Origin of the sequence: Bradyrhizobium sp. DOA9 (genome assembly GCF_000617845.2) — a bacterium.
Taxonomy (GTDB): domain Bacteria; phylum Pseudomonadota; class Alphaproteobacteria; order Rhizobiales; family Xanthobacteraceae; genus Bradyrhizobium.
Genome location: NZ_DF820425.1, coordinates 2,139,494 through 2,194,432, shown reverse-complemented (window position 1 = coordinate 2,194,432; position 54,939 = coordinate 2,139,494). Strand labels below are relative to the sequence as shown.

Below are 54,939 nucleotides of genomic sequence, written 5' to 3'. Positions count from 1 at the left end.
CATCATCCACGGCTGGTCGCTGTGGGCCGCCATCGTGATCCTGTGCCGCGAGATTCTGGTCTCGGGCCTGCGCGAATATCTCGCCGCGCTCCGCGTCAGCGTGCCCGTGACCAAGCTCGCGAAGTGGAAGACCACGGTCCAGCTGGTCGCGATCGGCTTTTTGCTCGCGGGACCTGCCGGCGACGAAGTGGTGCCCGTCGTCTCGATGATTGGCCTCGCGCTGCTGTGGGCCTCGGCGATCGTGACCATCTACACCGGCTACGACTATTTCCGCGCCGGCATCCATCACCTCATCAAGGAGGACGAGGGATGAAGGTGAAGTATTTCGCCTGGGTGCGCGAGCGCGTCGGCAAGGCCGAAGAGACGATCGAGCCCCCCGCGAGCGTGCGAACCGTCGAGGAGCTGATCGCCTGGCTCTCCGGCCAAAACGAGGCTTATGCGCATGCGTTCGAGAAGCCGAAGGTGATCCGCGCCGCGATCGACCGCGCTCACGTCAAGCAGGACGCGGCCATCGCAGGCGCCCAGGAGATCGCGTTCTTCCCGCCCATGACCGGCGGCTAGGCTCATGACCTGCCCCGTCACCGTCCGTATCCAGGAAGACGATTTCGACATCGCGCGCGAGATCTCGGTGCTGACGAACAGCCGGACCGATATCGGCGCTGTGGTGACATTTTCCGGCATCTGCCGCGCCGACGATGACAGCGCGAAGGTTGCCGCGCTGACGCTCGAACATTATCCCGGCATGGCGGAGGAAGAGATCAGGCGTCACGCCGACGAGGCCGTCTCGCGCTGGCCGCTCAACGGCATCACGGTAATCCACCGCGTCGGCCGCTTCATGCCGGGCCAGAACATCGTGCTGGTGGTGACCGCCTCGCAACACCGACAGGCGGCGTTCCAGGCCGCCGAGTTCCTGATGGACTATCTCAAGACCAGCGCGCCGTTCTGGAAGAAGGAAGAGAGCGCCACCGGCACCGGCTGGGTCGAAGCCCATGCCCGCGACGACGCAGCCGCCGCACGCTGGACCAAATCCTGATGGCGAAACCTGCGAAAACGACCGGGCGCGGCCGCGCCGCGCCTGACCTCGCGAAGGTCGGGCCTGGCGAGCTTGTCACGCTGCTCGACTTCGTCCGCTATGCTGTGAGCCGCTTCGTCGAGGCGAAGCTCGCCTTTGCCCATGGTACGACCGATCCCGTCGCGGAAGCCGCGTTCCTGGTCTGCGAGGCGCTGCATCTCAACCCCGACCAGTTCGAGATCTTTGCCAACGCGCGCGTCACGACCGCGGAAGGCAAGACCCTCCTCGATCTCATCCATCAGCGCGTCACGACGCGCAAACCGGCCGCCTATCTCGTCAACAAGATCTACATGCGCGGCCTGCCCTTCTATGTCGACGAGCGCGTCATCGTTCCGCGCTCCTTCATCGGCGAGCTCCTGGAGTCGCATTTCGGCGCCGGCGGCGAGGCCGGATCGCTGATCGACGACCCGACGGCGGTCGAGCGCGTGCTCGATCTCTGCACGGGCTCGGGATGCCTTGCGATCCTCGCCGCGCATCACTTCCCGAACGCCACCGTCGACGCCGTCGACATCTCCAAGGGCGCGCTCGAGGTCGCTGCGCGCAATGTCGACGAATACGGGCTCGAGGAGCGCATCAGCCTCTATCACGGCGACCTGTTCGCCCCGCTCGGCGGCAAAAGGTACGACCTGATCATCACCAATCCGCCTTACGTCGACGCCGAGGGCATGGCGGCATTGCCGCCGGAGTGCCGGGCCGAGCCGAAGCTCGCCTTCGATGGCGGCGCCGACGGTCTCGACGTGGTGCGCCGGATCCTGCGCGATGCACCCGATCACCTGACGGCGGATGGCGGGCTGATCTGCGAGATCGGCCGCGGCCGCGAGCTGGTCGACGAGGCCTTTCCGGAACTGCCGCTGCTCTGGCTCGACACCGAAGATTCCGAGGGCGAGGTGTTCTGGATCGCAGCCGCCGATCTCGGCTGATTCATCGCGGCCGATCACGCTCCGTCGGAACAAGTCAAATAACGCCACGTTCATCCCCCGACGAATTTTCTAGTCCTTGGAGGATGTCCGCATGCTCGCGCCATCGGGCGAATTGCTGCGCGCCGGGATGGCGCTCAAGCTCAATCACGTCAAACGCGCTGCTCAATCCTATCTGCGTGACCAGACCAGCCAGGCAACGGGCAAGGTGACGTCCTACGCCGTGGCCGGCGGGCTGTTCGCGGTCGCCGGCCTGTTCGTCGTCGCGACATTTTTCGTCGGACTGATCGCCTTGTACCGCTGGGTCGGGATCACCTACGGGCAATTCTGGGGATTTGGCGCGGTCGCCGCCGTGCTGCTGGTGCTGGCCGCGGTCTGTGCCGGCGTGGCCATGGCGCAGATGAAGCGCAAGGCCAAGCCGGTCGTGCCGCTCGCGAGCCGTCTGCGCGTGGCGATCGCCACGCCCCGGATCCCGCGTGGAACGGTCAAGGAGGCGGTGAAGGAGGTCGCGACCACGATCCCCCTTGCGCCGCTCGCACCGGGCGTGCGCGGCGGCATCAAGATCTGGCCGGCCCGCGCCAACCGTCCCGTGCAGCTCGGCCTGATGCTCGCGGCGGTCGGCCTGGTCGGGCTGACGGCCGCGCGGCGGCGACGCAACAGGCGCAGTCTGGAGGCGTGATGCTGGCGCGGCGCTCCGAGCAGATCGATTCCTGGCTGCTGGTCGCGGCGACGGCCGTGTTCGTGCTGACCGCGGAGCGCTACTTTCAGGATTCCGGCCTGGCGAGGCCGGGGCCTCCGCAACATCACCGCAAGGGCGAAGCGAATTCCCCGGAAACGCACCCGGCCGGTGCGGCGATGCAGCCGGGCCGCGGCCGCCGCGCGAAAAGCCCTTTCGAGATCCCCTGGGCGGGCTGGAAGGACATTTTCTGGCGGACCTATCAGCGCATCGACGAGGATCGTCTGCTCGCGACGGCGGGCGGCGTCGTCTTCTTCGGGCTGCTCGCGCTCTTCCCGGCAGTCACCGCGCTCGTCTCCTCTTACGCCCTGTTCGCCGACCCCGCGACGATCAGCGCCAACCTCCAGACGCTTGCGACCATGCTGCCCGAGGGCTCGTTCCAGATCGTGGAAGACCAGGTCGCGCGCGTGGTGTCGAACGGCAATGCGACGCTCGGTGTCACCTTCCTGGTCGGCCTGCTGCTTGCGATCTGGAGCGCCAATGCCGGCGTCAAGGCGATCTTCGACGCCCTCAACGTCGCCTATGAGGAACGCGAGAAGCGCAGCTTCATCCGGCTGAACATGGTCTCGCTGGCCTTCACCGTCGGCGGCATCGTGGCGCTGCTGTTGATGGTGGGAGCCGTCGTCGCCTTCCCGCTTGCGCTCAATCATCTCGGCCTGGCGCCCGAGAACAAGCTGATCGTGGCGCTGGCACGATGGCCGCTGCTGTTCGTCGTCCTGCTGGTCGCACTCGCCATCCTCTATCGCTTCGCCCCCAGCCGTGACGCGCCGCGCTGGCAATGGCTGAGCCTCGGCGCCGTGACGGCCGCGATCCTCTGGATCGCAGGCTCGGCCCTGCTGTCCTGGTATCTCTCGGAATTCGCCAATTACAACGCGACCTACGGCTCGCTGGGCGCGGCGATCGGCCTGATGATGTGGATGTGGATGTCGGCAATCGTCATCATGTTCGGCGCCGAGCTGAATTCGGAGATCGAACGGCAGACGCTGAAGGACACCACCGAGGGGGCCCCGAAGCCGCTCGGCACCCGGGACGCCGTCTCCGCCGACACCGTGGGCGCCACCGCGCCATTCTGACCCGATGCAGCCAGGCCGGAGGCCGGCCTGACCGCATCTCAGGCGCTATCAGCGCTTGGTGATCACGGTTTCCAGATATTCGCTGTGCACCACGATCGTGCCGTCATCGGCGTGGTTGAACTCCTGGAGCAGCGCCAGGAGATCGCGCGTCAGCGAGGCCTGGCCGCTCGCGTCGAGCGCGGCGAACGCCTTCAGCGTGGGCCCGTAGAAGGTCTTGAAGATGTCGAGCCAGTGGTCCGGCGAGCGATAGCGGAACACGAACATGCGCGGCTCGGCGGCAATCTCCGCGGCCACGCCGCCGAACATCTCCTCGAGCCGTGCCGTCGTGCCCCACATCGCGGGCGATTTCACGCCCGCCGGCGGCGGCAAATGCTTGCCGATGGTCTTGAACAGCTGGCCGATGAAGCCTTGCGGCGTCCAGTTGGCAAGGCCGATCTTGCCGCCGGACCTGCAGACCCGCGCGAGCTCGGAAGCCGCCTTGTCCTGGTCCGGTGTGAACATCACGCCGAAAGTGGAGAGCACGACGTCGAAGCTGGCGTCCGCAAACGGCAGCGCTTCGGCATCGGCCTCGCGGAACTCGACGGTGAGGTGCTCGGCCATGGCGCGCTCGCGCCCGCGCTTGAGCAGCGCCGGCACGTAGTCGGTGGATGTGACGTCACACCAGCGCCGCGCCGCCGCCAGCGTCGCATTGCCGTTGCCGGCCGCGACGTCCAGCACCTTGCTGCCGGCGCGCAAGTCGATGGCCTCGCAGAGCTGTTCGCCCACGATCTGCAAGGTGGTGCCGACCACGGCATAGTCGCCCGACGACCATGCGCCTTGCTGGCGCTGCTTGACGGCGGCGAGATCGGGTTGGGGGGCGACTGGCTTGAGCGCGGCGGATGTCGACATGGCAATCTCCTGCGGTTGAAAACGCCGGGACGATAGGACGCATGCGGCCCTCTGGCCTTGAGGGCGGCATGATTTTCCGCTGAGAGCGTCTTGATTTCCGCATCGGAGCCGCGGAGGCGGTGCGAGGTTTCGCAGCCGGTGCCTGGAAAGCCTTCGGCGGCGGACCGGCCGGGCTGCGAAACAGCCACTATCCCCTCGAATCAACAATGATGTTAGGCTCATCCATGCTTGGGGAGCATGAGGCGTGACGGGGGCGAGCGCGACCCGTGTTTTCCCGGGTGAGGCAGTCGGCTCTAAAAGGCATAACGCGCGGCATGATTCGCATTTCGACGATCTTCATCGCCATCTGCATGGTCCTGGTCGCGGCCTCGCTCGGGCTCGTGCTTTATTCGGTCGCCGGCATCAGCGGAACGGAATCGGCGATCGTGGCGCTGACCGCGCTGACCTTCCTGATCCTCTACAACGCGGTGTCGATGCGGCTGCGCGACCGCAGCGACGTCGGCGGCCAGATCGCCGACCTCTCGCGCGGCACCGCCGACCTCGCCCGCCAAGTGGCCGAGTTCGGCCGCCGGCTGGCTGCGGTCGAGGGCCGCATCGCCTCCTCCAATTCGACCAATTCCGACCGCATCCAGTCGGTCATCGGCGAGATCAACGAACTCGGCGGATTGGTCAGGCAGCTCGCCACCACCGTGGCGGCCCATGAGGATCTGCTCGCCGGCCACGCGCCCGCGCCCGCCCCGATCACAAGGCCCGAGCCGGAAGCCTCGATCGATCTGGCCGCCCCCTTCGAGGAGAAGCCGGTCGCTCGCGCTTCGCTTCCGGAGCCCCCGCCACGGCCGGCACCGCCGCCAGTCCAGGTCCAGGCCGCCACCCCGGTTCAGACCGCCACCCCAGTTCAGACCGCCAATGGGCGCAACCAGACCCAATTGCTGGCGACGCTGCGCAATGCGGTCGAGGAGAACCGCATCGATATCTTCCTGCAGCCGATGGTGACGCTGCCGCAGCGCAAGGTGCGGTTCTACGAGGCGGTGACGCGCCTGCGCGACGAGCGCGACCAGCTGATCGCCGCCGAGGAGTTCATCAGCATCGCGGAAGCCTCGGGCCTGATCGGGCGCATCGACAACATGGTGATGCTGCGCTGCGTGCAGGTGCTGCGGCGCCTGATGGTGCGCAACAAGGACGTCGGCGTGTTCTGCAATGTCGCGGCCTCCACGCTCGGCAACTCCACCACCTTCGCGCAATGCCTCGACTTCCTCGAAGCCAACCGGGCGCTGGCGCCCTCGCTGGTGCTGGAGTTCAAGCAGTCGACCTTCCGCAATCTCGGCGCCGCCGAGACCGAGAACCTTGCGGCGCTGGCCCAGCGCGGCTTCCGTTTCTCGATCGACCATGTCACGGATTTGCGCATCGAGCCGCGCGAGCTGGCCGATCGCGGGGTCCGCTTCATCAAGGTGCCGGCTGCTCTGCTGCTCGATCCCAAGCAGGCCTCCGCCTCCGACATCCACCCCTCCGACCTCTCCGACCTGCTCGGCCGCTTCGGCATCGACCTGATCGCCGAACGGATCGAAGGCGAGCGCGCGGTGGTCGATCTGCTCGATTATGACGTGCGGTTCGGCCAGGGGTTCCTGTTCGCACCGCCCCGGCCATTGCGGCCCGAAGGGGCATCTGCTACCGGCGGGGCCTCGCCGAACCAGGCGCAGGACATTCAGGGATCCAATGGCTCCGCCACACCCAGCTCAGGCGCGACCTCTTCGGCGCCTCCGCCCCAACGCATCACCGGCAGCGCGGCGCTGGCGCGCCGCATCTGATCGGCCGCGCACGTCATGACCGCCCTGCATTATGCCGAGGGCCTGCGCGAGCTCGTGGGCGGCGTGGAGGTCGTGCTCAGCGATATCTGGGGCGTGGTCCATAACGGGCTGGAGTCCTTCCCCGAGGCCTGCGAGGCGCTGCACACCTATCGCAGCCGCGGCGGTACGGTGATCCTGATCACCAACGCGCCGCGCCCGGCCGACTCCGTGCAGCGGCAATTGCGCAAGCTCGGCGTTCCCGATGAGACCTATGACGCGATCGTCTCTTCAGGCGACCTGACCCGGCTCTATGTCGCCGAGCATCCCGGCCGCAAGATGTTCTGGCTCGGCCCCGAGCGCGACAACTCGATCTACCGCGGCCTCGAAGCGGTGACCGCGCCGCTGGAGCAAGCCGATTACATCGTCTGCACCGGCCTCTACGACGACGAGACCGAGACGGCGGAAGACTATCGCGGCATGATGCTGAAGGCGCGCGAGCGCAAGCTGACACTAGTCTGCGCCAATCCCGACATCGTGGTGGAGCGCGGCGACCGGCTGATCTATTGCGCCGGCGCCATCGCCGAGCTCTACCGCGAGCTCGGCGGCGAGGTGATCTTCTACGGCAAGCCGCACCGGCCGATCTACGAGCGCGCCATGCGGCTGGCCGGAGAACGACAAGGCCATCCGATCGACCGGAAGAAGGTGCTGGCGATCGGCGATTCCGTCCGCACCGACCTGACCGGCGCGCGCGAATTCGGCATCGACTGCCTGTTCGTCACCCGCGGCATCCATGCCGAGGAGTTCGAGGGCCTCGACCAGCTCGACCCGAATTCAGTGATGGAATTGTTCGGCCACCCGCCGAAGGCGCTGATGCGCGAATTGAAGTGGTGATTTCGGGGCTCGCGCAGACGCTGCAAGCTTAGACGAATTGCCCAGCTCTCAACGCCGTCATGGCCGGGCTTGTCCCGGCCATCCACGTCTTGCTTCCAGCACCAAGAACGTGGATGCCCGGGACAAGCCCGGGCATGACGATCTATATGGTGAACTGTTGTGCCGTCAGGCCGCGCTTACGCGCTCGCCATGTCCGGGAAGACCGCCTCGATCTTGGTCTTCAGCGTCGCCGCGTTGAACGGCTTGACGATGTAATTGTTCACGCCCGCCTTCTTGGCCGCGATCACGTTCTCGGTCTTGGATTCGGCCGTGATCATGATGAAGGGCGTGGTGGCGAGGTTCGGATCGGCGCGGACTTCGCGCAGGAGGTCGTAGCCCGTCATCGGCTCCATGTTCCAGTCGGAGATCACGAGCCCGTATTTCTTGCCGCGCATCTTGTTCAGCGCTGCCGAACCGTCGCTGGCATCATCGATGTTCTCGAAGCCAAGCTGCTTCAGCAGATTCCGGATGATACGGATCATGGTGCTGTAGTCATCCACCACCAGAACCGGCATCGACAAATCAACCGCCATCTCGACTCCCCCAAACGCAAACCAGGAATACTAGGATCGGACCTGCCAGGCCGGCGGCCGGCAGTTCCACGCCTCAAGGACTAGCATCAAGGCCTTAAACAGCGCGTTAATCGCGGGCCGCCCCGAAGGATTGAAATCGTGTTCAATGTCTGCCCGGCCCGCCGCTTGACTTCGCAGGGCCGGTCGCGCCACGGTCCGGGCCGGTCCTGCCCGGTTCGAGAATTCCCCTGATGGCTCCGCCTTTTACCGTCATCCGCGATACAACGCCGGATTCCGCCATTCCAAGGGGCGCCGTGGTCGCCATGGGCAATTTCGACGGCGTCCACCTCGGCCATCGCGCCGTCATCGCGGCTGCCCTGGAGATGGGCAGGACGCATGGCCGCCCTGCGCTGGCACTGACCTTCGAGCCGCACCCACGGCGATTTTTCAGCCCCAACACCCCGCAATTCCGCCTGACGGACGAGCGGGCCAAGCTGCGGCTTCTGGCCGGCACCGGGCTTGCCGGCGCCGTGGTCATGACCTTCGACAAGGCCCGCGCCGGAACCAGCGCGCAAGATTTCATTCACCATGACCTGATCGGTCGTCTCGGCGTCAGCGGCATCGCGGTCGGCTACGACTTCCATTTCGGCAAGGGCCGGGTCGGCTCGCCGAGCCTGCTGGTCAACGAGGCGCCCCGGCTCGGCATCGAGGTCGACGTGCAGCCGCATGTCGATATCGACGAGCGGCCGGTCTCCTCCAGCGCGATCCGGATCGCCCTCGCCGAGGGCCAGCTCGACGAGGCCACGACCATGCTGGGCGCGCCCTGGTTCATCACCGGCGAGGTCATCCATGGTGAAAAGCGCGGCCGCGACCTCGGCTATCCCACCGCCAACATTCGCCTCGACGCCAATTGCGGCCTCAAGCACGGCATCTACGCGGTGCGGGTCGGCCGCGGGACCGAGCGTCTGGACGGCGTGGCCAGCTTCGGCCGCCGCCCGACCTTCGACAATGGCGCCCCGCTGCTCGAAATCTTCCTGTTCGATTTCAGGGGCGACCTCTACGGCCAGGCGCTCGACTGCGCCTTCATCGGCTTCATCCGCGAGGAGCTGAAATTCGAGGGTATCGAGGACCTGATCCGCCAGATGGACGACGATTCCGCCCGCGCCCGCGCCATGCTCGCCGCCGCGCCGGACGCGTTTCCGAAGCTGGGCGTGATCGGTTGAGCCGAAACCCGGCCTCGCCGGCCCTTTGCGCTTCCCTTGGCCCCCTGCTATGGAGAGCCCATGTTTGCGCGGCGCATCATAGGGATTAGCGGCCCGGCTTCCGCCTGAGCCTGAAGGCTCGGCGCAAGACCGGGATTTCGTCGTTTCACCCGCGATTTTGCATCGCCATCCGTTCCCGCGCCATTTCCGAGCCAGTCAGCCTCATGTCCGAAAAGCCGCAAAAGTCCCCAAAGTCCGAAGCCAAAGACTATTCGAAAACCCTGTTTCTGCCGCAGACCGAATTCCCGATGCGCGCCGGCCTGCCGCAGCGCGAGCCGGAGATCCTCAAGCGCTGGTACGAAATCGGCCTCTACGAGAAGCTGCGCCAGAGCGCGAAGGGCCGCGCCAAGTTCGTGCTGCATGACGGTCCGCCCTACGCCAACGGCAACATCCATATCGGCACGGCGCTGAACAAGATCCTGAAGGATCTCGTCACCAAGAGCCAGCAGATGCTCGGCTTCGATTCCAACTACGTGCCGGGCTGGGACTGCCACGGCCTGCCGATCGAGTGGAAGGTCGAGGAGGAGCATTATCGCAAGAAGGGCAAGCAGAAGCCCGACTTCCGCGACTCTGCCGCGATGATCGATTTCCGCCGGGAGTGCCGCGCCTATGCCACGCACTGGCTCGGCGTGCAGCGCGAGGAGTTCAAGCGCTTAGGGGTGATCGGCGATTGGGACCATCCCTACGCCACGATGAGCTATCCGGCCGAAGCCCAGATCGCGCGCGAGCTGATGAAGTTCGCCGCCAACGGCACGCTCTATCGCGGCTCCAAGCCGGTGATGTGGAGCGTGGTCGAGAAGACCGCGCTGGCCGAGGCCGAGGTCGAGTACGAGGACCATACGTCCGATACGGTGTGGGTGAAGTTCCCGGTGACCTCGCCCGCGCACGGTGCGCTCGCCTCGGCAAGCGTCGTGATCTGGACCACGACGCCCTGGACGCTGCCGGGCAACCGCGCCATCTCGTTCTCGCCGAAGATCGCCTATGGGCTCTACAAGGTGACGGACGCCCCCGCCGACAATTGGGCCAAGAACGGCGACCTCCTCATCCTCGCCGACGCGCTCGCGGAGGATGTCTTCAAGCAGGCGCGCGTGACCGCTTACGAGAAGGTTCGCGACGTCCCCGGCGACACCATGGACGCGATCGAGTGTGCCCATCCGCTGAGGGGCGTTGGCGGCGGCTACGACTTCATCGTGCCGCTTTTGCCCGGCGATCACGTCACCGACGACACCGGCACCGGCTTCGTGCACACGGCGCCCGGCCATGGCCGCGAGGACTTCGATGTCTGGATGGCACAGGCGCGCGATCTCGATGCGCGCGGCATCAATACCGCGATCCCCTATACCGTCGACGAGAACGGCGCCTACACCGATCATGCGCCGGGCTTTGCCGGCAAGCGCGTCATCACCGACAAGGGCGAGAAGGGCGACGCCAACGAGGCCGTCATCAAGGCGCTCGTCGACAGAGGCATGCTGCTCGCGCGCGGCCGGCTCAAGCATCAATATCCGCACTCCTGGCGCTCCAAGAAGCCGGTGATCTTCCGCAACACGCCGCAATGGTTCATCGCCATGGACAAGGATGTAGCGCAGGGCGGCAAGGCCACGAGCGGCGACACCCTGCGTGCCCGCGCGCTGCATGCGATCTCGGTGACGCAATGGGTGCCGCCGTCCGGCGAGAACCGCATCAACGGCATGATCGAGGCGCGCCCCGACTGGGTGATCTCGCGCCAGCGCGCCTGGGGCGTGCCGATCGCCGTGTTCGTGCGCGAGAAGGGCGACGGCTCGGCCGAGATCCTGCAGGACGAGGCTGTCAATGCGCGCATCGGCGACGCCTTCGAGAAGGAAGGCGCCGACGCCTGGTACGCGACGGGCGCGCGCGAACGCTTCCTCGGCTCGCGCGCGAGCGAGGACTGGCAGAAGGTCGACGACATCCTCGACGTCTGGTTCGATTCAGGCTCGACCCACGCCTTCGTGCTGGAAGACCCCGTGCATTTCCCGGGCCTCGCTGGCATCAAGCGCAAGGTCGACGGCGGCGCCGACACGGTGATGTACCTGGAAGGCTCGGACCAGCACCGCGGCTGGTTCCACTCCTCGCTGCTGGAAAGCTGCGGCACGCGCGGGCGCGCGCCTTACGACATCGTGCTGACCCACGGCTTCACCCAGGCCGAGGACGGCCGCAAAATGTCGAAGTCGCTCGGCAACACCATCGAGCCGCAGTCCGTCATCAAGGAATCCGGCGCCGACATCCTAAGGCTCTGGGTCGCATCCAGCGACTACACCGACGACCAGCGCATCGGCCCCGAGATCCTGAAGAACACCGTCGAGACCTATCGCAAGCTGCGCAACACCGTGCGCTGGATGCTCGGCACGCTGCATCATTACAAGCCGGCCGACGCGGTCGCGCCTGCCGAGATGCCCGAGCTGGAACGCTTGATGCTGCACGAGCTCGCAGTGCGTGCCGCCGCGATCGGCAAGGCCTATCGGGAGTTCGACTACAAGACCGTGGTCGCGATCCTGTCCGCGTTCCTGAACAGCGAGCTCTCGGCGTTCTACTTCGACATCCGCAAGGATACGCTGTATTGCGATCCGCCCTCCTCGCTGACGCGCAAGGCGGCGCTGACGACGATCGACCTGTTGTGCGCCTCGATCCTGAAATGGCTGGCGCCGATCCTCAGCTTCACGGCCGAGGAGGCGTGGCGCATGTACCGGCCGGGCGCCGAGCCGTCGGTGCACCTGACGCTGTTCCCGACCGACCTCGAAGATCTCCGCGACGACAAGCTCGCCGCGAAGTGGGAGACCATTCGCAACGTCCGCCGCGTCGTCACCGGCGCGCTCGAGCTGGAACGTGCCGCCAAGAACATCGGCTCCTCGCTCGAGGCATCGCCGGTGATCTATGTCGCCGATCGCGGCATGCTGGCGACCTTGTTCGACATCGATCTGGCTGAAGTCTGCATCACCTCGAACTACGAGGTGCGGGAGGGCGAGGCGCCGGCCTCGGCATTCCGCCTCGATGCCGTGCCCGGCGTCGCTGTCGTGGTGGAGAAGGCGGTCGGCACCAAATGCGCCCGCTCCTGGAAGATTTCGCCTGTTGTCGGCGAGGACCCTGAATACCCCGACGTCACCCCGCGCGACGCCAAGGCGCTGCGCGAATGGAAGGCGCTGGGGGTGAGCGTCTGACCGGCCGGCCATGACCCCGCTCCGCGCCGGCATCCTCGCGGCCATGGTCACGCTCGTGGCAGACCAGGCCTCGAAGCTCTGGCTGCTAAACGTGTTCGACCTCGCCCGTCGCGGCGTGGTGCGGGTGACACCGTTCTTCGACCTGGTGCTGGCCTGGAACATCGGCATCAGCTTCGGCTGGCTCCAGAACGACAGCCAGGCCGCGCAGCTCGCCCTGATGGCGGTCAAGGCGATCGCCGTGGTCGCGCTGGCGATCTGGATGGCGCGCTCGCAGACCGTGCTCGCGACCGTCGCGCTCGGCCTGATCATTGGCGGTGCCATCGGCAATGGCATCGACCGCCTGGCCTATGGCGCGGTGGTGGATTTCGCCCTGTTCCACGTCGAGATCGCCGGAAATACCTATAATTGGTATGTGTTTAACCTCGCGGACGTGGCCATCGTTGCTGGGGTGGCGGCGCTATTGTATGATTCCTTCCTGGGGGTACCCGCCGCAAAAGCGCCCTGATCCCGGCCGATACGGACCGGCAGGCGGAACCCGGCTTTTACAAGGGTTTGAGCCGCGCGCGAGCGGCAATCTGCTACAATATGAAACAGGTACGGTCATGCGCAGCTCGAAGACCAGCGGTTCGATGGTTCGAGACCCCCAATCGGGGGTCTGGCGGGCACTGAAATGGTCCACCGTCGCGCTCGGCATCGGCCTCGTCATGTCGACCGGCGCCGCCCGTGCTGCTGACGATGACGACGACGACATGACCTTCGAAGAGAAGCTCATCGACAACCTGATGTCCGGCCTTGGCGCCACGCGCATGGAAAAACCCGGCATCGAATACCGCGAGCGTTCGCCGCTGGTCGTGCCGCCCAAGCTCGACCTGCCGCCGCCTGCCGCAGCCGATGCCGCGGCTGCGCCAAACTGGCCGAAGGACCCCGACGAGAAGCGCCGCAAGGATGCTGTCGCCGAGCGCAAGAAGTCCGGCAACAAGGCAACGGAGTACTGGAAAAATGCCCAGCCGCTGTCGCCGGCCGAGATGAACGCCCACAAGACGGCCGCCGCCGGAAAGACCGGCAATGACCCGGTCCAGCCAGGCACCAACACCGCCAATCCGACCCTCAGCCCTGCCCAGCTCGGATATACCGGCGGGCTGTGGAAACTGTTCAAAGGGAACGACGCCGAATCGAAGCCGTTCACGTCGGAACCGCCACGCCAATCGCTGGTGGAGCCGCCGCCGGGATATCAGACGCCGTCGCCGAACTACGCCTACGGCTCCGGCCCGGATAATTCGAAGCGAACCTATTTCGACGTCCAATCCGGCAAGGAGAAGGTGCAATAGCGTTCCTGCTCTTGCCCCGATATTGCGCAGCCACGCAGCTTCAGCTGCCGGCTGCTCCCGAGTTGATAGCGTTCTCTGCTTCGTGACGCGAAGCTTCAGCCGCACGGTGTAGCATGCCGTGCCCTCCGAGCCGGAGATCCGGGCTCGGCACCTCACAACCAGGGATCATGATGTTCTCTTACCGATCGGCTGCCTGCCTCCTTGCCGCGCTGCTTTCGACGAGTGTCCTCTCGGCCGACGCCGCCCTTGCCCAGACCACGGTCACATCGGCCCCGCCCACCAGCTTCACGCTTTCCAACGGCATGCAGGTCGTGGTGATCCCGGATCGCCGCACGCCCGTGGTCACCGAGATGATCTGGTACAAGGTGGGCTCGGCCGACGAGACGCCCGGCAAGTCCGGGCTCGCGCATTTCCTCGAGCACCTGATGTTCAAGGGCACCGCGAAGCATCCGGCCGGCGAATTCTCCCAGACCGTGCTGCGCGTCGGCGGCAACGAGAATGCTTCGACCTCGGTCGACTACACCAACTACTATCAGCGCGTGCCGAAAGAGCAGCTGCCGACCATGATGGAGTTCGAGGCCGACCGCATGACGGGCCTCGTCCTCAAGGACGAGAACGTGCTGCCCGAGCGCGACGTCGTGCTCGAAGAGTACAACATGCGCGTCGCCAATAATCCGGATGCGCGGTTGAACGAGCAGATCATGGCCGCGCTCTATCTCAACCATCCCTACGGGCGTCCGGTGATCGGATGGCATCAGGAGATCGAGAAGCTCGATCGCGAGGATGCGCTCGCCTTCTATCGTCGCTTTTACGCGCCGAACAACGCGATCCTGGTGATCGCCGGCGACGTCGACGCCGCCGAAATCCGCCCGCTGGTCGAGCGCAATTTCGGCTCGATTCCCGCACAGCCCGCGATCCCGGCGCGGCGCGTTCGTCCGCAGGAGCCGGAGCCCGCCGCCCCGCGCACCGTGACGCTGGCCGACCCGCGCGTCGAGCAGCCGAACATGCGGCGCTATTATCTGGTGCCCTCGGCGACCACGGCCGCGGCCGGCGAGAGCGCGGCGCTCGACGTGCTCGCGCAGCTGATCGGCAGCGGCAGCAATTCCTATCTCTACCGCGCCCTCGTCGTCGACAAGCCGCTCGCGGTCTCCGCCAGCGCCAGCTATTCGAGCATCTCGCTCGACCCGACCCAGTTCGCGATCTCGGCTGCACCGAAACCCGGCGTCAGCTTCGCCGAAGTGGAACAGGCGGTCGACGGGGTCCTTGCCAACGTCGCGCAGAACCCGATCCGCGCCGAGGATCTGGAGCGGGTCAAGACCCAGCTCATTGCCGAAGCGATCTACGCCCAGGACAACCAGGCCGTGCTGGCGCGCTGGTACGGCGGCGCGCTGACCACGGGGCTGTCGATCGAGGACATCAGGAGCTGGCCCGATCGCATCCGCGCCGTCACCGCCGAGCAGGTCCGCGCCGTTGCGCAGAAATGGCTCGAGAAGAAGCGCTCGGTGACCGGCTATCTGATCAAGGACAGTGCAACCGCCAAGCGCGAGGAGAAGCGCTCGTGACCTATTCCTTCCTTCGACGCGTTGCATTCTCCATTGCCGCCGGCGCGGTCCTCGCGTTCTCCGCGGCCTCGCCGTCGCAGGCCGCGGCAAAGATCCAGCACCTGATCTCGCCGGGCGGCATCGAAGCCTGGTTCGTGCAGGACGCAACCGTGCCGCTGATCGCGATGGAATATTCCTTCGCCGGCGGCTCGGCGCAGGACCCCAAGGACAAGCCCGGTGTCGCCAACCTGGTCGGCGATCTCCTCGACGAAGGTTCCGGCGATCTCGATTCCAAGACGTTCCATGAACGGCTCGACCGCCGCGCCATCGAGCTCTCCTTCAGCGCCTCCCGCGACACCTTCCGCGGCAGCCTGCGCATGCTGCGCGACAACAAGGACGAGGCCTTCGACCTGCTCAGGATGGCGCTAACCTCGCCGCAGTTCAATCCGGCCGATGTCGAACGCATCCGCTCGCAGGTCATCTCGGGACTGCGCCGCGAAACCACCAATCCGACCTCGCTGGCGAGCCGCAAATTCCTGGAGGTCGCGTTCGGCGAGCACCCCTACGGCCGGCAGAGCAACGGCAACCTCGACAGCGTGCCGACCATCACCGTCGCCGACATGAGGGATTATGTCGGCCGTGTCCTTGCCAAGGACGGGCTCAAGATTGCAGTCGTCGGCGACGTCGATCCGGCCACGCTCGGAAAGCTGCTCGACCACACCTTCGGCAGCCTGCCGGCCAAGGCCAATCTGACGCCAGTCCCCGACGTCGAGGCCGCAAAGCCGCCGCAACGCGCCTTCGTGACACTGGACGTGCCGCAGACCGTGATCACCTTCGGCGGGCCCGGCGTGAAGCGCAGCGACCCCAACTTCATGGCGGCCTATGTCGTCAACCACATCCTCGGCGGCGGCGGCCTGTCGTCCCGGCTCTATCGCGAGGTGCGCGAGAAGCGCGGGCTGGCCTATTCCGTGTACGAGTCGCTGCTCTGGATGCAGCACTCGGCGATTTTCATCGGCAACACCGGCACCCGCGCCGACCGTGCCGGCGACACCATCGAGGCCATCGAACAGGAGGTGCGCCGCATCGCCCAGGAGGGCCCGACGCAGAAGGAGCTCGATGAGGCCAAGTCCTACCTCAAGGGCTCGCAGATGCTGGCGCTCGACACCTCCTCCAAGCTGGCGCAGGCGCTGCTGCAATATCAGCAGGACAAGCTGCCGATCGACTATATCGAGAAGCGCAACGCCATCGTCGACGCCGTGACGCTGGACGATGCCAAGGCGGCCGCCAAGCGGCTCTGGGGCCAGGGGCTGCTGACCGTCGTGGTCGGCCGTGCCCCCCAGGCCGCCGCGCAACCGGCGGCCGCGGCACCGAAGTCGAACTGAGTAATTGTCATTCCGGGGCGATGCGAAGCATCGAACCCGGAATGACGAATCCCACCCAAAACCGCTATTGTGCGCACCCGAATCTCTTCCTGGTGCCAGCATGCTGCGGATATCCCGCGATCTCGTCATCGACGAGGACGACATCGAGATCGGCTTTGTCCGCGCCTCCGGCCCGGGCGGGCAGAACGTCAACAAGGTCGCGACCTCCGCGCAGCTGCGCTTCGACACGCGCAAGCTGACCTTGCCCGAGGATGCATCGCTGCGCCTCGCCCGCATTGCCGGCCAGCGCATGACCAAGGACGGCGTGATCGTGATCCACGCCCAGCGCTTTCGCACCCAGGAGCGCAACCGTCAGGATGCCGTCGACCGTCTCGTCGAGATCCTCAAGGAGGCCATGGTGCGGCCGACGCCTCGCCGTGCGACGCGGCCGACCTTCGCCTCCAAGCAGCGCCGGCTCGAGGGCAAGAAACGCCGCAGCGACGTCAAGGCCGGCCGCGGCCGCAGCTTTGACGATTAGCAGGCAGTTCCAGCGGAGACAGCATGTGGGCAGCCCGCACATGCCTCATGCAATTGACCGCCAGCGGGACTAGATTGGCGATCTGAACGTCCACTGAGTCCCCCATGCCCGTCCGCCAGCTTCCAGAACAGGTCGTCAACCGCATCGCCGCCGGCGAGGTGGTCGAACGCCCCGCGAGCGTGGTCAAGGAGCTGGTCGAGAACGCCATCGATGCCGGCGCGAGCCGCATCGACGTCTTCACCGACGGCGGCGGGCGGCGGCGGATCGGCATCACCGACGACGGCAGCGGCATGACCGCGAAAGACCTCGCGCTCGCCGTCGAGCGCCACGCCACCTCCAAGCTCGACGACGAGGATCTGCTGCAGATCCGCACCCTCGGCTTCCGCGGCGAGGCGCTGCCCTCGATCGGCTCGGTGGCGCGGCTCTCCATCACCACGCGGCATGCGAGTGAACCGCACGCCTGGGCGCTATCAGTCGAGGGCGGCGAGAAGTCCGGGATCATGCCGGCGGCGCTGGCGCATGGCACCCGGGTCGAGGTCGGCGACCTCTTCTATGCGACGCCGGCGCGGCTCAAGTTCCTGAAGACCGACCGCACCGAGGCGGAAGCGATCCGCGAGGTGGTGCGGCGACTCGCGATGGCACGGCCCGACATCGCTTTCACGCTCGCAGGCGAGGAGCGCGCACCGGTGACCTGGGCCGCCGCCCTGCCCGGTGCCGCCGGCCGCCTGACGCGGCTTGGCGACATTCTCGGCGCCGAATTCCGCAGCCATGCCATCGAGGTCCATGCCGAGCGCGAGGGCGTCGTCGTCGCCGGCTATGCCGCGGCACCGGCGCTCACGAAGGCCAACGCGCTCGGCCAATATCTCTTCGTCAATGGCCGGCCGGTGCGCGACAAGCTCATTCTCGGCGCCGTGCGCGCGGCCTATTCCGATTATCTGCCGCGCGACCGCCATCCGGTGCTGGCACTGTTCGTGACGCTCGATCCGCGCGAGGTCGACGCCAACGTGCATCCGGCCAAGACCGAGGTGCGCTTCCGCAACGCCGGCCTCGTCCGTGCGCTGATCGTGCACGGATTGAAGGAAGCTCTCGCACGCGAGGGCCGCCGCACCGCGGCCAACAGCGGCGAGAGCGCCTTGTCCTCGTTCCGGCCGGCCTTCACGCCACCGCGCCCGGCAAGCTGGGACTGGCGCGCCTCGCCATCTGCCCCGGTCGCGCCGATGCCGTCGTTCGAAGGCTCGGCCGCGCCCGCCTTTGCCGAGCGTGCGCAGGCTGCCTTCGACGTCGGCGCGCCCAGCGCGGACGTGCGGATCGAAATCCAACCCGCCGGCGATCTCGTCGATCGCCCGCTCGGCGCGGCGCGCACCCAGATCCATGAGACCTACATCGTCTCGCAGACCCGCGACGGCCTGATCATCGTCGACCAGCATGCCGCGCATGAACGCATCGTCTATGAGCGGCTCAAGGCCTCGCTCGCCGCCAACGGCGTGCAGCGGCAGATCCTGCTGATCCCGGAGATCGTCGAGATGGACGAGGCGACGGTGGAGCGCCTGCTGGAGCGCAGCGAGGAGCTGGCGTCGTTCGGCCTTGCCATCGAATCCTTCGGCCCCGGCGCGGTCGCGGTGCGCGAGACGCCCTCGCTGCTCGGCAAGACCAATGCCGGCGGCCTGTTGCGCGATCTTTCAGAGCACATGGCCGAATGGGACGAGGCGCTCCCTCTCGAACGCCGCCTGATGCACGTCGCGGCGACCATGGCCTGCCACGGCTCGGTGCGCGCCGGCCGCAGGCTTAGGCCGGAGGAGATGAACGCCCTGCTGCGCGAGATGGAGGAGACGCCCAACTCCGGCCAGTGCAATCACGGCCGGCCGACCTATGTCGAGCTGAAGCTGAGCGACGTGGAGAAGCTGTTCGGAAGGCGATAGAACGAAGGGTATTTAATGATGACTAGAGAAGACTTGAAACCACTCATTCTTCAAGCAATCGGCTCCCCCGGCAACAAAGAAAGAATCGCCAAGATCGCCAAGTTTATCTGGGATCATCACCAGAGCGATTTAGAAAAGTCTGGCGACTTTTTCTACACTTGGCAATACGACATGCGATGGGCGGGCGACAGCTTGGTCAAAGAGGGAAAGCTGGACAAGAAATCGCATATAGGCGAGTGGCTAAGATTGAGGTAAGCGAGCACGCAAGAACACGAACTCCGTGTCGTCATACCCGCGCCGCTCCAGCTCCTCAAAACCTTCCGGCGTCACGAACTGCGCGGCCTTCGCCTCCTCGACAACCAGCAGCGCGCCGGGCGTGAGCCAGCCGCCGTCGCGCAAGGACGCCAGCGCCTTCTCGGCAAAGCCCTTGCCATAGGGCGGATCGAGGAATACCAGCGAGAACGGCTCGACGGGATGCGCAGGGCCGAGATCGGTGGCATCGCGGCGGTACACCTTGGTGACGCCGCCGAGGCCGAGCGCCTCGACATTGTTGCGGAGCAGCGCCCGCGCCTCCGCGCCATTGTCGACGAACAGCGTGAACTTGGCGCCGCGCGAGGCCGCCTCGATGCCGAGCGCGCCGGTGCCGGCGAAGAGATCGAGCACGCGCGCATCGGGAATCGGATCGTCATAGGCGTGCACGAGAATGTTGAACACGGACTCGCGCAGCCGGTCCGCCGTCGGGCGGATGTCGCGCGAGGACGGTGAGGCGAGATTGCGCCCCTTCAGACGACCGCCGACGACGCGCAAAGCTAGTCCTCCCGCGGCGTCAAATCGCGCTTGCCGTGATAGCCGCGCTTGGGACGGCGCGGCGGGCCGTAGCCGCTCGCCTCCATCTCGTTGCGCTCGCGTGCCTCCTCGCTGCCGGTGCGCTGCACCAGCACGCGGCGGCCCTTGCGGTCGTTGATCACCGCGCGCTTGCTGGCGGGCTTCTTCTCGGCCGGTGCGTCGTCGGCGCGCGAAGATGATTTCGAGGGCGCGTCGAACTGCGCGCCCGACTTCTCGATCACCTTGTCGCCGAGCTGCTCGCGCAGCACGCGCGCGCGGATCTCCTCGACCTGGCCTTCCGCAATCTCGCCGAGCTGGAACGGGCCGTAGGAGACGCGGATCAGCCGGTTCACCTCGAGGCCGAGATGGGCGCAGACATTGCGCACCTCGCGGTTCTTGCCCTCGCGGATCGCGAACACCAGCCAGACATTGGCGCCCTGGTCGCGCTCCAGCGTCGCCTCGATCGGACCGTACTTGACGCCCTCGATCTCGATGCCGTTCTTGAGCTCGTCGAGCTGCGCCTGGGTGACATCGCCATGGGCGCGGACGCGGTAGCGGCGCAGCCAGCCGGTGTCGGGCAGCTCGAGCGTGCGTGCGAGGCCGCCATCGTTGGTGAGAAGCAGCAGGCCCTCGGTGTTGAAGTCGAGCCGGCCGATGCTGATCAGGCGCGGCAGGCCTTCGGGCAGATTGTCGAACACGGTCGGACGGCCCTCGGGGTCGTCATGCGTCGTCATCAGCCCGCGCGGCTTGTGGTAGAGGAACAGCCGCGTGCGCTCGCGCTCCGGCAACGGCTTGCCGTCGACCATCACGACGTCGTTCCCCGTGACATCGAGCGCCGGCGAATTGATGACGCGGCCATTGACGCTCACGCGGCCCTGCGTGACCATCTCCTCGGCGTCGCGGCGCGAGGCGAGCCCGGCCCGGGCCAGCACCTTGGCGATTCGCTCGCCGGCCTTCTTCGGCTTCGGCGCCTCGTCGCGGCGCGGCCGCCCCTCGACATCACGATCGCGCTCGCGATAGGCGCCGCGGCCGCCGAAGGCGGGACGCTTCTCGAAAATCCTGCCGTCGTCCTCGTTGTCGCGGCGCGGACGATCGGCGAAACGGCCCTCGCTGCGCGGATGCTCCTGCCAGTCCCTGCGGCCTTCCGGCCGCCCCTCGCGCGAGCGGTTGAAGCGCGGACGGTCGTCACCCGAACGCTCCTCGCGCGGGCGCGAAAAACGCGGACGATCGTCGCCCTCGTCCCGGCGCCGGGAGAAACGCGGACGGTCATCGCCACGGCCGCCGTCGCGGCGGTCATCGCGCTTCTGCCACGGCTTGTCCTCGCCGCGATCGCGGCCGCCAAAATCCTTGCGCGGCGGCCGATCGCCACGCGGACGGTCGTCGCGCTTCTGCCACGGCCTTGAATCGCCGCGCTCGCCACGATCGCGCGGACGGTCAGCACGGTCGCCACCGCGCGAAAACTTCCGCTCGCCATCGAACTTGCGCTCCGGGCGGTCGCCGCGCGGCGCGTAAGGCCGCTTGTCGCCGAACTTCCTGTCGCTGGAGCGGCCGGCCGAGCGGGCATCGTCGCGATCCCTGCGCGGCGGACGGTCGTCACGGCCATAGGACGGGCGATCACCGCGCGGCTTGAACGGCCGCTTCTCGCCATCGCGCGAGGAGCGGTCGGAAAACGGACGATCGCCGCGCGGCTTGAAGCTGCGTTCGCCGCGCCCCTCGCTGCCGCGGTCGTCGCGCTTGAAGCGGGGACGGTCACTGAAATCGCGGCGCGGCGCATCGCCCTCCTCGCGGCGGCGGAATGGACGGCTGTCGCGGTCGCCACGGGGCGGGCTTCTGTCGCGCTCGCGCTGACCCTCACCCTTGCCCTCGAAGCCGCGCTTGGCGAACTTCTTCTCGGGGCCGCGCGGCTTGCCGCTACGGCCTTTGGCCGGGCCTCGCCGGCCGCGGGAATCGTTGTCTTTGTCGCTGTCGCGAGGCATGACTAATCTCACTTAAGGGATGGCGCGAGCATTGTGCGCGCTCGTTCCGAGCCGCAGGCTCAGGCAAATTCGGTTGAGCACTTCTGCTGAAGGCGCAGCTACTAGCAGGTTTCTTCGGATGATACGAGGCTTGAAAGCCCCCTCTTTCATGGATTTGGCGCTTCTGGCGGCCGAAAATGCCGGAAAAGCGGGCGAAGTTCCGATCGGCTGCGTGGTGGTCCGCGCTTCCGAGGTGATCGCCACCGGCGCCAACCGGACGCTGACCGACCGTGATCCGACCGCCCATGCCGAGATCATCGCGCTGCGCGCGGCCGCCGCGAAGATCGGCAGCGAGCGGCTGGTCGATTGCGACCTCTACGTGACGCTGGAGCCCTGCACCATGTGTGCGGGCGCGATCTCGTTTGCAAGGGTGAGGCGGCTCTATTACGGCGCGGCCGATCCCAAGGGCGGCGCGGTGGACTCGGGCGTGCGGTTCTTTGCCTCGCCGACCTGTCACCACGCGCCGGACGTCTATTCCGGCGTCGGCGAGAGCGAGGCGGCGCGGCTGCTCAAGGCGTTCTTTCGCGAGCGGCGGTAGGTGCCTCCCCGTCATTGCGAGGAGCGAAGCGACGAAGCAATCCAGAGTCTTTCCGCGGAGACAGTCTGGATTGCTTCGCTGCGCTCGCAATGACGGGGTGGGTCAAGCCGAGAAGAACTCGCGCAGCGCCCTCGCGGTGACTTCCGGATTCTCCTCGGTGAGGAAGTGCCCCGAATCCACCGGCATGCCGGAGGCGTTGGTGGCCCATTGCTTCCAGGTGTCGAGCGGCGTCGCGGCGGCCTGGGCGATGCCGGCATTGCCCCACAGGATAAGCATCGGGATGGTGATCTTCTTGCCGGCCTCGAAATCGGCCTTGTCGAGGTCGTAGTCGAAAGTGGCGCCGGCCCGGTAATCCTCGCACATCGCGTGGATGCGGGCGGGATCGCGGAACGGGGCGAGGTAGTGCTCCAGCGCGCGCGGGTCGATCGCGTCCAGCGTCTTCGCTCTGGTCTGGCTCGCCATCTTGAAGCGCAGGAAGAACTCGCCTTGGCCTGCGATCAGCGTCTCCGGCAGCGGATAGGGCTGCGCCAGGAAGGTCCAGTGCCAGATCTTCAAGGCATAGGCGCGGTTCATCCGCTCCCAGTAATCATAGGTCGGCAGGATATCGAGCACCGCGAGCTTCGACAGCCGGCCGGGATGGTCGAGCGCGAGCCGATAGGAGACGCGGCCGCCGCGGTCGTGGCCGGCGAGCGCGAAGTGCACGTGGCCGAGGCGCTCCATGACCTCGACCATGGCCTTCGCCATGGCGCGCTTGCTGTAGGGGATGTGCAGCGCATCGCTGGCGGGCATGTCGGACCAGCCGTAACCCGGCAGGTCGGCGATGATCAGCGTGAAGTGCTCGGCAAGCTCAGGGGCCACCTGGTGCCACATCACGTGGGTCTCGGAGAAGCCGTGCAGGAGCAGCAGCGGCGGGCCCTTGCCGCCGACGCGGGCGAAGATGCGGCCGAAGGCGGTATCGATCCATTCGGAAGCGAAGCCCGGATAGAGGTCGGCGAGGTCGTCGGACATCTTGTTGCATCCTTGTTGGTCAGCCGGGGGCCTCGGCATAAAAGTGTCGAAAACAACCCCATGCACAGTACCGGTATTATCATCGGGGCGACTAACCCCAACCGCCGATTACACATTCTGAAGGGCAGATGTGGCGGCGCGGTGACGCGAATCTCGCGATTGCCGATTCAGGGAGTCGGCGCGACGGCCGGAAGGACCAGGCTAATTTTGCGCCTTTTCCGCCTCCACCGCCTGCCAGCCGATGTCGCGGCGGCAAAAACCCTCGGGCCAGCGGATGCGGTCGACGGCCTGGTAGGCGCGGGCCTGCGCCTCCGTCACGGTCGCCCCCAGCGCGCAGACATTGAGCACGCGGCCGCCATTGGCGAGGATGGCGCCGTCCTTCTCGACCGTGCCGGCGTGGAAGATCTCGACCTTGTCGACCTCAGCGGCCTCCTCCAGCCCGCCGATGCGAGTCCCTTTTTGATAATCGCCGGGATAGCCCTTGGCCGCCATCACCACGGTAATCGCGGCGTCCTTGTGCCAGCGGAGATCAAAGTTCTTCAGCTGGCCGTCGCAGGCGGCGAGCAGCGCCGGCACGAGGTCGCTCATCATGCGCAGCATCAGCACCTGACATTCGGGATCGCCGAAGCGGACGTTGAACTCGAACAGCTTTGGCCCCTGCGTCGTCAGCATGATGCCGGCATAGAGCACGCCGCGGAACGGCGTGCCGCGCTGCTTCATGCCCGCGACCGTCGGCAGGATGATTTTCGCCATGATCGCGTCGTGGATGGCGGGCGTGACCAGCGGCGTCGGCGAATAGGCGCCCATGCCGCCGGTGTTCGGGCCGACGTCGTGGTCGAACACGCGCTTGTGGTCCTGGGCGGAGGCCAGCGGAATCGCCGTCTCGCCGTCGCACAGCGCAAAGAAGCTGATCTCGCGGCCCGGCAGAAACTCCTCGATCACGACCTCCGCGCCGGCCTCGCCGAAGGCGCCCTCGAACATCATGGCGATGGCGTCCTCGGCCTCGCGCACGGTTTTCGCAACGACGACGCCCTTGCCGGCGGCAAGGCCGTCGGCCTTGACCACGATCGGCGCGCCCCGGCTCTGCACATAGGCGCGCGCGTTATCGGGATTGGTGAAGCGCTGGTAGGCGCCGGTCGGAATGCCGAACTCGGTGCACAGCGCCTTGGTAAAGCCCTTGGAGCTTTCGAGCTGCGCCGCCGCCTTGCTCGGCCCGAACGCCTTGATGCCGGCGGCTGAGAGATCATCGACGATGCCGGCCGCCAGCGGCGTCTCCGGCCCGACCACCACGAGTTCGACCGCGTTCTTCTTGCAGAAGTCGATCACGGCAGCATGGTCGGCGACATCGAGGCCTACGCATTCCGCCTCCCTGGCGATGCCGGCATTGCCGGGCGCGCACCAGAATTTGGTCACCAGGGGACTGCCTGCGATCTTCCACGCCAGAGCATGTTCGCGGCCGCCGGAACCGAGCAGGAGAATGTGCATCGAAGGCTCAGGATGAGGGGTGTTGCTGGGGCGGAGGTCGCACGAATCGGGGTGGGGCTCAAGGGGGGTGTGGCCCACACTCCCCGGCATTCCAGAGACCAACGCAGACTTGGCCCGGTCAGTGAAACTACGAGCGCGCCGCAGCAATGCCGTCGTCTGGCAGGTCATTGCGCGTGACTCACGGTAGGCAAAGCCGTAGCCTCGGGTGATCGTTTAAGTTGTAGGCCTAACTTCCGAGATTCTTGATGGATGCCCAAAGCGACGTGCAAGCATTGCGCCCGCCCTTAACCGGCGACAAGGCCCTTTTCTCGATAGATGATGATGAGTTTGGGCTCAAAGAAACCATTGGCCGATTGTCCAAAACGCTCGCGACTATGGTTCGTGGCGACGGTTACGCGCTCGGTATTGAAGGATCGTGGGGGAGCGGAAAATCCACGTTCGTCAATTTCATAGCCGAGCAGTTGGAGAAAATCTCAGGGCAACATGTGCTTCGCTTCGAGCCGTGGCTCGTCGGCGACAAGAGCATGCTTATTGCGGCGTTCTTTAGCTTGCTGGCGACCGAGATCGATAAGATCGAAGAATCATCCGAATTCGGGTCGTCTTTCACATCATGGCAACTGCGCCGCGCCCGGAGAAAATTGTCTAACTCTATTCGGAAGTACGGGAAATATATCGGAGCGTTATCAGGACCCGTTAGCGGCGCCGCATCGCTTGATCCGAGCGGCACCACCGCACTAGCGGCAATAGGGCTTAAGGGATTTGATAGGTTTATACCGTTCTTCGGAAATGCGGTTCCGCTCGAAAAACTGAAGGCAGAAATCGTTGAAGGGTTGCGAGAACTGCGGCGAATGCATTCGGAAATCAGGTTTACCGTCGTCATTGACGACGTAGATCGTCTGCCTCCAGAAGAGGCTGTAGAGGTCTTACGCATGGTGCAGAAGGTGGCCGACTTTCCCTGCATCACGTACCTGATTTGCTACGACTCCAAAGTGTTGTCCGAACAGGTCCGCCATAGATTGCAGATTGAGGATGGTCGTCGCTATACCGAAAAGATACTTCAGGAAGTCATTCACATCCCGCCGCAGGAGCCTTTCGCTCTCCGAAGGGCCCTCAAGAGGAAGCTCCAGAAAGCTTTTCCAAACGAGTTTGAAAGGATTCAGGGAGATCGCGATGCGGAGTACCGGCTGCATCTATTCTTTGATGTTTGGGGTGGTACCTTTCTAACAACACCGCGAGACGTCGCCCGATTATTTGATGCCGTTGCCTTAAACTGGCCTCTGCTGCCACTGGAGTCGGACTTCTGCGATTTTCTGTGGCTGCAATTGCTCAAACTCAAATCGTACGAACTGTACACCTGGACACGTGAGTATCTTCAGAATGTCGGGGCGTACCGCGACGGGGGCCGTGCCGGAGATACCCAGCCTGGCGAAATGGCTCAATCTCTATTAGAGCAAATGAAGAAGCATGGCTGGGCAAGCCGCACATATATCTCTGGTATCAATAGATTTCTCCCCGGCGTGGGTTCGTTCGCGTTTGATGATGAGAGCAAGAGAAGGGTCTTTGACTTTACGCGTGACGAGCTGGGAGCTTTTGAAGCCAAACACAGACTGGGAAGTCCGAGCCACTGGCGGCAATATTTTGCCTTTGAAGCACCATCATATGCACTGAAGGATGGTGATCTTGTCTCATTTCGCAGAGCATGCGCGACCAACGTAGGAAAAGCCAAGGCGTTCCTTTTGGAGTTGCTGAAGCGGGAGCATGAACGAAGAGGGCACTTCGTTGACCTACTGCTGGATCGACTTTTGGATCAGCCCGAGGGCTCACTTTCCACGTCCGAAGCCGATGGAATGGCTTGGGCATTTGCGTTGACGATGGACGAATTGGCTGTCGAGGCCGTGGGCATCCAGGAATTTGGGAGGAGTGAACTTTGGCGCAAAGCAGTTCATTTGGTGGAGAAGAATAAGCCGTCGGACTTGTCCGATCTCGTAACCAGAGGAAAAGCCATCAATTGGCTCTCTCATTTGGTCCGCGACCTAGGCTTCGCGCACGGTCTGCCGAAGGGTAACAGATCCTACCCCGAGAACCAATGGCTCAGCCGCGAGGCGCTTGATGAAGCTGTGGTACTCGTCACCCGCCGATACGAAACGTTTGGTGTGAAGAGGATATTTGCGCTACCAAGCCCTTTGGACGTACTCTATTGCTGGGTTCAACTCGGCAACGCGTCTATTGCGAGGCAGTACATCGCTGCAGCAACTCGTGACGATGCTGGCTTTTTAAGTGCTCTCCAGGCAATGCGCGGCTGGCAAAACAGCTCAGACACGGGCGTAACCCATCCGCTGCGCGACGACGTCGTCGGCCTTTTCCTCGATAAGGCAGAGATATTCTCGCGTTTGGAAATGTTGGCAATGTCAGGTCGTCCTCGCGCGACTCGTAAAAGGGCCTCAGCGCTGCTGAAAGCTTGGGAAAGAAGCGACGGTGTCAGTAACCGCGTTGCCGAAATAGCAATCGACGATGCAAGTCCCGAGTAAGCTTGTAAGAGCCCGTAGGATGGGTTGAGCTCTTGCGAAACCCATTGCGCTCGTTTCGTGATAAGATCGCGTCATGACCGCGTACCATTCGTGACGACGTCGATTTCGCGCGGCATGTCGACGATGTTCACATCAATCCGGTCAAGCACGGGCTCGTCAACCGGGTGCTTGACTGGGCACCCTCCTCGTTTCATCGCCGCGTCAAGCTTGGCAATGACCCGGTCGATTGGGCCGGCGATCGGTCGGATGACAGCCGCGATTACGGTGAGCGGGGATAGAGTTGCGATGGGTTTCGCAAGGGCTCAACCCATCCTACAAGCTGTGATATCATGATCCCGTGCAGCTTATTTTCATCTATGGGCAAGTCGCCTCAGGAAAACTGACTATCGCGCGCCATCTTGCCTTCAGGACAGGGATTGCGCTGTTTCACAATCACCTTGTCGTCGATGCAGTTGGCGCGGTGTTTCCGTTTGGCACGGAGTCATTCGCGCGTTTGCGTGAACAGTTCTGGTTGGCCGTGTTCGAGGAAGCTGCCAAGCAGAGGCGAAGTTTGATATTCACATTCGCCCCCGAACCAACGGTGGCTGGCGATTTTCCGATCCGAGTACAAGAATTAGTCGAGGGCAATGGCGGTGAGGTCATCTTCGTCGCACTGCACCTGGAGCAGGCAGAGCAAGAGCGACGCCTAGTCGATGAAGATCGTGCCGCCTTCGGCAAGATGCGGGATCTGTCGCTACTGCGCACACTCCGACCGCAGTTCGATGCCTGCATGGCATCAATGCCTCAGCCCGCACTCACCCTCGATGCAGGTCATCTGAAGCCGTCCGAGAGTGCCGAGGCCATCTCAAGCCTGATCTCGGCAAAGCCTAAGCAAGCGTGATGAGATCAGGTTTGATTGCAACCGGGATTCACCCTCTTTGCTTCTCTTCTGCGCTTTTTCCATCGGAGCTTTTCGAGCGCTCTTCGAAACGATCAGCCCCCTTGGCCAGATCGTGCCCCATCTTGCGCTCGTTCTTCGCTTCGTCCTTGGAAGTGGCTTCCCGCAAGCCTTGGGCGGCCTGTTGCCCCGCCTTTGATGATTTTCGTTCGTCATCCATCGGTGGCTCCTCCTGATAAGACGCCTCCCAGGAAATTCGCTGGTCTATCCCGGATTGGACGTATGAACGTTCCAATCAGATCGCCTGGACATTGTTCCTCGTCCCGTCGAGGCTCTGCGTGGAGCCGCGGCACATACCCAGCCGGCAGCCCGTAGGATGGGTTGAGCCCTTGCGAAACCCATCACACGTGTTTCGTGATAAGGTCGTGGCATGACCGCGTACCGCCGCAACTTCGTTCCGGGTGGGTGCTTCTTCTTCACCGTCAATCTGGCGGAGCGGAAGCTGGCGTTGTTGACAGATCATATCGAGGTGTTGCGCAAGGCGTTTCGCGAAACGCGCCAGCGCCATCCGTTCACGATCGACGCCATCGTGGTGCTGCCTGATCACCTTCACGCGGTTTGGACGCTACCGGAAGGTGATGCCGACTTTGCGATGCGCTGGCAGTTGATCAAATCCACCTTTTCTCGCGGTCTGCCGCGCAATGAGAGGATATCCCAAAGCCGTTCGGCCAGAGGTGAACGGGGCATTTGGCAACGCAGATATTGGGAGCATACCATTCGCGACGACATCGATTTCGCGCGGCATATCGACTATGTCCATATCAACCCGGTCAAGCACGGGCTGGTCAACCGGGTGCGTGACTGGGCGCCCTCCTCGTTTCATCGTCACGTCAGGCTTGGCAATTACCCGGACGATTGGGGCGGCGATCAGTCGGATGACGGCCGCGATTATGGGGAGCGGGGATAGAGAAGAGATGGGTTTCGCAAGGGCTCAACCCATCCTACAAGCCCCTGACCGCCAGTTTCGCATGGCGCCGGGCGGCGAAAATCCCTAAACGTGGAGTCTGATCCCAACGCTCCGAATCGTTTGCCATGCCGCCTGCGGAACAACTGCTCAACGCGCCTGAATTCACCGTCTCCGAACTGTCGCTGTCCCTGAAGCGGACGGTCGAGGACGCCTTCGGCCATGTCCGGGTCCGCGGCGAGATCTCGGGCTTTCGCGGCGCGCATTCCTCCGGCCATTGCTATTTCGCGCTCAAGGACGAGAGCGCCAAGATCGAGGCGGTGATCTGGAAGGGCGTGCACGGCCGCATGCGCTTCAAGCCCCAGGAGGGGCTCGAGGTCATCGCCACCGGCAAGCTGACGACCTATCCGGGCTCCTCGAAATACCAGATCGTGATCGAGGCGCTGGAGCCGGCCGGCATCGGCGCGCTGATGGCGCTGATGGAGGAGCGCAAGAAGAAGCTCGCCGCCGAAGGCCTGTTCGACGAGGCGCGCAAGCAGCTGCTGCCGTGGCTGCCGGAGGTGATCGGCGTGGTGACCTCGCCGACCGGCGCCGTGATCCGCGACATCCTGCACCGGCTGGAGGACCGCTTCCCCCGCCGCGTGCTGGTGTGGCCGGTGAAGGTGCAGGGCGACGGCTCGGCCGAGCAGGTCGCAGCCGCGATCCGCGGCTTCAACGCGCTGCCCGAGGGCGGCCGGATTCCGCGGCCGGACGTGCTGATCGTCGCGCGCGGCGGCGGCTCGCTGGAGGACCTCTGGTCGTTCAACGAGGAAATCGTGGTGCGCGCGGCGGCCGAGAGCATGATCCCGCTGATCTCGGCGGTCGGGCACGAGACCGACATCACGCTGATCGATTTCGTCGCCGACAAGCGCGCGCCGACGCCGACGGCGGCGGCCGAGATGGCGGTGCCGGTGCGCAGCGATCTGTTCGTCGAGGTGGGCGATCTCGGACGCCGCACCCGCGCCTACTGGCAGCGCGCCCAGGAGAGCCGCCGCAGCGAGCTGCGCGCCGCCGCGCGCGCGCTGCCGGCGGCCGGCGATCTGCTCGCGATTCCCAGGCAGCGGCTGGATTCGGCGGGCGCGTCCCTGCCGCGCTGCCTCAAGGCCAACACGCATGCGCATTTCCGCCGGTTCACCGCCGCCAGCGCGAAGCTGACGCTGCGGGTGCTGCACGGCCAGATTTCGCAGGCCGATCACCGCCTCACCGTGTGCGGCGAGCGGCTCGGTCTTTCCGCGCGCTCGCTGCTGCGACGGCGGCGCGACCGCTTTGCGGGACTGGAGGTGCGTTTGCGCGCCTCAAGACTTGCGAATGCGCAGGCCCAGCGCAATGCGATCCTCCGCCAGCGCGAGCGCACCCATCGTCTGGCTGAGCGGGCCGAGCGCGCGCTCGACACGCTGCTGCACCGGCTCGAGGCCCGCGTCGAGAACAGCGGCAAGCTGCTCTCCGCGCTGTCCTATCGCAGCGTGCTCGCGCGCGGCTTTGCACTGGTGCGCGACGAGGCGGGGCATCCCGTGCATGCGGCTGATAGCGTCGGCCCCGGCGCGCGGCTCGAGATCGAGTTCGCGGACGGCCGTGTCGGCGCGACGGCGGACGCGGATCGGCCGGCGCCCGCGGCGAGGCGCGCGCCGGCGCAGGCCAAGCCGGCGGCGGAGACGAAGCCGGCACCGAAGCGCAAGCCGGTGGATCAGGGCAGCTTGTTCTGAGGGAGGGAGGGCGGGCGCTCTCTCCGCGTCATTGCGAGCGCAGCGAAGCAATCCAGAGTCTTTCCGCGGAGGGACTCTGGATTGCTTCGTCGCAAGGGCTCCTCGCAATGACGAGGAAACAGCGTGCCCTTACCGGCACGACAATCCCGCCTCGATCGTGGTCCAGAAGCCGCAATGGTCCGGCTGCGGGGCGCCGGCGTGGGCTTCGAACAGCAGGATCGCGACGGTGAAGACGACCAGGGCGGAGGCGAAGAGCGTGATGCGGCCATGCATGTGACATGCGTTGAATCGACATCGTGGTCGAATGATGGCGCCGTCACCGCGCCAGCCATTGCGCGACGTCCTGCTGCGAGGCGGCGCGGGCCTCGGCATCGGTGGGCGCGGCGGCTGCGTGCTGCGGCGTGCCGGCGCGGTCGAAATCATGGTCGGCGCCGGGATAGACCACGATGCGCGCCAGCGCGCTGCGGCCGCGCGCGCCGTCCACCATCTGGCGACAGGCCGGCGGCGACGACACCTCGTCGTCGGCGCCGATCAAGACCAGCGTCGGAACCCGCGTGCTCCAGCCCAGGCCCGCCGAGATCCGGCAATCCGGATAGAACGCGATCGCGGCACGGAAATCCGGCTCCAGATGGCGCCCCGCGCTCTGCGGACGCACGGCCCAGAGCAGCGCGCTCGCACCATTGGCCCAGCCGATCAGGCTGACGCGGTCCTGCGCCACGAAAGGCTGCTGCATCAGCCAGGCGCGCGCGGCCGCGATATCGGCGACGCGTTCGCGCCGCGCCTTGACGTGCATCTCCTTGACGCGGCATTGCGGGCCGAGCTCGCGCGAGCCGTAGCTGTCGGGCAGCAGCACGGCATTGCCTGATTTGAGCAGGCGCTCGGCCCAATCGCGATAGCGCGGCAGCACGGGCTCGGAATGGCTACCGAGCCCGCCGCAGCCGTGCAGCGCGATCACGACCGGAAACGGCCCCGCGCCCGCGGGCTTGTAGAGCTGCGCATGGAGCACCCCGGAGGGAAGCGGAATCTCGACCGGCTGCGGCGCCGGCGCGGCGTGCGCGGCCGACATCAGCAGCGTCAGGAACACAGCGGTCAATCGCAGGCGCATCGGACTCTGGCGCAGGAGCTGCCGGAACCGGCGTCCCTTCGACCGAAGCCCTATCACGCGAAAACGGCGGCAAATCATCACAAACCGGTGGGTTTAACGGGCGGACAAGCCACCCCATCTATGCTACATCCCGTCCAACACATCGTGCCTTCCACGGTTTTCCATGGGAAAGGCCTTCCGCGGAGACTTTCGACCGTGCTGAACAAGTTCGGCCCCTCGGGCCATGGCGAAGCGCAGGTGCAATATCTCGACGGCGATTTCCGCGTGATCTCGCCGGGCACCTTCGTGCGCTGCGCGATCACCGACGTCCGCATCCCGCTCGACGAATTGAAGTACTGGAGCGTGGATCTGCAGGAAGCCTATGCCACGCCCGGTGCGGTGCTGCAGCGGCATTTCCCCGGCGCGCTGAAGCAGCCGTGATCCCACCGCTCCCGTAACGCTCGCAAGGCGGGCAAAACCGGCAGACATATGAGGCCGGTGGTAAGGAATTGCAGACCGCAATTTCATCTGGCTCTCCTGAACGCGGCTGCATCGATAGGATTGCGGCCCTGAATGGCGGCTGAATGTTCGCCGATATCTAAAATTGTCGGGCTTCCATTGGGGCCCATTTAAGCCGGCCCGCACCACATTGCCTCGGGATAAAGTGGCAAGCGGGCAGGAACCATGGATCTCCGGAGAACTTTCAGCCGTTCGTTCGGTGCAGCTTCGAGCTCAAAGCATCATCTGCTCGGACGGTTCATCCGGGACGAGCAGGGCAGCTACGTGCTCATTTCCGCGGTGCTCATGCCGGTCCTGGTCGGCACCGCCGGCCTCGGAACGGAAGTGGGCTGGTGGTACTACAAGCACAAGAACATGCAGAGCGTCGCGGATTCCGGCGCGGTCAGCGCGGCGACGGCGGCCAGTGCCGGCGGCGACCCCTCGTCCGAAGCCAAGGCGGTTGCGGCAAACTACGGTTACACCGACGGGGCGAACGACGTCACCGTCACGGTGAACCAGCCACCCAAGACCGGCAATCACGCGTCGAACGCGCAGGCCATCGAGGTCATCGTCAGTCAACCGCAGCGTCGGTTGCTATCGGCCCTGTTCGGCTCGGATCGCGTGCCGATCACCGCGCGCTCGGTCGCCCTGCCCAATTCCGGAACGGGCTGCGTCCTTGCGCTCAACACGAGCGCAAGCCCCGCCGTCAACGTCAGCGGCGGCAATCAGCTCAACCTGATCAAGTGCAATCTCTACAGCAATTCGGGCGCAAGCCCCTCGCTCAACGTCGCCGGCAGCGCCTCGGTCTCGGCAAACCAGGTCGGCGTGGTGGGCGACGTCTCCGGCGCGAGCAGCATCACGGCGGAGAGCGGGATCAAGACGCACATCACGCCCGTCGCCGATCCCTACGCAGGCGTCTCTCCGCCGGCGCGGCCGAGTTGCAGCAATGCCAAGATCACGGTCAACGCCAACGGAAAGACGAACTCGCTCGACCCCGGCTGCTACATGGGCAGCATCACGGTCAATGCCGGCGCCGTCCTCAACCTCAATCCGGGCATCTACTACCTGGACGGCGCCAGCCTGAGCGTCGCCGGCAATGCCACCATCACCGGCAGCGGCGTCACCCTGGTGTTCACGGGCTCCGGAAGCGACTGGGGCACCGCTTCCATCGGCAGCAACGCGACCGTCGACCTGACCGGACCGACCAGCGGCCCCATGCAGGGCATCGTCATGTACGGCGACCGCAACATGCCGGCCGGGACCAACTTCAACCTGACGGGCGGTGCTACGCAGAATTTCGGCGGTGCCATCTACCTGCCGAAGGCCAATCTCAGCTTCAGCGGCGGCAACGGCACCAGCACATCCTGCACCAAGATCATCGCGGACACGCTGACGTTCAGCGGCACGTCGAACCTGCAGGTCAATTGCACCGCGCTCGGCACCGCGACGATCGGTTCGCAAACTGCGCAGCTCATCGAATGAGGCTTGGGGCAATGCAGATCCAGAATTTCTCGTCCAGCTCCGGCCGCCGGTTGCTTGGCTCGCTCACGCGGCACGCGCGCGCCGCTGCCGGCGATCAACGGGGCGTCGCGGCGGCCGAATTCGCCATCCTGGTTCCCCTGCTGTCCCTGATGGTCGTCTCGATCACGGATATCGGGCTGGCCCTCTATCGCAAGATGCAGGTCGAAAATGCCGCGCAAGCCGGAGCCCAGTACGCGATTGCGCGCGGCTTCGACACCAACGGCATCGCGAACGCCGTCGCAAGCGCCACCAGCGCGACGAACATCACCGCTTCGCCTCCGCCGGTCCAGTTCTGCGGATGTCCGACGAGTGCGGGGGTCAGCGCCACCAGCTGCGGGACGATCTGCCCCGGCGGGGCGACGGCCGGAACATATACGACGGTCTCGGCGAAAGCGACGTACTACACGATCATCGATTATCAGATCGTGGCGGCCACATACACCTACACCGCGCAGTCCACCACGAGGCTGCAGTGAAGCTCACCGCATTATGGCGGGACACGCGGGGCGCCTCGGCGCTGGAATTTGCGCTGACCGCTCCCGTGTTCTTCCTGTTCATATTCGGGATCATCGAATGCGGGCTGCTGTTCTGGACTCAGCTGGGAATCCAGCATGGCAGTGAAATGGCGGCGCGCTGTGCGACCGTCAACAACACGCTCTGCCCGAGCAGCAGCGCGATCACGACCTACGCCGCCCAACAGGCCTACGGCCTCACGCTCCCCCCGGGGACATTCAGCTTTGCCGCGGCGGCGTGCGGCAACCAGGTCAGCGCGAGCTATTCATTCGCGTTTCCGCAGATCATCAACCTGTCCCCGGTGACGCTGACCGCGCGTGCATGTTTTCCGAGTTGAGGTCGGCGACAGTTGTTCGACGAAGTCGTGCTGAAACAAAGCGCTGCTATAGTGCGGATTAGGTCATTGGCCCTGCTCTTTTCATCGCACAGACGATCAGGTCAACCGGACAGCCATCGAGCGTCGGAATTGGCGCGATCTGTGAATGGGCTCACATCGAAGAGCCGACCGACGGGCTACGATCACCTTGAAAATTCGCGGTGGAATTTCTGGAAGCGAAAGCCAATCGATGGGGGTGATCATGCCCGCCATTTTCGACCTGCTCTATCGTGAATATTGCCGCGCCCGTCTCGCTGAAATGCGCAAGCAGCTTCTGATCGCAGCCGAGCGCGCTGAAGCTGCCGCAGCAGATCATCGTCCCGCGACGCAAGCTGACGATGAGGGAACGGACGCACACCGCAAGACCGGCCATGGCCTGCCGAACTGAAACGGCGGCCGCCGGCGCTTGGTGAGGACGCTCCTCGCCTCGTTGCAGGCATGAATCGCCTTGACATGAGTGCAGCCGCCGTGTCGTCCGACGAGGGCGGCTGCGCTCTGGGCCCGGAAATCAGCTTCCCGGCGGCGAATACGACGAACGCAGCTTCGCCGCGTTCTGGCGGACCTGCTTGATCTCGTCTTGCGTGAACAACCGAACCAGCTTCACGTTCTGCAGCGTGCCGGCCGTCACGGTCAGGCCGGAAATGGCCGGAGCCGTGCTGGGATCAGGCACGTCGAAAATCACGAGCACGCCGGGGCCGTCGGCCGCGACGCTGTACATCGAGACTAACTTTCCGCCGGCCGCTTCGACGAGCTTTCGAGCGGCCTCCTGGCGATTGGTCGCGGGATTCTCCAAAATGGCATTGAGAGCGCGTGGCGTGTATTGTCCGGTGAGGCAAAAATGCACGGCATGTCCTCCTCTGAACTGTTGGCAATAACTTTCCGTACCGTCGCGAACTGGTCGCTACGGCCGCTGCGCGTGACATGATGAAGATTCGTTGCCCGCCGTGGGCACCAACGCCGTCGATGATTTCCGGAAGTTCGGCACGTCCCGGTGGCGGCTCTGATGCAAGGCTACATCAACTGCCGAACGCGCGGAAGAAGATTCGCCGGCCGCGACGCTCCGCGTTTCGCCACTAGGGCAGCGACGTTGCCTCAGGTTGCGAGGTCAGCGCGCGCCGAACCTTCGCTCGCGCGCTCTGTACAGATGATCGCCGATCAATTGCCGCAGCTTTGCCGCGTCCTCGAACTCGAGCTGCACGGCGAACGGCACGATACCGTCGGGCACGCCTTCGCGGCCGCGCAAGCGTGCAAGATCCTTTTCCGTGGTCACCAGCGTGAGCTGCTCGCGCCGCGCCTCCGCCGCGAGCGCCGCGATCTCGTCTTCCGAAAACATGTGGTGGTCGGCAAAGGCGCGCGTGCGCGCGACGTCGATGCCGCTCGCACGCAGGGTGCGGAAGAAACGCTCGGGATCGCCGATGCCGGCGAAGGCGAACACCCGCTTGCCGGAGAGCTGCGCGAGCGAGGCCGCATCCGGCTTCAGGCGCGCACGCAGCTCGGGCTTGTTGCGCTTGGCGATCTCCGCCGCGACGTCGTTGGCGGCATTGCCGTCGCCGATCAGCACCAGCGCGTCGGTGCGCGCGAGCTGCACCGCGAGCGGGGCGCGCAGGGGGCCTGCGGGAAACACCTTGCCGTTGCCGAGGCCGCGCTCGCCGTCGATCACGATCAGCGAGGCGTGCTTGACCAGAGCGGGATTCTGGAAGCCGTCATCCATCAGGATCACGGTCGCGCCATGCGACTTCGCCAGCGCGACGCCGTCGAGGCGGTCGCGCGCGACCGCGACCGGAACCTCGCGCGCCATCATCAGGGGCTCGTCGCCGACATCGGACGCATCGTGGCGCGCGCGGTCGACCATGACGGGACCATTCAGGCGCCCGCCATAGCCCCGGCTGAGCACGACAGGCGTCTCGCCGAGCTCGCGCAAAAGCTTCGTCAGCGCCAGCACGGTCGGGGTCTTGCCGGCACCGCCGACATGGTAGTTGCCGACGCAGATCACGGGGATGCCGGCGTCGAAGCCCCGGCGCAGCATGCGCCGTGCGGTGATCGCGCCATAGAGCGCACCGAGCGGCCATAGCGCGTAGGATTGGAGGGAACGTGGCCGGTACCAGAAGGCCGGCTCACGCATTGGCGGCCCCCATCTCGATTCGCAACTGCAAGAGATATGGTCCGAGCGCGGTCATGGTGCGATCGAGCGCACCGCCAAGCTGCTCGACCACGCCGGAGGCCGCGCGCTGCGTCTCGTCCCGCATCGTGGGATCGGCCAGCAGCTGGCCGAGCTGCTTGACCAGCGCTTCCTGCGTGTCGGCCTGCCGCGCCCCGCCGCTATCATCGAGCGCCCCATAGACGTCGGCGAAGTTGAACACGTGCGGACCGTGGACGATCGCGGCGCCGAGCTTGATCGCCTCGATCGGGTTCTGCCCGCCATGGTGGACCAGCGATCCGCCCATGAACACGACTTCCGAGAGCCGATAGAACAGGCCGAGCTCGCCCATCGTGTCGGCGACATAGACGTCGGTCGTCGCCGTCGGCAGCTCTTCGCGCGAGCGCAAGCTCGGCTTCAGGCCGGACGCCGTGACGAGGCCTGCGATCGATGAGCCGCGATCCGGATGCCGCGGCACGATCACGGTGAGAAGCTGCGGGAAGAAGCCGACGAGGCTGCGATGCGCTGCGATCAGCAGCTCGTCCTCGCCCGGGTGGGTCGAGGCGGCGACGATGATCGGACGCCCGCGCGTCATCGCCATCAGCCGTTCGAGCTTGGCGGGATCGGCCGGCGGCGCCGGCACGTCGAGCTTGAGATTCCCCGTGGTGACGACGTCGCGGCCACCGAGCGCGGCAAAGCGCTCGGCGTCTAGCTTCGACTGCGCAAGGCAGATGTCGAACCGCGACAGCAGCGCCGAGATGGTGCCGTGCATGCGCCGCCAGCGCGGGAAGGAGCGCGGCGACATCCGCCCGTTGATCAGCACCATCGGCACCCGCCGCGCCGCGCCGGCGAGGATCAGGTTCGGCCACAGATCGGATTCGATGAACAGCGCCAGCGACGGCTTCCAATGGTCGAGGAAGCGGGCGACATAGCGCGGCGAATCATACGGCACGTATTGATGGATGACGTCGGGCGGAAAGCGCTTTGCGGCGACCGCCGCCGAGGTGACGGTGCCCGAGGTGAGCAGGATGCGCAGATTGAGATCGCGCAGGCGCTCGATCAGCGCCGCCGCGGCCAGCACCTCGCCGACGCTGGCGCCGTGGATCCAGACCAGCGGGCCATGCGGCCGCACGTCGCGGGACAGGCCGCGCCGCTCGCCGACGCGCGCGGGATCCTCCTTGCCCTGCTTCAGCCGCCGCTTGATCAGCGCAGGCGCAAGCGGCACCAGGCCGGCGGCCAGACGCCGGTACATCCGCAGCGTGATCGGCAGCGCAATGGGCAGCGACCTAGGCATCTTCCGGTCCCGGACGGCCGAGCTGCGCATAGGCGCGACGGGTCGCCTCGTTCAAGGTGTCTTCCAGCTCCCGCCGCAACGTCTCCATCATGGCGGCGTCGGCATCTGCGGGAACGTGGATTTCCTTGATGCCGACCAATGCGCCCCGCCCGAACGGCAAATTGATGGTGGTGCGATCCCAGTTCTTGAGCCGGACGAAGCGGCTGGTCGCCATCGCGAAAGGCATGATCGGCCGTCCCGATTCCCGTGCCAGCATGATAATGCCGAGCCCTGCCACGCGCGAGCGCTTGGGGACATCGGCGGTCAGCGCGACATTACAACCGGCCTGGAGCGTCCGCACCATTTCCTTGAAGGCGCCGACGCCACCTTTACGGTGAAACGCGCCGCCATGGTCGCCGGAACCGCGGATCGTGCCGATCCCGAGCCGCTCGGCGGCGATGGCATTGAACTCGCCGTCGCGGTGCCGGGAGATCAGCACCTTGGCCCGATAGGAGGGCTTGTCCTGGTTCTTGATGAAGGGCGTCAGGAAATGCTGGCCGTGCCAGAACGCGAAGATCGCAGGGAGCTGCGGCTCGACGCGCGCATAGACGTCGGGCGGATCGATCGTGAAGGTGTTGGTCCGCCAGACAAGGCGCAGATATTCGGCCGCCAGGACCCCGACGGCACGCTGAAACCAGCTGCTTCGCAGCGTATTGCGAAGCAGTTTTTTCAACGCGCCGGTTCTTGATTCGGGTCGAGCAGCCGGTGGAGATGGACGATGAAGTAGCGCATCTGCGCGTTGTCGACGGTGCTCTGCGCCTTGGCCCGCCACGCCGCATGGGCGGCCGCATAATTCGGATAGAGACCGACGATCTCGACGTCGTCGAGATTCTTGAAGGTGTTGCCCTTGAGATCGACGAGCTCGCCGCCGATGACGAGGTGAAGCAGTTGTTGCGGGGCACTATCTGGCATGAGTTCTTTCCTAACGGTCTGCCCGGCAAAGCAGTGATCGAGAAGCACGACGAAAGCGCCTTAGGCTAAGGGACGGTTGCGAAAATGCGCGACAATGCCCGCATGACGATCGCGTCCCGCTGCCACCAGCACCCCGTGCGCCACTTCCCGGCGGTTATAGAGGATGGGTTCTCCGGAGAGGTCGCTCATCCTACCATCCGCTTCCTGCACGATCAAATCGGCCGCCGCAAGGTCCCAATCATGGCTGTTGCCGCCGGCAAAAGCCGCATCCAGCGCGCCATGGGCGACCCGGCACAGCCGCAGCGCCAGCGAGCCGATTCGCCGGTGCAGCTTGATCTCGCCGAGGGACGGCTTCAGCCGCTCGACCAGCGGCTTCGGGCCGGCGACGCGGGCGAAGTCGAGCTCGGATCCGCTCGTCGCGCGCACCGGCTTGTCATTGAGCGTCGTGCCCTGGCCGCGCGTTGCGAAGAAGAACTCGTCGGTGGCAGGGGCGAACACGGCGGCAAGCACGGGCGAAGCATCCGCCACCAGCGCCACGCTGACGCACCATTCGTCATGGCCGCCGAGATAATTGCGGGTGCCGTCGATGGGATCGACGATCCAGGTCAGCCGCCGCGACAGCCGCGCCGCATCGTCGGCGCTTTCCTCGGACAGCCAGCCATAGTCGGGCGTCGCGGCGCGCAGGCGCGCTTCGAGCAGATCGTTGACGGCGATGTCGGCCTCCGACACCGGCGAGGACGCGCCCTTGGTCCACTTCCTGAGCTCGGTGCGGAACATCGACTGCGCCAGCGCGCCCGCCTCCCGCACCGTGTCCTTCAGCAGAGCCGCGTCGCGGGTCAGGATGGTGTCGTCGAGAGAGTGCGCGTCAGCGTCCGCCAAGCGTCAAACCCTCGATGCGCACCGTCGGCGCATTGACGCCGTAGCGGAATTCGAGATTGTTCGCCGGCTGCATCGACTTGAAGATCTCGAACAGATGCCCGGCGATCGTCACCTCGCTGACGGGATAGGTGATCTCGCCGTTCTCGATCCAGAAGCCGGAGGCGCCGCGGCTGTAATCGCCGGTGACGCCGTTGACGCCGGAGCCGATCAGATCGGTGACGTAGAAGCCTTGGCTGATGTCGGCGATCAGCTCGGCCGGCGTTGGCGTGCCGGGCTCCAGATGCAGATTGTACGGCCCTGGCGAGGGCGAGGAGGACACGCCGCGATGGGCGTGGCCGGTGGTGGTGAGGCCGAGCTCGCGCGCGGTGGCGCAATCGAGCAGCCAGGTCGTCAGCACGCCTTCGTCGACCAGCGCGGTCCGCTTCACCGCGACGCCTTCGGCGTCGAAGGTCTGCGAGCGCAGGCCGCGCTTGCGCAAGGGATCGTCGACGATGCGGATGTTTTTCGCAAACAGCTGCTGGCCGAGCTTGTCCTTCAGGAAGCTGGTCTTGCGCGCGATCGAGGCGCCGTTGATGGCGCCGACGAGATGGCCGACCAGCGAGCCGGCGACGCGCGGATCGAACACGACCGGCACCTTGCAGGTCTCGACTTTGCGCGGATTGGAGCGCGCCACAGTGCGCTCGCCGGCGGAACGGCCGACGATCTCCGGCGACAGCAGATCGGCGCCGTGCGGCGCCGAGGTGAAGTCGTAGTCGCGCTCCATGCCGGTGCCTTCGCCCGAGATGGCGGTGGCGGAAATGCCCTGGCTGGAGCGCAGGTAAGAACCGTGGAAGCCGGTCGAGGTGACGAGCACCATGCCGCCGATGCCTGATGAGGCCGAGGCGCCGCCGGACTTGGTCACGCCCTTGACGGCGAGCGCGGCAGCTTCGGCCGCGAGCGCGCGGCGCTCGAGCTCGGCGGTCGCGGGCACGGCGGGATCGAGCAGATCGAGATCGGGGAAGTCGCGCGCGAGCAGCGCGGGATCGGCGAGGCCGACATATTTGTCGTCTGGCGCGACGCGCGCCATCGCCACCGCGCGCTCGGCGAGCTTGGTGACGGCATCGCCGCTGACGTCGTTGGTCGAGACCACCGCCTGGCGCTGGCCGACCAGCACGCGCAGGCCGACATCGTCGCCCTCGGATCGCTCGGATTCCTCGACGCGCCCGTCGCGGACCTCGACGCCCTGCGAGACGCCGCGCACCGCGACCGCATCGGCCGCATCCGCGCCGGCGCGCCTGGCCGCCTCGACCAGCCGCTGCGCGAGATCGGAGAGCGCGGTCTGATCGAACAGGTCGCGATTGGCGGTAGTCGAAAGCGTCGAGCTTGGTGAAGAGTTCACGAACGAAATCCTGTTGGGGCGGGGTTCGGGACCGGAACCCACAGATGTGCCCTGATAGCGCGGACTTCAAGCATTTTCAGCCCGCCAAAAGCTCAGATTCGCGACGTCGGCGCAACGTCTCGTCAATCATGCGCGCCAAGGTCTTGTCAATCATGAGGTGCAGTGACGGTGGGTTAACCAGCCTTTTTAAGCGGTTTCAGGCCGCCGCGCGCTAAGGTCCTCGCATCGACCGGGAGCATAATCCCGGCGGGGAGAACCAAGCCGTGAGGCGTCAAACAGCAACATGCGGGGTCCACCCCGCCGGGTCGAGCCGCTCCCTGCGGCTCGACCCTCTTTCCCTTCCGGTCCGCTTCGATGCGCATGACCCGCGCGCCGACGGACATGTCAGGCAGATCGAGCTTCATCGCGAGCGCGTCGTGCTGCGCCGTGCCGTCCGCGGCATGCAGATGGCGATCAACGTACGCGTTGCCGACTTCACCGGCGTCGCATTGCGCGGCAACGACGAGGCGCAGACGCTCATCCTCGTGCACCGCGATCCCTCGTTGTCCATCCCGCTGCTGATCAGCACTGACGCGGACGAGATCGCGCAGGCCTGGACGATCTGGAGCGAGATCTTCGCGCTACCGCAGCTCGACGAGGGCGCCCGCAAGCCCGCGCCGCGCCGCCGCCGCGCCAACGCGATCCGCGCCCGCCGTCCGAAATTCCTGATGCGCCGTCGCACGGCAATGGCGCGCGAGCTGCCGGTCCATCAGGGCGAGCGCGAGATCATCGCGAGGAACTAGACGGCGATCGCGGAACGGCTACGCCGCCCGCAGCACGGCATCCACCAGCAATCCCGCAAATAGCAGCAAGCCGGCATCGCGATTCGACTTGAATAGGCGGAGGCACAGCGCGCCATCGGCGATATTCAGCCGGACGATCTGCAAGGCCAGATGCGCGGCAAAGGCGGCAAGCCCGAGCCAGGCCGGCCAGCGCGCATCGCCGGATGCCAGCGCGACGCCGATCAGCATCACCGCGAGCCCGTAGAACAACACCAGCGCCTGGCGCGTATGGGCACCGAACAGGCGCGCGGTCGACTTGATGCCGATCAGCGCGTCGTCCTCGGCGTCCTGATGCGCGTAGATCGTGTCATAGCCGATCACCCAGGAGATCGCGCCGGCATAGAGCACGAGCGCGGTGGCGTCGATGCGGCCGAAGGTGACGGCAAAGCCCATCAGGGCGCCCCAGGAGAACGCGAGCCCGAGCACGATCTGCGGCCACCAGGTGATGCGCTTCATGAAGGGATAGATCGCCACGATCAGGAGCGAGGCAATGCCCGTTGCAATCGCGAAGCGGTTGAACTGCAGCAGCACCACGAGGCCGATCAGCGCCTGCGCGATCATGAAGACCAGCGCCTGCTTCGTGGTGACCTGCCCCGACGGCAGCGGCCGCGAGCGCGTGCGCTCGACCTTGTCGTCGAGGTCGCGGTCGGTGATGTCGTTCCAGGTGCAGCCGGCCCCGCGCATGACGAAGGCGCCGACGAAGAACAGCATGATGGTGAGCGGCAGGCCGCGGACGTCATGCGCGATGCCGGCGGCCAGCGCCGCCGACCACCAGCACGGCATCAGGAGAAGCCAGGAGCCGATCGGACGATCGAAGCGGGACAGGCGCAAATAAGGCCGCGCCCAATGCGGCGCGAGCGTATCGACCCAGTTGCCGGTGGAATCGGCAACGCGGGCGGATGTATCGCTCATCGCGTCAGGACGTTGCCGTTGAGCGTATCGAAGGTGCTGCCGCCCTTCTTGCCGGCATTGGCCTCAGGCGCCGAGCCCGAGCCCAGCACCTCGCTCAGCGAGGGGCCTGCCGGACCGCGCGGCTGGTTCTGCATCTGCGTCGCGACGTTGCAGACCTTGGTCGCCATCGCCTCGGTGTTCTTGTGGCCGGCCTTCATCTGATCACCGACCTGCGCCGGGATTCCGCATTTGGCGGCGTTGGCCTCGATGTACTTGATCATCTTCGTTTCAGCCTGGCTGAAATTGCGGATCAGCTTGCAGGCCTCGTCCGGCGGCGCGTGACGATCGCTCGCCGCCTTGATCAGCTTGCCGCGCTTCTCGGCTTCCTCGCGCAAGGGCATGAAGGCCTTCATGCAGTCCTCGCCGGGACCGGCCTGCGTCGGCGGAGCCGCGCTGAAAGCGCCGCCGCCGATCGGGGCGGCGCCGTTGACCGGAAAGGAGGATTGCGGAGCCGTACCAACCGAAGCGGCCGGTGCCGAACCGTTGACCGGAGGAAATGGGGAATTGGCTGCAGCCTGGTTGGGCAGCGGCGCCGGGAAGGCGCTTTGCGCATGAGCGCCCACGGCACTCATGGTGACCAAGGCGGTGGCGACCATGGCGGCAGCGATCGGAACCATCAATTGACGGATCATCAAGATAGTCTCTCCGGCAGGAGCTTACGGGGCTCAGGGCTTCCCAGTTGAAGCGCGACCAGCGTGTTCGCGTTTTTACGATTCCCGCCGGCGCTTAACAACCCGTGGAATAGGGCGAGAGCGCGGCGCTGGGACGCACCAGTTTGGCAATATTTACCCCCGAATGGCGCCTTTCGGTTAAGAACAGCCGGTAATCGGACCCTTAAAGCGATGCCTTCCCACGATTTTCGCGCCCCGCGCCTGTTCGTCGACGCCCCCCTGGCCCAGGACACCAGGGTGCCGCTCGACCGCGACCAGAGCAACTATCTCGGCAATGTGCTGCGGCTGGGCGCCGGAGCCGAGGTCCTGGCCTTCAACGGCCGGGATGGCGAGTGGCAGGCCGCCATCGAGGGCCGCAAGCGGCCGGACGGCCTCGTGATCCTGCAGCAGACCCGGCCCCAGGACCGGCTCGCCGACCTCACCTACGTCTTCGCCCCGCTCAAGCATGCCCGGCTGGATTACATGGTGCAGAAGGCCATCGAGATGGGCGCCGCCGCCCTGCAGCCGGTCCTGACCCGGTTCACCCAGGCCTCGCGGGTCAACACCGAGCGGATGCGCGCCAATGTAATCGAGGCGGCCGAGCAATGCGGCATCCTCAGCATCGCCAGCGTGGCCGAGCCGGTGCCGCTGGAGCGCTTCTTGAGCCAGCGTCCCGCAGGCCGGTTGCTGATCTTCTGCGACGAGGCGGCGGAGATCCGGGATCCCATTCAGAGCCTGCAAGGCGCGCGCGAGGCCGTACACGGTATCGACGTGCTGATCGGCCCTGAGGGCGGTTTTGCCGAGGAAGAGCGGGCGCTGTTGCTGCGCCAGCCAAAAATCCTGCGGCTGGCGCTCGGCCCCCGCATCATGCGGGCGGACACCGCCGCCGTCGCCGCCCTGGCGCTAGTGCAGGCGGTGCTGGGCGATTGGAACGGCAAAAGCGCGTGACCCTGCGCATTGCCCACCCGTTAAGCGATTGATCCTTTGGAGGTCGAAACCGCTGTCGGGCCATGCTAAGGGCTGCGCCAATTCGCCTCCCCTTGCCCTGCCCGGTTCCGCCGGGACGATGGACTCCTGAGATGACCGCGACTGCCACCTCAAATGCTGCGGGCTCCGCCGCCTGGGCGGATACGCTGCTCTTGTCGTTCGCGCAGGCCGGCTATGTCAGGGCCGAGCCTGCCATCCTGCAGCCGGCCGAGCCGTTCCTGGACCTCTCCGGCGAGGACATCCGCAAGAGCCTGTACCTGACCACGGACCTTTCCGGCGAGGAGCTCTGCCTGCGCCCGGACCTGACCATTCCTGTTGCGCGCGATTATCTCGCCTCGGGGCGCGCCGGCCAGCCGGCAGGGTTCAGCTATCTCGGTCCGGTGTTCCGCTACCGCAGCGGCCAGACCCGTGAATTCCTCCAGGCCGGCATCGAATCGTTCGCCCGTCAGGATCGCGCCGCGGCCGATGCCGAGATGCTGGCGCTGGGGCTGGAGGCGACGGCCGCCTTCGGCGTCCGCGACGTCGAGATCCGCACCGGCGATGTCGCCTTGTTCAATGCGCTGCTCGACGCGCTCAATCTCTATCCGGTCTGGCGCCGCCGGCTGGTCAAGGATTTCAACCGCAAGATCAGCCTGGAGCAGGATCTGGAGCGGCTGGCGGCCGCGACCAAAGCGACGCGCAGCGAATATGAGGGCGTGCTGGCGGCCCTTGCCGGCTCCGACCGCAAGGCGGCGCTCGCCTTCGTCACCGATCTGATGTCGATCGCCGGCACCACCAATGTCGGCGGCCGCACCACGGCCGAGATCGCCGACCGCTTCCTCGAGCAATCGACGCTGAAGGGCGGCGCGCTGCCGCGCGAGGCGATCGCGGTGCTCAAGCGCTTCCTGTCGATTTCGGGCAATCCCGACGAGGCCATCGCCGAGCTGCGCGCACTCACGACCGACGCGAAGCTCGATCTCGCCCAAGCGATCGATCAGTTCGAGAGCCGGGTCGGCTTCATGGCCGCGCGCGGCATCGACGTGAAGCAGACGCGCTTCTCGACCGCGTTCGGGCGCGGGCTCGATTATTACACCGGCTTCGAATTCGAGCTGCATCACAGGGGCAACGGCGCCGAGCCGCTGGTCGCCGGCGGCCGCTATGACGGGCTGATGACCCAGCTCGGATCAGCCGCGCCGATTCCCGCGGTCGGCTTCTCGGTCTGGGTGGACGCGCTGAACCGGATCGGCCGCAAGGTGGGAGCTTAAGCCATGAGCGCGCCATTCGTTCTGGCCGTTCCCTCCAAGGGCCGGCTGCAGGAAAACACCGAGGCCTTCTTTGCCCGTGCCGGCCTCAAGCTGTCGAAGGCCGGCGGCGCCCGCGACTACCGCGGCACCATTGCGGGCCTCGACAATGTCGAGGTCGCCTATCTCTCGGCGAGCGAGATCGCCGCGCAGCTGTCGCGCGGCTTCGCGCATTTCGGCGTCACCGGCGAAGATCTCGTGCGCGAGAACATCGCCGATGCCGACAGGCGCGTGTCGCTGATCGACGGGCTCGGCTTCGGCTATGCCGACGTCGTGGTCGCTGTGCCGCAGGCCTGGATCGACGTCCGCACCATGGCCGACCTCGACGACGTCACCACCGGCTTCCGCGAGCAGCACCACATGCGGATGCGGGTCGCGACCAAGTTCGTCAACCTCACCCGCGGCTTCTTCCAGGCTCACGGCATCACCGATTACCGCATCGTCGAAAGCGCGGGCGCCACCGAAGGCGCGCCGGCGGCCGGCAGCGCCGAGCTGATCGTCGACATCACGACGACCGGCGCGACGCTCGCCGCCAACGGGTTGCGGGTGCTCGACGACGGCGTGATCCTGCGCAGCCAGGCCAATCTGGTGGCCGCCAGGGAGGCCGACTGGTCGCCGCAGGCGCGCGAGACGGCGCGTGTCATTCTCGATCACATCGCCGCAAGGGCAAGGGCCAATAAATACCGTGAGGTCCGCACCCGCTTCCGGCAATGCGATGCCGCCCTGCTCGGCGAAGCCCACAGCCGGTTCGGCGTGGAGGCCCCGTTCGGCGGTCCGACCTCGTCAGGAATGCTGACGCTGCACTGCCCACCGGGACAGCTCTACGCGCTGGCGAGCTTCCTGCGCGAGCATGGCGCCGAGACCGTCTCGGTGGTCTCGCTCGACTACGTGTTCGACCGGGAGAACCCGCTGTTCGCCAGGCTTGAGGCGTTCCTGCGGCAGTGAACCCGAAGTTCGAGCAGCTCCGTTCAGCGTAGCGACAGCAAACGGCTGCTACCATATGCTGTTGAGAAGACCTAAACGCCTCTGGAACCTTGATCGATGACGCTGGGCTCTGACGTTTCCGGCATGACGACCACAGCAAGCAACGCCGCAGCGAAGGGGCTGTCGATCGTCATCCCCGTCTATAACGAAGCGGCGGGCCTCGTCGCCCTGCACCAGCGCATCTGCGATCTCGCCAGGACGCTGCGGCAGCGCTATCGCCTGTCTTGCGAGGTCGTCTATGTCGACGACGGCAGCAAGGATGCGACGCTCTCCATCGCGCGGTCATTGCCGGCCGACGCCATCGACGTTCAGGTGGTGTCGCTGTCGCGCAATTTCGGCAAGGAGGCGGCGCTGATGGCGGGCCTCGACCATGCCCGGCTCGGCGCCGTCATGTTCATGGACGGCGACGGCCAGCATCCGCCGGCGCTGGTCGAACAGCTGGTGCGGCACTGGATCGACGACGGCTATGACGTCGTCTACACCGCCAAGGCGCATCGCGACAACGAGACCTTCCTGCGCCGCGTCTTGGTGCGCGGCTTCTACGCGCTGATCAATTGGGGCGCCCGCCAGAAGATTCCGGAGGACGCCGGCGATTTCCGCCTGCTCTCCCCGCGCGCGGTCGCTGCGCTGAGGCAGCTGCCGGAACGCAACCGCTTCTTCAAGGGCCTCGCCAGCTGGATCGGCTTCCGCCAGATTCGCGTCGACTACGAGCCCGCCGCGCGCGCCCACGGCGTCACCACCTTCAACGCCGCAAGCCTGCTCGGCCTGTCGATCGAGGGCCTGACCTCGTTTTCGGTTGCACCCCTGCGCTTCGCCAGCCTGCTCGGCGTCATTCTCGCCGGCGGCGCCTTCCTGTTCGGCCTTTCGATCCTCTGGGAAGTGTTCACGACCGGCAAGCAGGTGCCCGGCTATCCCTCGCTCGTCATCGGCCTGATGACGATCGGCGGCGTGCAGCTCATCATGATCGGAATCGTCGGCGAATATATCGGCAAGATCCTCTCGGAGCTGAAGGCGCGGCCGATCTATTTCGTCGCCGAGCACAGCGAAAAGCACTTCGAGACCGACAAGGCCGACGCCGACGCCAAGAGGACGGCGGCCGAATGAGCGCGGCCGCGGACCTGCGGCGGATCTGGCTCTGCGCCGACGATTACGGCATCAGCCCGGGGGTCAACCGCGCCATCCGCGACCTGATCGAACGCGGCCGCCTCAACGCCACCTCGGTGATGATGGTGGGGTCCGCGATCGCGCGCAGCGACATCGAGGCGCTGCAGGCTTCGGCAACACAAAGCCCGCGTTGCGCGATCGGATTGCACGTGACGCTGTCGGCGCCGTTCCGGCCGCTCACCATGCATTTCCGCCCCCTGGACGGCGACATGTTCATGGCCTTCCCCAAACTGCTGCGCGCCGGATTGATGCGCCGGCTCGACCGTGAATTCATCCGCAACGAGGTGAAGGCGCAGCTGGCCGCCTTCATGGACGCGTTCGGACGCGCCCCCGACTTCGTCGACGGTCACCAGCATGTGCAGCTCTACCCGCAGGTGCGCGACGGCTTCGTCGATGCGGTGGTCGAGGCTGCGCCAAACGCCTGGGTGCGCCAGGGCGGCCGCGACCTGCCGCTGCGGCAGCGGCTGGCCTCCCCGAAGGCGCTGGTGCTCGACAGTCTCAGCGCGCAATTCCGCCGCCGCGCCGGCAGCGCCGGCCTGAGCTTCAACCCGGGCTTCGCCGGCGCCTATGATTTTTCGCGCGCCGCCGATTTCGGCGCACTGATGCGCCAATTCCTGGAAGGCCTCCCCGACGGCGGCCTCGTGATGTGCCATCCCGGCTTCGTCGACGATGTCCTCGCCAGCCTCGATCCCATGACCGACGTCCGCGAGCGCGAGCACGCCTATCTCGCAGGCGATGCCTTCGCGCGCCTGCTGGCGGATAGCAACGTGACATTGGGATGAACGGGCCAAAAGCGTGCCAGAGGCAGCTTGTCGCATACCGAAATTTAATCCGACCGGCACTGTTGGGGCCATAATGGAACCCTACATCTCCTCCGCGCTTGGTTTGGCGCGAAGGAGACAGATCATGACGCCGCAGGAACGCCAGCTCGTCGACGACCTTTTCGACCGGCTTTCAAAGCTGGAAAACGCACCGCGCGATCCCGATGCGATCGCCGCGATCTCCGACGGCCTGCGCAAGGCGCCGGGCGCCGTCTACGCGCTGGTGCAGACCACGCTGGTCCAGGACGAAGCGCTGAAGCGCGCCAATGCCCGCATCCAGGAGCTGGAAGCGGCCCACGCGCCCGAGCAGGCGCAGTCCGGCGGCTTCCTCGACACCATGCGCGATACGCTGTTCGGATCGAGCCCCTCGCGCGGCTCGGTTCCGAATGTGCCGCAGCGTGAGCAGCGGCCGGCCTGGAACACCGGACAAGCGATGCCGCAGACCCAGCCGGGCTATGGCGGTCCGCCTCCGTATGGGCAGGCCTACGGCCAAGGTCAGGGTTTTGGCGCTCCGCCGGTCGGCGGTGGCGGCGGCTCGTTCCTCGGCACGGCCGCGGCAGCTGCTGCCGGCGTGGTCGGCGGCTCGCTGCTGCTCTCGAGCATCCGCGGCATGATGGGCGGATCGCACCAGCAGGGTTTTGGCGACGCCAACGCGCTCGGCGACCGCAGTGCCGGTGGAAGTCCCTGGGGCGGCAGCGGCGATCAGGCCGGCGGCTCGCTGGCGCGCGATGCCGGCCTCGACGACATCGGCGCGAACCGGGAGTCCCGTCAAGGCTTCTTCGACCAGGCCTCGAACGACCGCGACAACAACGACCAGAACTACGGCAACGATCACGACGACAGCTTCGACACCGCCGACAACAGCGATTTCGGCGACGACGACGGCGGCAGCGATTACGCGTGAGGTCGCCCGATAGCCGCGCAAGTAAGGACGGCCGCCCAAATGGCGGCCGTCTTCATTTTCAAACTCTTGCCCATGACCTCTTCCTTCTCCCCTTGTGGGAGAAGGTGGCGCGAAGCGCCGGATGAGGGGTCTCTATCCACACGGCAAGAGCTGCGTACGTGGAGAGATACCCTTCACCCGGCTTCGCTTTCAGCGAAGCCACCGTTTCCCACAAGGGAAGAGGGTAAAGAGAGCATCACATCACCACGACCTTGGTGCCGACATTGACGCGGCCGTAAAGGTCGATGACGTCCTCGTTGCGCATGCGGATGCAGCCGGAGGAGACGTTGGTGCCGATGGTCCAGGGCTCGTTGGAGCCGTGGATCCGATAAAGCGTCGATCCCAGATACATCGCGCGGGCCCCGAGCGGATTTTCCGGGCCGCCTTCCATGTGCCTGGGAAGATCGGGCCGGCGCGCGAGCATTTCCGCCGGCGGCGTCCAGGCCGGCCATTCGCGCTTGGCGGTGATCGATTTCACGCCGGACCAGGTGAAGCCGGGACGGCCGACGCCGATGCCGTAACGCATTGCCCGGCCGTTGCCCTCGACGAGATAGAGGAACTTGTTCGGCGTATCGACCACGATCGTGCCGGGACTTTCCTTGCCGCCATAGTCAACGATTTGTTTCTCGAATTTCGGATCGAACGGACGCTGCCGCGGATCGACCTCCTGCTGGAGAGACGCGCCCTGCTGATAGCCGCCTTGTTGATACCCACCCTGCATCTGCGGCTCGCCGATCGGCGGCAGGCGCCGCTGGTCGTAATAGCCCGGCTGCTGCTGATACACCGGCTGCTCCGGCGCGTAGGCCGGGCCGCGGCCGGGGCCGTCGCCGAACAGGAATTCGATGAAGCCGCCGCCCATGTTGGCATTGGACGCGACGCGCACCGGCGCCGGCGGCACGCGCGGCTGGTACAGCACCGCGGGCGGATCGTTCGGCACTCTGTTGTCGAAGGCGCCGGCGTCGTTCGCGCCGGCCATGAAGGTGCAAGCGCTGCCGAGCAGCGCGACAGACATTTTCTTGAACATCGACGTACTCTGTACTGTTTCGTCTAGATCACATGCGTCGTGGAGAGCCGGTGGCTGATCCGCGCTCTTGGACGTGGTCAATAAAGAGCAAAAGCCGTTTCGTTTGGTAAACGGAAAGGGCGTTTCGATTCACCACGTCGCGAGCGCGACTGCAATTTGGCGATCAGCGTTTATTTTCGATGAACGCCGCGCGGCCATGGTTAATCGCTTCTTTGCGCCGCGTCGCGCGACGCCGCACAACAGTTCCGGTTGTGAACTTCGTGTTAAATCGCTTCTGCCTACAAAGACGCGTGAGTGAGGTGGGGGGAGTATCCTGATGGCTGTTCACCGCAAGCGTTTTCGCGTCGAAGATATCGTCGGTGGCGAGATGCCCATTGTAGACGTAACCGAAGAGGCTCCCCCGATGCATAGCGAGATCATGGCCGAGCTGCGCGCGATCCGCGCCCAGATGGCGAAGGGCCTCGTCGCGCCCCCGCTGTCCGGCAGCGCCGCCATGGCGGCGATCGACGCCTCGACCGCGCACGAGCTTGCCGAAGCGCGCACCATGCTCGAGACCTACCGGGCGCAGATCGAGCAGTGCGAGAAGCTGAAGGTCGAGCTCGACCTCATCCACGACGCCATCGACCGCACCAAGCGCGAGATCGCGACGCTGCACGGCAAGAGCTTCGACGGCGGCGAGATGGCCAAGGTCAACGGCGAGCTCGGCGCGGTGGTCGGCGGCACCGAGCAGGCCACCCAGCAGATCCTCGAAGCCGCGGAATCGATCGACCAGGCCGCCAGCGCGATGTCCAAGGTGGATTCGGTCGACCAGCAGAAGCGCCTTGCCGACGACATCCAGGAACGCGTCATCTCGATCTTCGAAGCCTGCAACTTCCAGGACCTGACCGGCCAGCGCATCAGCAAGGTCATGACCACCATGAAGTTCATCGAGCAGCACATCAATGCGATGATGGAGATCTGGGGCGGCGTCGACGCGATCAAGTCCCATGTGCCCGCGCCGGTCGACAACCGCAGCGAGGACGAGAAGCTCCTCAACGGCCCCAAGCTCGCCGGCGACGTCGGCCACGCCTCGCAGGACGACATCGACGCGCTGTTCGACTGAGCGGGGGCGTACGGAAAAAGCAAAACGCCGGCCTTGGGGCCGGCGTTTTTTGTTTTCTCGTCATTGCGAGGAGCCCGCGACAAAATTGCGAAGCAATTTTTTCGCTGGCGACGAAGCAATCCAGGCTGTCTCCACGGAGGCAGTCTGGATTGCTTCGCTACGCTCGCAATGACGAGAGGTTAGTCCGGAGGCTGCCTCAAGCCCTCGGCGCGCAGCGGACGTAGACCATGTTGCCGTAACGGGTGGCGGCGTCCTTGTCGATGAAGCGGGTGATCATGACGCGACCGTCGAAGGAGACGATCTCGCGGTCCTGCTCGCCGGGGGTCGGGCCGGCCGGTCCGATGTAGTTCTTGCCGCTCGGCGAGCCCTTCAGCCGCAGCTCCTGCGGCGTCGCCTGGTCGGCGAGATGCATGATCACGCCGCCGGAGGAGCCGGCGGTGATCACGTAGGGGTTCCTGCATTGCTCGCGCGCCATCTTCTCGGTGCGGGCGCGGTCGGCCGGGTTCTGGAACGAGGCGAGACCCCAGCGGCCGACGATCTCGTCGGCGCGGATGGTGGCCGGCATTTCGGGAGCGACGCCCGGTTCGGTCTCCGGCGGAGGCGGGGACGACGTGAGGGACGGCAGGTTGAAGCCGCCGCCGCAGGCGCCCAGCAGCAGCGCCAAACAAGAAGCGGCCGCCAGATTGGCAACCGTGCGCGCGTGAGCCGAACTGATCATGGCATTCCCCCGAACAAGACCATGGCCGCACCCCTCCCGCAGCCAAGCGCAAAAAAGCTGCCGGAGCAATGACGTCGTTCTGTAAGCCGGCGCCCCGAGCGAGTTTCCAATGCCACCATCCTATATCCGCCTCAACAACCGCTTAACCACCTTTGCTTGACAGGATCGCGGCCAAGCCATATTTCCGGACCCACTATTAGCACTCGGAAAGCCCGATTGCTAAGCGCGCCGTTCGATCCTCGACGAGAGGTCGGACGGAAGCGCCGCCCCACCGACCCCACTACTTCCGAAGCGAGCCTCCAAAGGGAAACGTCATGGCTAAATCCAAATTTCGTCCGCTGCATGACCGTGTCGTGGTCAAACGTATCGACGCCGAGGAAAAGACCAAGGGCGGCATCATCATTCCGGACACCGCCAAGGAGAAGCCGTCCCAGGGCGAGGTCGTCGCCGTCGGCCCCGGCGGCCGCGACGAGACCGGCAAGCTGATCCCGATCGACCTCAAGGTCGGCGACCGCGTGCTGTTCGGCAAATGGTCGGGCACCGAGGTCAAGATCGACAACGAAGAGCTCCTGATCATGAAGGAGTCGGACATCATGGGCGTGCTGGCCTAAGGCCATTCGCCTGAACGGCCGCTGAATGTCGTGCCCGGATCCAGGCGATCCGGGCATCCATCGTTCCGCCGCACGGCACAAGACAACACACATCACGTAACACGAGGGATTGCAGACCATGGCTGCCAAAGACGTCAAGTTTTCCGGAGACGCGCGCGATCGCATGCTGCGCGGCGTCGACATTCTCGCCAACGCCGTCAAGGTGACGCTCGGCCCCAAGGGCCGCAACGTCGTCATCGAGAAGAGCTTCGGCGCCCCCCGCATCACCAAGGACGGCGTCACCGTCGCCAAGGAGATCGAGCTCGAGGACAAGTTCGAGAACATGGGCGCCCAGATGGTGCGTGAGGTCGCCTCCAAGACCAACGACCTCGCCGGCGACGGCACCACCACCGCGACCGTGCTGGCCCAGGCGATCGTGCGCGAAGGCGCCAAGGCGGTCGCCGCCGGCATGAACCCGATGGACCTCAAGCGCGGGATCGACACCGCGGTGGCCGCCGTCATCAAGGACATCGAGAAGCGCGCCAAGCCGGTCGCCGCCTCCTCCGAGGTCGCCCAGGTCGGCACCATCTCCGCCAACGGCGATGCCGCCATCGGCAAGATGATCGCCCAGGCGATGCAGAAGGTCGGCAACGAGGGCGTCATCACCGTCGAGGAGAACAAGTCGCTCGAGACCGAGGTCGACATCGTCGAGGGCATGAAGTTCGACCGCGGCTATCTCAGCCCCTACTTCGTCACCAACGCCGAGAAGATGACCGCCGAGCTCGAGGACGCCTACATCCTCCTGCACGAGAAGAAGCTCTCGGGCCTGCAGGCCATGCTGCCGGTGCTGGAAGCCGTGGTGCAGTCGGGCAAGCCGCTCGTCATCATCGCCGAGGACGTCGAGGGCGAGGCGCTGGCCACCCTCGTCGTCAACCGGCTCCGTGGCGGCCTGAAGGTGGCCGCGGTGAAGGCGCCGGGCTTCGGTGACCGCCGCAAGGCCATGCTGGAGGACATCGCGATCCTGACCGGCGGCCAGCTGATCTCCGAGGAGCTCGGCATCAAGCTCGAGAACGTCACGGTGAAGATGCTCGGCCGCGCCAAGAAGGTGGTGATCGACAAGGAGAACACCACGATCGTCAACGGCGCCGGCAAGAAGCCCGACATCGAGGCCCGGGTCGGCCAGATCAAGGCGCAGATCGAGGAGACCACCTCGGATTACGACCGCGAGAAGCTGCAGGAGCGCCTCGCCAAGCTCGC

The 54,939-nt window shown here is 65.7% G+C and carries 57 protein-coding genes and 1 pseudogene (2 of these 58 only partly in view); 38 read left to right on the top strand and 20 right to left on the bottom strand.

Annotation, left to right across the window (positions count from 1 at the left end):
• The 6 genes from pgsA to BDOA9_RS10145 all read left to right on the top strand — a co-directional run.
• On the top strand, positions 1 to 313 hold the 3' portion of the coding sequence (gene pgsA, locus BDOA9_RS10170; RefSeq protein WP_025033832.1) for a CDP-diacylglycerol--glycerol-3-phosphate 3-phosphatidyltransferase. It extends 305 nt beyond the left edge of the window; 313 of the gene's 618 nt are visible here — the last part of the coding sequence; its start codon lies off the left edge, out of view; the stop codon is at positions 311 to 313.
• Positions 310 to 561, top strand: a complete 252-nt coding sequence (gene moaD, locus BDOA9_RS10165) for a molybdopterin converting factor subunit 1 (protein ID WP_025033831.1) — start codon at positions 310 to 312, stop codon at positions 559 to 561. Before pgsA ends, moaD begins: the two co-directional genes overlap by 4 nt.
• Before the next feature lie 4 nt (positions 562 to 565).
• Entirely contained in the window at positions 566 to 1,033 is a 468-nt protein-coding gene (locus BDOA9_RS10160) for a molybdenum cofactor biosynthesis protein MoaE (RefSeq protein ID WP_025033830.1), read from the top strand.
• Entirely contained in the window at positions 1,033 to 1,992 is a 960-nt protein-coding gene (prmB, locus tag BDOA9_RS10155; RefSeq protein ID WP_025033829.1) for a 50S ribosomal protein L3 N(5)-glutamine methyltransferase, read from the top strand. The genes BDOA9_RS10160 and prmB overlap by 1 nt, the downstream gene beginning before the upstream one ends.
• A 91-nt stretch (positions 1,993 to 2,083) precedes the next feature.
• Positions 2,084 to 2,668, top strand: a complete 585-nt coding sequence (locus BDOA9_RS10150; RefSeq protein ID WP_025033828.1) for a phage holin family protein — start codon at positions 2,084 to 2,086, stop codon at positions 2,666 to 2,668.
• Complete coding sequence (locus BDOA9_RS10145; RefSeq protein ID WP_025033827.1) at positions 2,668 to 3,798, top strand: YihY/virulence factor BrkB family protein; 1,131 nt, start codon at positions 2,668 to 2,670, stop codon at positions 3,796 to 3,798. The genes BDOA9_RS10150 and BDOA9_RS10145 overlap by 1 nt, the downstream gene beginning before the upstream one ends.
• A 48-nt stretch (positions 3,799 to 3,846) precedes the next feature.
• Here BDOA9_RS10145 and BDOA9_RS10140 read toward each other — a convergent pair whose 3' ends face one another.
• Positions 3,847 to 4,686 (bottom strand): class I SAM-dependent methyltransferase, encoded by an 840-nt coding sequence (locus BDOA9_RS10140; RefSeq protein WP_025033826.1) that lies wholly within the window; start codon positions 4,684 to 4,686, stop codon positions 3,847 to 3,849.
• Positions 4,687 to 5,000: 314 nt separating this feature from the next.
• Between BDOA9_RS10140 and BDOA9_RS10135 the strand changes: the two genes are divergently transcribed.
• On the top strand, positions 5,001 to 6,491 hold the full coding sequence (locus BDOA9_RS10135) for an EAL domain-containing protein (protein ID WP_025033825.1): 1,491 nt from the start codon (positions 5,001 to 5,003) through the stop codon (positions 6,489 to 6,491).
• A 15-nt stretch (positions 6,492 to 6,506) separates the two neighbouring features.
• On the top strand, positions 6,507 to 7,361 hold the full coding sequence (locus tag BDOA9_RS10130; protein ID WP_025033824.1) for a TIGR01459 family HAD-type hydrolase: 855 nt from the start codon (positions 6,507 to 6,509) through the stop codon (positions 7,359 to 7,361).
• 176 nt (positions 7,362 to 7,537) lie between these two features.
• On the opposite strand, the gene BDOA9_RS10125 is transcribed toward BDOA9_RS10130, so the two are convergent.
• On the bottom strand, positions 7,538 to 7,933 hold the full coding sequence (locus tag BDOA9_RS10125) for a response regulator (RefSeq protein ID WP_008567674.1): 396 nt from the start codon (positions 7,931 to 7,933) through the stop codon (positions 7,538 to 7,540).
• A 230-nt stretch (positions 7,934 to 8,163) separates the two neighbouring features.
• Here BDOA9_RS10125 and BDOA9_RS10120 point away from each other — a divergent pair, with 230 nt between their 5' ends.
• The 9 genes from BDOA9_RS10120 to BDOA9_RS10080 all read left to right on the top strand — a co-directional run bounded on the left by BDOA9_RS10120 (position 8,164) and on the right by BDOA9_RS10080 (position 19,289).
• A complete protein-coding gene (locus tag BDOA9_RS10120; protein WP_025033823.1) occupies positions 8,164 to 9,135 on the top strand; it encodes a bifunctional riboflavin kinase/FAD synthetase in 972 nt (323 codons plus the stop codon).
• Between the two features lie 203 nt (positions 9,136 to 9,338).
• Positions 9,339 to 12,347: an isoleucine--tRNA ligase gene (gene ileS / locus BDOA9_RS10115; protein ID WP_025033822.1), complete on the top strand. Its 3,009-nt coding sequence runs from the start codon at positions 9,339 to 9,341 to the stop codon at positions 12,345 to 12,347.
• Positions 12,348 to 12,357: 10 nt separating this feature from the next.
• Positions 12,358 to 12,852 (top strand): signal peptidase II, encoded by a 495-nt coding sequence (gene lspA, locus BDOA9_RS10110; protein WP_025033821.1) that lies wholly within the window; start codon positions 12,358 to 12,360, stop codon positions 12,850 to 12,852.
• 97 nt (positions 12,853 to 12,949) lie between these two features.
• Positions 12,950 to 13,675 (top strand): hypothetical protein, encoded by a 726-nt coding sequence (locus tag BDOA9_RS10105; protein WP_025033820.1) that lies wholly within the window; start codon positions 12,950 to 12,952, stop codon positions 13,673 to 13,675.
• Positions 13,676 to 13,842: 167 nt separating this feature from the next.
• On the top strand, positions 13,843 to 15,237 hold the full coding sequence (locus tag BDOA9_RS10100) for a M16 family metallopeptidase (protein ID WP_192859551.1): 1,395 nt from the start codon (positions 13,843 to 13,845) through the stop codon (positions 15,235 to 15,237).
• Positions 15,234 to 16,598, top strand: a complete 1,365-nt coding sequence (locus BDOA9_RS10095) for a M16 family metallopeptidase (protein ID WP_025033818.1) — start codon at positions 15,234 to 15,236, stop codon at positions 16,596 to 16,598. The genes BDOA9_RS10100 and BDOA9_RS10095 overlap by 4 nt, the downstream gene beginning before the upstream one ends.
• Before the next feature lie 100 nt (positions 16,599 to 16,698).
• Positions 16,699 to 17,115, top strand: a complete 417-nt coding sequence (arfB, locus tag BDOA9_RS10090; RefSeq protein WP_025033817.1) for an alternative ribosome rescue aminoacyl-tRNA hydrolase ArfB — start codon at positions 16,699 to 16,701, stop codon at positions 17,113 to 17,115.
• 104 nt (positions 17,116 to 17,219) lie between these two features.
• Positions 17,220 to 19,034, top strand: a complete 1,815-nt coding sequence (gene mutL, locus BDOA9_RS10085; RefSeq protein WP_025033816.1) for a DNA mismatch repair endonuclease MutL — start codon at positions 17,220 to 17,222, stop codon at positions 19,032 to 19,034.
• A gap of 33 nt (positions 19,035 to 19,067) precedes the next feature.
• Complete coding sequence (locus BDOA9_RS10080) at positions 19,068 to 19,289, top strand: hypothetical protein (RefSeq protein ID WP_244521464.1); 222 nt, start codon at positions 19,068 to 19,070, stop codon at positions 19,287 to 19,289.
• Here the strand turns inward: BDOA9_RS10080 and rsmD are convergent.
• Together rsmD and BDOA9_RS10070 are read right to left on the bottom strand one after the other, a co-directional pair.
• Complete coding sequence (gene rsmD, locus BDOA9_RS10075) at positions 19,275 to 19,841, bottom strand: 16S rRNA (guanine(966)-N(2))-methyltransferase RsmD (protein ID WP_025033814.1); 567 nt, start codon at positions 19,839 to 19,841, stop codon at positions 19,275 to 19,277. The genes BDOA9_RS10080 and rsmD overlap by 15 nt on opposite strands.
• Before the next feature lie 2 nt (positions 19,842 to 19,843).
• Positions 19,844 to 21,835 carry a pseudouridine synthase gene (locus tag BDOA9_RS10070; RefSeq protein ID WP_025033813.1) on the bottom strand — a complete coding sequence of 664 codons (1,992 nt, stop codon included), beginning with the start codon at positions 21,833 to 21,835 and terminating at the stop codon, positions 19,844 to 19,846.
• 118 nt (positions 21,836 to 21,953) lie between these two features.
• Between BDOA9_RS10070 and BDOA9_RS10065 the strand changes: the two genes are divergently transcribed.
• On the top strand, positions 21,954 to 22,412 hold the full coding sequence (locus tag BDOA9_RS10065; RefSeq protein WP_042335921.1) for a nucleoside deaminase: 459 nt from the start codon (positions 21,954 to 21,956) through the stop codon (positions 22,410 to 22,412).
• Between the two features lie 102 nt (positions 22,413 to 22,514).
• Here BDOA9_RS10065 and BDOA9_RS10060 read toward each other — a convergent pair whose 3' ends face one another.
• Together BDOA9_RS10060 and purD are read right to left on the bottom strand one after the other, a co-directional pair.
• Positions 22,515 to 23,420: an alpha/beta fold hydrolase gene (locus BDOA9_RS10060; protein WP_025033811.1), complete on the bottom strand. Its 906-nt coding sequence runs from the start codon at positions 23,418 to 23,420 to the stop codon at positions 22,515 to 22,517.
• Positions 23,421 to 23,621: 201 nt separating this feature from the next.
• Positions 23,622 to 24,905, bottom strand: a complete 1,284-nt coding sequence (gene purD / locus BDOA9_RS10055; RefSeq protein WP_025033810.1) for a phosphoribosylamine--glycine ligase — start codon at positions 24,903 to 24,905, stop codon at positions 23,622 to 23,624.
• Positions 24,906 to 25,150: 245 nt separating this feature from the next.
• On the opposite strand from purD, the gene BDOA9_RS10050 reads away from it, so the two are divergent.
• The 3 genes and pseudogenes from BDOA9_RS10050 (at position 25,151) to BDOA9_RS10045 (ending at position 28,313) form a co-directional block, all read left to right on the top strand.
• A complete protein-coding gene (locus tag BDOA9_RS10050) occupies positions 25,151 to 27,433 on the top strand; it encodes a KAP family P-loop NTPase fold protein (protein ID WP_025033809.1) in 2,283 nt (760 codons plus the stop codon).
• Between the two features lie 83 nt (positions 27,434 to 27,516).
• A pseudogene (locus BDOA9_RS40110) lies at positions 27,517 to 27,711 on the top strand (REP-associated tyrosine transposase); the annotation flags it as partial.
• Positions 27,712 to 27,770: 59 nt separating this feature from the next.
• Entirely contained in the window at positions 27,771 to 28,313 is a 543-nt protein-coding gene (locus tag BDOA9_RS10045) for a shikimate kinase (RefSeq protein WP_025033808.1), read from the top strand.
• Positions 28,314 to 28,341: 28 nt separating this feature from the next.
• Here BDOA9_RS10045 and BDOA9_RS10040 read toward each other — a convergent pair whose 3' ends face one another.
• Positions 28,342 to 28,530: a hypothetical protein gene (locus BDOA9_RS10040; RefSeq protein WP_025033807.1), complete on the bottom strand. Its 189-nt coding sequence runs from the start codon at positions 28,528 to 28,530 to the stop codon at positions 28,342 to 28,344.
• Positions 28,531 to 28,740: 210 nt separating this feature from the next.
• On the opposite strand from BDOA9_RS10040, the gene BDOA9_RS10035 reads away from it, so the two are divergent.
• A complete protein-coding gene (locus BDOA9_RS10035) occupies positions 28,741 to 29,277 on the top strand; it encodes an REP-associated tyrosine transposase (protein ID WP_025033806.1) in 537 nt (178 codons plus the stop codon).
• A gap of 125 nt (positions 29,278 to 29,402) precedes the next feature.
• A complete protein-coding gene (xseA, locus tag BDOA9_RS10030) occupies positions 29,403 to 31,016 on the top strand; it encodes an exodeoxyribonuclease VII large subunit (RefSeq protein ID WP_025033805.1) in 1,614 nt (537 codons plus the stop codon).
• Between the two features lie 129 nt (positions 31,017 to 31,145).
• On the opposite strand, the gene BDOA9_RS38765 is transcribed toward xseA, so the two are convergent.
• Positions 31,146 to 31,289, bottom strand: coding sequence for a hypothetical protein (locus BDOA9_RS38765; protein ID WP_192859550.1), 144 nt, complete (start codon positions 31,287 to 31,289; stop codon positions 31,146 to 31,148).
• A gap of 43 nt (positions 31,290 to 31,332) precedes the next feature.
• The gene (locus tag BDOA9_RS10025; protein WP_025033804.1) at positions 31,333 to 32,121 is read right to left on the bottom strand and encodes a dienelactone hydrolase family protein; all 789 of its coding nucleotides are present in this window, start codon (positions 32,119 to 32,121) and stop codon (positions 31,333 to 31,335) included.
• Positions 32,122 to 32,316: 195 nt separating this feature from the next.
• Here BDOA9_RS10025 and BDOA9_RS10020 point away from each other — a divergent pair, with 195 nt between their 5' ends.
• From BDOA9_RS10020 to BDOA9_RS10000, 5 genes are all read left to right on the top strand, one after another.
• A complete protein-coding gene (locus tag BDOA9_RS10020; protein WP_025033803.1) occupies positions 32,317 to 32,541 on the top strand; it encodes a DUF2093 domain-containing protein in 225 nt (74 codons plus the stop codon).
• 243 nt (positions 32,542 to 32,784) lie between these two features.
• Complete coding sequence (locus tag BDOA9_RS10015; protein WP_082847807.1) at positions 32,785 to 34,080, top strand: TadE/TadG family type IV pilus assembly protein; 1,296 nt, start codon at positions 32,785 to 32,787, stop codon at positions 34,078 to 34,080.
• Between the two features lie 11 nt (positions 34,081 to 34,091).
• On the top strand, positions 34,092 to 34,595 hold the full coding sequence (locus tag BDOA9_RS10010; protein ID WP_025033801.1) for a TadE/TadG family type IV pilus assembly protein: 504 nt from the start codon (positions 34,092 to 34,094) through the stop codon (positions 34,593 to 34,595).
• Positions 34,592 to 34,969, top strand: a complete 378-nt coding sequence (locus BDOA9_RS10005) for a TadE/TadG family type IV pilus assembly protein (RefSeq protein ID WP_244521463.1) — start codon at positions 34,592 to 34,594, stop codon at positions 34,967 to 34,969. The genes BDOA9_RS10010 and BDOA9_RS10005 overlap by 4 nt, the downstream gene beginning before the upstream one ends.
• Before the next feature lie 187 nt (positions 34,970 to 35,156).
• Positions 35,157 to 35,396 (top strand): hypothetical protein, encoded by a 240-nt coding sequence (locus tag BDOA9_RS10000; RefSeq protein WP_244521462.1) that lies wholly within the window; start codon positions 35,157 to 35,159, stop codon positions 35,394 to 35,396.
• A gap of 120 nt (positions 35,397 to 35,516) precedes the next feature.
• On the opposite strand, the gene BDOA9_RS09995 is transcribed toward BDOA9_RS10000, so the two are convergent.
• The 7 genes from BDOA9_RS09995 to BDOA9_RS09965 all read right to left on the bottom strand — a co-directional run bounded on the left by BDOA9_RS09995 (position 35,517) and on the right by BDOA9_RS09965 (position 41,647).
• Positions 35,517 to 35,852: a GYD domain-containing protein gene (locus BDOA9_RS09995; protein WP_025033798.1), complete on the bottom strand. Its 336-nt coding sequence runs from the start codon at positions 35,850 to 35,852 to the stop codon at positions 35,517 to 35,519.
• A 261-nt stretch (positions 35,853 to 36,113) separates the two neighbouring features.
• A complete protein-coding gene (gene lpxK / locus BDOA9_RS09990; RefSeq protein ID WP_025033797.1) occupies positions 36,114 to 37,130 on the bottom strand; it encodes a tetraacyldisaccharide 4'-kinase in 1,017 nt (338 codons plus the stop codon).
• Positions 37,123 to 38,469: a 3-deoxy-D-manno-octulosonic acid transferase gene (locus BDOA9_RS09985; protein WP_025033796.1), complete on the bottom strand. Its 1,347-nt coding sequence runs from the start codon at positions 38,467 to 38,469 to the stop codon at positions 37,123 to 37,125. The genes lpxK and BDOA9_RS09985 overlap by 8 nt, the downstream gene beginning before the upstream one ends.
• Positions 38,432 to 39,151 (bottom strand): lysophospholipid acyltransferase family protein, encoded by a 720-nt coding sequence (locus tag BDOA9_RS09980; RefSeq protein ID WP_025033795.1) that lies wholly within the window; start codon positions 39,149 to 39,151, stop codon positions 38,432 to 38,434. The genes BDOA9_RS09985 and BDOA9_RS09980 overlap by 38 nt, the downstream gene beginning before the upstream one ends.
• Positions 39,148 to 39,390, bottom strand: a complete 243-nt coding sequence (locus BDOA9_RS09975; RefSeq protein WP_025033794.1) for a DUF4170 domain-containing protein — start codon at positions 39,388 to 39,390, stop codon at positions 39,148 to 39,150. The genes BDOA9_RS09980 and BDOA9_RS09975 overlap by 4 nt, the downstream gene beginning before the upstream one ends.
• 60 nt (positions 39,391 to 39,450) lie before the next feature.
• Complete coding sequence (locus BDOA9_RS09970; protein WP_025033793.1) at positions 39,451 to 40,269, bottom strand: 3'(2'),5'-bisphosphate nucleotidase CysQ; 819 nt, start codon at positions 40,267 to 40,269, stop codon at positions 39,451 to 39,453.
• A complete protein-coding gene (locus BDOA9_RS09965; RefSeq protein ID WP_025033792.1) occupies positions 40,256 to 41,647 on the bottom strand; it encodes a TldD/PmbA family protein in 1,392 nt (463 codons plus the stop codon). The genes BDOA9_RS09970 and BDOA9_RS09965 overlap by 14 nt, the downstream gene beginning before the upstream one ends.
• A 263-nt stretch (positions 41,648 to 41,910) precedes the next feature.
• On the opposite strand from BDOA9_RS09965, the gene BDOA9_RS09960 reads away from it, so the two are divergent.
• Complete coding sequence (locus BDOA9_RS09960) at positions 41,911 to 42,429, top strand: DUF6101 family protein (RefSeq protein ID WP_025033791.1); 519 nt, start codon at positions 41,911 to 41,913, stop codon at positions 42,427 to 42,429.
• A gap of 18 nt (positions 42,430 to 42,447) precedes the next feature.
• Here BDOA9_RS09960 and ubiA read toward each other — a convergent pair whose 3' ends face one another.
• A complete protein-coding gene (ubiA, locus tag BDOA9_RS09955) occupies positions 42,448 to 43,380 on the bottom strand; it encodes a 4-hydroxybenzoate octaprenyltransferase (protein ID WP_025033790.1) in 933 nt (310 codons plus the stop codon).
• Entirely contained in the window at positions 43,377 to 44,051 is a 675-nt protein-coding gene (locus BDOA9_RS09950; protein ID WP_025033789.1) for a hypothetical protein, read from the bottom strand. The genes ubiA and BDOA9_RS09950 overlap by 4 nt, the downstream gene beginning before the upstream one ends.
• 210 nt (positions 44,052 to 44,261) lie before the next feature.
• On the opposite strand from BDOA9_RS09950, the gene BDOA9_RS09945 reads away from it, so the two are divergent.
• The 6 genes from BDOA9_RS09945 to BDOA9_RS09920 all read left to right on the top strand — a co-directional run bounded on the left by BDOA9_RS09945 (position 44,262) and on the right by BDOA9_RS09920 (position 50,209).
• Positions 44,262 to 45,017 carry a 16S rRNA (uracil(1498)-N(3))-methyltransferase gene (locus BDOA9_RS09945; protein WP_025033788.1) on the top strand — a complete coding sequence of 252 codons (756 nt, stop codon included), beginning with the start codon at positions 44,262 to 44,264 and terminating at the stop codon, positions 45,015 to 45,017.
• 131 nt (positions 45,018 to 45,148) lie between these two features.
• Positions 45,149 to 46,300: an ATP phosphoribosyltransferase regulatory subunit gene (locus tag BDOA9_RS09940; protein ID WP_025033787.1), complete on the top strand. Its 1,152-nt coding sequence runs from the start codon at positions 45,149 to 45,151 to the stop codon at positions 46,298 to 46,300.
• Between the two features lie 3 nt (positions 46,301 to 46,303).
• Positions 46,304 to 47,281, top strand: coding sequence for an ATP phosphoribosyltransferase (hisG, locus tag BDOA9_RS09935; RefSeq protein WP_025033786.1), 978 nt, complete (start codon positions 46,304 to 46,306; stop codon positions 47,279 to 47,281).
• 96 nt (positions 47,282 to 47,377) lie between these two features.
• Positions 47,378 to 48,424, top strand: a complete 1,047-nt coding sequence (locus BDOA9_RS09930) for a glycosyltransferase family 2 protein (protein WP_025033785.1) — start codon at positions 47,378 to 47,380, stop codon at positions 48,422 to 48,424.
• Entirely contained in the window at positions 48,421 to 49,266 is an 846-nt protein-coding gene (locus BDOA9_RS09925) for a ChbG/HpnK family deacetylase (RefSeq protein ID WP_025033784.1), read from the top strand. Before BDOA9_RS09930 ends, BDOA9_RS09925 begins: the two co-directional genes overlap by 4 nt.
• Positions 49,267 to 49,390: 124 nt before the next feature.
• The gene (locus tag BDOA9_RS09920) at positions 49,391 to 50,209 is read left to right on the top strand and encodes a DUF2076 domain-containing protein (protein ID WP_025033783.1); all 819 of its coding nucleotides are present in this window, start codon (positions 49,391 to 49,393) and stop codon (positions 50,207 to 50,209) included.
• 235 nt (positions 50,210 to 50,444) lie between these two features.
• On the opposite strand, the gene BDOA9_RS09915 is transcribed toward BDOA9_RS09920, so the two are convergent.
• Positions 50,445 to 51,272: a L,D-transpeptidase gene (locus tag BDOA9_RS09915; RefSeq protein ID WP_025033782.1), complete on the bottom strand. Its 828-nt coding sequence runs from the start codon at positions 51,270 to 51,272 to the stop codon at positions 50,445 to 50,447.
• 316 nt (positions 51,273 to 51,588) lie between these two features.
• Here BDOA9_RS09915 and BDOA9_RS09910 point away from each other — a divergent pair, with 316 nt between their 5' ends.
• Positions 51,589 to 52,374, top strand: coding sequence for a protein phosphatase CheZ (locus tag BDOA9_RS09910; protein ID WP_025033781.1), 786 nt, complete (start codon positions 51,589 to 51,591; stop codon positions 52,372 to 52,374).
• A gap of 196 nt (positions 52,375 to 52,570) precedes the next feature.
• Here the strand turns inward: BDOA9_RS09910 and BDOA9_RS09905 are convergent, their stop codons facing one another.
• Positions 52,571 to 53,092, bottom strand: a complete 522-nt coding sequence (locus tag BDOA9_RS09905; RefSeq protein ID WP_025033780.1) for a hypothetical protein — start codon at positions 53,090 to 53,092, stop codon at positions 52,571 to 52,573.
• Positions 53,093 to 53,406: 314 nt separating this feature from the next.
• Here BDOA9_RS09905 and BDOA9_RS09900 point away from each other — a divergent pair, with 314 nt between their 5' ends.
• Together BDOA9_RS09900 and groL are read left to right on the top strand one after the other, a co-directional pair.
• A complete protein-coding gene (locus BDOA9_RS09900; RefSeq protein ID WP_025033779.1) occupies positions 53,407 to 53,703 on the top strand; it encodes a co-chaperone GroES in 297 nt (98 codons plus the stop codon).
• Positions 53,704 to 53,821: 118 nt separating this feature from the next.
• A protein-coding gene (groL, locus tag BDOA9_RS09895) for a chaperonin GroEL (RefSeq protein WP_025033778.1) crosses the window boundary here: on the top strand, positions 53,822 to 54,939 show its 5' portion. The gene runs 514 nt beyond the window's last position; 1,118 of the gene's 1,632 nt are visible here — the first part of the coding sequence; the start codon lies at positions 53,822 to 53,824; its stop codon lies beyond the right edge, outside the window.

Bases quoted from the DNA above. Each gene is read 5' to 3' on its own strand.
- moaD (WP_025033831.1), top strand. From the start codon at position 310: ATGAAGGTGAAGTATTTCGCCTGGGTGCGCGAGCGCGTCGGCAAGGCC.
- BDOA9_RS10160 (WP_025033830.1), top strand. From the start codon at position 566: ATGACCTGCCCCGTCACCGTCCGTATCCAGGAAGACGATTTCGACATC.
- prmB (WP_025033829.1), top strand. From the start codon at position 1,033: ATGGCGAAACCTGCGAAAACGACCGGGCGCGGCCGCGCCGCGCCTGAC.
- BDOA9_RS10150 (WP_025033828.1), top strand. From the start codon at position 2,084: ATGCTCGCGCCATCGGGCGAATTGCTGCGCGCCGGGATGGCGCTCAAG.
- BDOA9_RS10145 (WP_025033827.1), top strand. From the start codon at position 2,668: ATGCTGGCGCGGCGCTCCGAGCAGATCGATTCCTGGCTGCTGGTCGCG.
- BDOA9_RS10140 (WP_025033826.1), bottom strand. From the start codon at position 4,686: ATGTCGACATCCGCCGCGCTCAAGCCAGTCGCCCCCCAACCCGATCTC.
- BDOA9_RS10135 (WP_025033825.1), top strand. From the start codon at position 5,001: ATGATTCGCATTTCGACGATCTTCATCGCCATCTGCATGGTCCTGGTC.
- BDOA9_RS10130 (WP_025033824.1), top strand. From the start codon at position 6,507: ATGACCGCCCTGCATTATGCCGAGGGCCTGCGCGAGCTCGTGGGCGGC.
- BDOA9_RS10125 (WP_008567674.1), bottom strand. From the start codon at position 7,933: ATGGCGGTTGATTTGTCGATGCCGGTTCTGGTGGTGGATGACTACAGC.
- BDOA9_RS10120 (WP_025033823.1), top strand. From the start codon at position 8,164: ATGGCTCCGCCTTTTACCGTCATCCGCGATACAACGCCGGATTCCGCC.
- ileS (WP_025033822.1), top strand. From the start codon at position 9,339: ATGTCCGAAAAGCCGCAAAAGTCCCCAAAGTCCGAAGCCAAAGACTAT.
- lspA (WP_025033821.1), top strand. From the start codon at position 12,358: ATGACCCCGCTCCGCGCCGGCATCCTCGCGGCCATGGTCACGCTCGTG.
- BDOA9_RS10105 (WP_025033820.1), top strand. From the start codon at position 12,950: ATGCGCAGCTCGAAGACCAGCGGTTCGATGGTTCGAGACCCCCAATCG.
- BDOA9_RS10100 (WP_192859551.1), top strand. From the start codon at position 13,843: ATGATGTTCTCTTACCGATCGGCTGCCTGCCTCCTTGCCGCGCTGCTT.
- arfB (WP_025033817.1), top strand. From the start codon at position 16,699: ATGCTGCGGATATCCCGCGATCTCGTCATCGACGAGGACGACATCGAG.
- mutL (WP_025033816.1), top strand. From the start codon at position 17,220: ATGCCCGTCCGCCAGCTTCCAGAACAGGTCGTCAACCGCATCGCCGCC.
- BDOA9_RS10070 (WP_025033813.1), bottom strand. From the start codon at position 21,835: ATGCCTCGCGACAGCGACAAAGACAACGATTCCCGCGGCCGGCGAGGC.
- BDOA9_RS10065 (WP_042335921.1), top strand. From the start codon at position 21,954: ATGATACGAGGCTTGAAAGCCCCCTCTTTCATGGATTTGGCGCTTCTG.
- BDOA9_RS10060 (WP_025033811.1), bottom strand. From the start codon at position 23,420: ATGTCCGACGACCTCGCCGACCTCTATCCGGGCTTCGCTTCCGAATGG.
- purD (WP_025033810.1), bottom strand. From the start codon at position 24,905: ATGCACATTCTCCTGCTCGGTTCCGGCGGCCGCGAACATGCTCTGGCG.
- BDOA9_RS10050 (WP_025033809.1), top strand. From the start codon at position 25,151: ATGGATGCCCAAAGCGACGTGCAAGCATTGCGCCCGCCCTTAACCGGC.
- BDOA9_RS10040 (WP_025033807.1), bottom strand. From the start codon at position 28,530: ATGGATGACGAACGAAAATCATCAAAGGCGGGGCAACAGGCCGCCCAA.
- BDOA9_RS10035 (WP_025033806.1), top strand. From the start codon at position 28,741: ATGACCGCGTACCGCCGCAACTTCGTTCCGGGTGGGTGCTTCTTCTTC.
- xseA (WP_025033805.1), top strand. From the start codon at position 29,403: ATGCCGCCTGCGGAACAACTGCTCAACGCGCCTGAATTCACCGTCTCC.
- BDOA9_RS38765 (WP_192859550.1), bottom strand. From the start codon at position 31,289: ATGCATGGCCGCATCACGCTCTTCGCCTCCGCCCTGGTCGTCTTCACC.
- BDOA9_RS10025 (WP_025033804.1), bottom strand. From the start codon at position 32,121: ATGCGCCTGCGATTGACCGCTGTGTTCCTGACGCTGCTGATGTCGGCC.
- BDOA9_RS10015 (WP_082847807.1), top strand. From the start codon at position 32,785: ATGGATCTCCGGAGAACTTTCAGCCGTTCGTTCGGTGCAGCTTCGAGC.
- BDOA9_RS10010 (WP_025033801.1), top strand. From the start codon at position 34,092: ATGCAGATCCAGAATTTCTCGTCCAGCTCCGGCCGCCGGTTGCTTGGC.
- lpxK (WP_025033797.1), bottom strand. From the start codon at position 37,130: ATGCGTGAGCCGGCCTTCTGGTACCGGCCACGTTCCCTCCAATCCTAC.
- BDOA9_RS09985 (WP_025033796.1), bottom strand. From the start codon at position 38,469: ATGCGCAGCTCGGCCGTCCGGGACCGGAAGATGCCTAGGTCGCTGCCC.
- BDOA9_RS09975 (WP_025033794.1), bottom strand. From the start codon at position 39,390: ATGCCAGATAGTGCCCCGCAACAACTGCTTCACCTCGTCATCGGCGGC.
- ubiA (WP_025033790.1), bottom strand. From the start codon at position 43,380: ATGAGCGATACATCCGCCCGCGTTGCCGATTCCACCGGCAACTGGGTC.
- BDOA9_RS09950 (WP_025033789.1), bottom strand. From the start codon at position 44,051: ATGATCCGTCAATTGATGGTTCCGATCGCTGCCGCCATGGTCGCCACC.
- BDOA9_RS09945 (WP_025033788.1), top strand. From the start codon at position 44,262: ATGCCTTCCCACGATTTTCGCGCCCCGCGCCTGTTCGTCGACGCCCCC.
- BDOA9_RS09940 (WP_025033787.1), top strand. From the start codon at position 45,149: ATGACCGCGACTGCCACCTCAAATGCTGCGGGCTCCGCCGCCTGGGCG.
- hisG (WP_025033786.1), top strand. From the start codon at position 46,304: ATGAGCGCGCCATTCGTTCTGGCCGTTCCCTCCAAGGGCCGGCTGCAG.
- BDOA9_RS09930 (WP_025033785.1), top strand. From the start codon at position 47,378: ATGACGCTGGGCTCTGACGTTTCCGGCATGACGACCACAGCAAGCAAC.
- BDOA9_RS09925 (WP_025033784.1), top strand. From the start codon at position 48,421: ATGAGCGCGGCCGCGGACCTGCGGCGGATCTGGCTCTGCGCCGACGAT.
- BDOA9_RS09920 (WP_025033783.1), top strand. From the start codon at position 49,391: ATGACGCCGCAGGAACGCCAGCTCGTCGACGACCTTTTCGACCGGCTT.
- BDOA9_RS09915 (WP_025033782.1), bottom strand. From the start codon at position 51,272: ATGTTCAAGAAAATGTCTGTCGCGCTGCTCGGCAGCGCTTGCACCTTC.
- BDOA9_RS09910 (WP_025033781.1), top strand. From the start codon at position 51,589: ATGGCTGTTCACCGCAAGCGTTTTCGCGTCGAAGATATCGTCGGTGGC.
- BDOA9_RS09905 (WP_025033780.1), bottom strand. From the start codon at position 53,092: ATGATCAGTTCGGCTCACGCGCGCACGGTTGCCAATCTGGCGGCCGCT.
- BDOA9_RS09900 (WP_025033779.1), top strand. From the start codon at position 53,407: ATGGCTAAATCCAAATTTCGTCCGCTGCATGACCGTGTCGTGGTCAAA.